At 61.9% G+C, this 57671-nt stretch carries 48 protein-coding genes (1 of these 48 running past the window's edge); 23 read left to right on the top strand and 25 right to left on the bottom strand.

Going from position 1 to position 57671, the window contains the following annotated elements:
* Positions 1 to 88, bottom strand: the 5' end (the start) of a protein-coding gene (locus R3E49_RS12045) for a DUF1254 domain-containing protein (protein WP_371295293.1). 1310 nt of this gene lie to the left of the window's left edge; the window shows 88 of its 1398 coding nt (coding positions 1–88); its start codon is at positions 86 to 88; its stop codon lies beyond the left edge, outside the window.
* 177 nt (positions 89 to 265) lie between these two features.
* Between R3E49_RS12045 and R3E49_RS12040 the strand changes: the two genes are divergently transcribed.
* Complete coding sequence (locus R3E49_RS12040) at positions 266 to 1990, top strand: amidohydrolase family protein (RefSeq protein ID WP_371295292.1); 1725 nt, start codon at positions 266 to 268, stop codon at positions 1988 to 1990.
* 7 nt (positions 1991 to 1997) lie between these two features.
* Here the strand turns inward: R3E49_RS12040 and R3E49_RS12035 are convergent, their stop codons facing one another.
* Together R3E49_RS12035 and R3E49_RS12030 are read right to left on the bottom strand one after the other, a co-directional pair.
* The gene (locus tag R3E49_RS12035; protein WP_371295291.1) at positions 1998 to 2777 is read right to left on the bottom strand and encodes an SDR family NAD(P)-dependent oxidoreductase; all 780 of its coding nucleotides are present in this window, start codon (positions 2775 to 2777) and stop codon (positions 1998 to 2000) included.
* Positions 2778 to 2794: 17 nt separating this feature from the next.
* The gene (locus R3E49_RS12030; RefSeq protein WP_371295290.1) at positions 2795 to 5140 is read right to left on the bottom strand and encodes a TonB-dependent receptor; all 2346 of its coding nucleotides are present in this window, start codon (positions 5138 to 5140) and stop codon (positions 2795 to 2797) included.
* 235 nt (positions 5141 to 5375) lie between these two features.
* Here R3E49_RS12030 and R3E49_RS12025 point away from each other — a divergent pair, with 235 nt between their 5' ends.
* From R3E49_RS12025 to R3E49_RS12015, 3 genes are read left to right on the top strand one after another with little or no spacing between them, the layout of a single operon-like run.
* On the top strand, positions 5376 to 5804 hold the full coding sequence (locus R3E49_RS12025) for a lipocalin-like domain-containing protein (protein WP_371295289.1): 429 nt from the start codon (positions 5376 to 5378) through the stop codon (positions 5802 to 5804).
* Between the two features lie 27 nt (positions 5805 to 5831).
* Positions 5832 to 8012 (top strand): FAD-dependent oxidoreductase, encoded by a 2181-nt coding sequence (locus tag R3E49_RS12020; protein WP_371295288.1) that lies wholly within the window; start codon positions 5832 to 5834, stop codon positions 8010 to 8012.
* Positions 8013 to 8043: 31 nt separating this feature from the next.
* The gene (locus R3E49_RS12015; RefSeq protein WP_371295287.1) at positions 8044 to 8985 is read left to right on the top strand and encodes a zinc-binding dehydrogenase; all 942 of its coding nucleotides are present in this window, start codon (positions 8044 to 8046) and stop codon (positions 8983 to 8985) included.
* Here the strand turns inward: R3E49_RS12015 and R3E49_RS12010 are convergent.
* Positions 8975 to 10228, bottom strand: a complete 1254-nt coding sequence (locus R3E49_RS12010) for an MFS transporter (RefSeq protein ID WP_371295286.1) — start codon at positions 10226 to 10228, stop codon at positions 8975 to 8977. The two genes, R3E49_RS12015 and R3E49_RS12010, sit on opposite strands and share 11 nt — an antisense overlap.
* 163 nt (positions 10229 to 10391) lie before the next feature.
* Here R3E49_RS12010 and R3E49_RS12005 point away from each other — a divergent pair, with 163 nt between their 5' ends.
* The gene (locus tag R3E49_RS12005) at positions 10392 to 10739 is read left to right on the top strand and encodes an EthD domain-containing protein (RefSeq protein ID WP_371295285.1); all 348 of its coding nucleotides are present in this window, start codon (positions 10392 to 10394) and stop codon (positions 10737 to 10739) included.
* On the opposite strand, the gene R3E49_RS12000 is transcribed toward R3E49_RS12005, so the two are convergent.
* Complete coding sequence (locus R3E49_RS12000) at positions 10736 to 11497, bottom strand: Coq4 family protein (protein ID WP_371295284.1); 762 nt, start codon at positions 11495 to 11497, stop codon at positions 10736 to 10738. The two genes, R3E49_RS12005 and R3E49_RS12000, sit on opposite strands and share 4 nt — an antisense overlap.
* A 189-nt stretch (positions 11498 to 11686) precedes the next feature.
* Here R3E49_RS12000 and R3E49_RS11995 point away from each other — a divergent pair, with 189 nt between their 5' ends.
* From R3E49_RS11995 to R3E49_RS11980, 4 genes are all read left to right on the top strand, one after another.
* Positions 11687 to 11965 carry a hypothetical protein gene (locus R3E49_RS11995; protein ID WP_371295283.1) on the top strand — a complete coding sequence of 93 codons (279 nt, stop codon included), beginning with the start codon at positions 11687 to 11689 and terminating at the stop codon, positions 11963 to 11965.
* A 160-nt stretch (positions 11966 to 12125) separates the two neighbouring features.
* The gene (locus R3E49_RS11990; protein WP_371295282.1) at positions 12126 to 13052 is read left to right on the top strand and encodes an ELM1/GtrOC1 family putative glycosyltransferase; all 927 of its coding nucleotides are present in this window, start codon (positions 12126 to 12128) and stop codon (positions 13050 to 13052) included.
* A gap of 35 nt (positions 13053 to 13087) precedes the next feature.
* Positions 13088 to 14614, top strand: a complete 1527-nt coding sequence (locus tag R3E49_RS11985; RefSeq protein WP_371295281.1) for a glutamate synthase-related protein — start codon at positions 13088 to 13090, stop codon at positions 14612 to 14614.
* A complete protein-coding gene (locus R3E49_RS11980; RefSeq protein ID WP_371295280.1) occupies positions 14611 to 16926 on the top strand; it encodes a putative bifunctional diguanylate cyclase/phosphodiesterase in 2316 nt (771 codons plus the stop codon). The genes R3E49_RS11985 and R3E49_RS11980 overlap by 4 nt, the downstream gene beginning before the upstream one ends.
* A gap of 16 nt (positions 16927 to 16942) precedes the next feature.
* Here R3E49_RS11980 and R3E49_RS11975 read toward each other — a convergent pair whose 3' ends face one another.
* The 4 genes from R3E49_RS11975 to R3E49_RS11960 form a co-directional block, all read right to left on the bottom strand.
* The gene (locus R3E49_RS11975; protein WP_371295279.1) at positions 16943 to 17215 is read right to left on the bottom strand and encodes a DUF3144 domain-containing protein; all 273 of its coding nucleotides are present in this window, start codon (positions 17213 to 17215) and stop codon (positions 16943 to 16945) included.
* 84 nt (positions 17216 to 17299) lie between these two features.
* Positions 17300 to 18316 carry an amidoligase family protein gene (locus R3E49_RS11970; RefSeq protein ID WP_371295278.1) on the bottom strand — a complete coding sequence of 339 codons (1017 nt, stop codon included), beginning with the start codon at positions 18314 to 18316 and terminating at the stop codon, positions 17300 to 17302.
* A 1-nt stretch (position 18317) separates the two neighbouring features.
* On the bottom strand, positions 18318 to 21500 hold the full coding sequence (locus tag R3E49_RS11965; RefSeq protein ID WP_371295277.1) for an efflux RND transporter permease subunit: 3183 nt from the start codon (positions 21498 to 21500) through the stop codon (positions 18318 to 18320).
* Entirely contained in the window at positions 21497 to 22513 is a 1017-nt protein-coding gene (locus R3E49_RS11960; protein ID WP_371295276.1) for an efflux RND transporter periplasmic adaptor subunit, read from the bottom strand. Before R3E49_RS11960 ends, R3E49_RS11965 begins: the two co-directional genes overlap by 4 nt.
* 264 nt (positions 22514 to 22777) lie before the next feature.
* On the opposite strand from R3E49_RS11960, the gene acnA reads away from it, so the two are divergent.
* Positions 22778 to 25513: an aconitate hydratase AcnA gene (gene acnA / locus R3E49_RS11955; protein WP_371295275.1), complete on the top strand. Its 2736-nt coding sequence runs from the start codon at positions 22778 to 22780 to the stop codon at positions 25511 to 25513.
* A 15-nt stretch (positions 25514 to 25528) separates the two neighbouring features.
* Here acnA and R3E49_RS11950 read toward each other — a convergent pair whose 3' ends face one another.
* Positions 25529 to 25957 (bottom strand): CBS domain-containing protein, encoded by a 429-nt coding sequence (locus R3E49_RS11950; RefSeq protein WP_371295274.1) that lies wholly within the window; start codon positions 25955 to 25957, stop codon positions 25529 to 25531.
* A 175-nt stretch (positions 25958 to 26132) separates the two neighbouring features.
* On the opposite strand from R3E49_RS11950, the gene R3E49_RS11945 reads away from it, so the two are divergent.
* Positions 26133 to 27935 carry a DEAD/DEAH box helicase gene (locus R3E49_RS11945; RefSeq protein ID WP_371295273.1) on the top strand — a complete coding sequence of 601 codons (1803 nt, stop codon included), beginning with the start codon at positions 26133 to 26135 and terminating at the stop codon, positions 27933 to 27935.
* 19 nt (positions 27936 to 27954) lie between these two features.
* Here the strand turns inward: R3E49_RS11945 and R3E49_RS11940 are convergent, their stop codons facing one another.
* Both R3E49_RS11940 and R3E49_RS11935 read right to left on the bottom strand, forming a co-directional pair.
* The gene (locus tag R3E49_RS11940) at positions 27955 to 28758 is read right to left on the bottom strand and encodes a TSUP family transporter (RefSeq protein WP_371295272.1); all 804 of its coding nucleotides are present in this window, start codon (positions 28756 to 28758) and stop codon (positions 27955 to 27957) included.
* A complete protein-coding gene (locus R3E49_RS11935; RefSeq protein ID WP_371295271.1) occupies positions 28751 to 29569 on the bottom strand; it encodes a DUF3445 domain-containing protein in 819 nt (272 codons plus the stop codon). Before R3E49_RS11935 ends, R3E49_RS11940 begins: the two co-directional genes overlap by 8 nt.
* Positions 29570 to 29776: 207 nt before the next feature.
* On the opposite strand from R3E49_RS11935, the gene R3E49_RS11930 reads away from it, so the two are divergent.
* The gene (locus R3E49_RS11930; RefSeq protein ID WP_290739839.1) at positions 29777 to 30730 is read left to right on the top strand and encodes a surface lipoprotein assembly modifier; all 954 of its coding nucleotides are present in this window, start codon (positions 29777 to 29779) and stop codon (positions 30728 to 30730) included.
* Here the strand turns inward: R3E49_RS11930 and R3E49_RS11925 are convergent, their stop codons facing one another.
* Positions 30731 to 32398, bottom strand: a complete 1668-nt coding sequence (locus R3E49_RS11925) for a S8 family serine peptidase (protein WP_371295270.1) — start codon at positions 32396 to 32398, stop codon at positions 30731 to 30733.
* A gap of 173 nt (positions 32399 to 32571) precedes the next feature.
* Here R3E49_RS11925 and R3E49_RS11920 point away from each other — a divergent pair, with 173 nt between their 5' ends.
* Both R3E49_RS11920 and R3E49_RS11915 read left to right on the top strand, forming a co-directional pair.
* Positions 32572 to 33033: an RNA polymerase sigma factor gene (locus tag R3E49_RS11920; RefSeq protein ID WP_371295269.1), complete on the top strand. Its 462-nt coding sequence runs from the start codon at positions 32572 to 32574 to the stop codon at positions 33031 to 33033.
* A 19-nt stretch (positions 33034 to 33052) separates the two neighbouring features.
* Positions 33053 to 33781 carry an anti-sigma factor gene (locus R3E49_RS11915; protein WP_371295268.1) on the top strand — a complete coding sequence of 243 codons (729 nt, stop codon included), beginning with the start codon at positions 33053 to 33055 and terminating at the stop codon, positions 33779 to 33781.
* A 302-nt stretch (positions 33782 to 34083) separates the two neighbouring features.
* On the opposite strand, the gene R3E49_RS11910 is transcribed toward R3E49_RS11915, so the two are convergent.
* The 4 genes from R3E49_RS11910 to R3E49_RS11895 are packed head-to-tail and all read right to left on the bottom strand — an operon-like array spanning position 34084 to position 37121.
* Positions 34084 to 34812: an SIMPL domain-containing protein gene (locus R3E49_RS11910; protein WP_371295267.1), complete on the bottom strand. Its 729-nt coding sequence runs from the start codon at positions 34810 to 34812 to the stop codon at positions 34084 to 34086.
* 36 nt (positions 34813 to 34848) lie between these two features.
* Positions 34849 to 36177 (bottom strand): ATP-binding protein, encoded by a 1329-nt coding sequence (locus tag R3E49_RS11905; RefSeq protein WP_371295266.1) that lies wholly within the window; start codon positions 36175 to 36177, stop codon positions 34849 to 34851.
* Positions 36174 to 36857, bottom strand: a complete 684-nt coding sequence (locus tag R3E49_RS11900; RefSeq protein WP_371295265.1) for a response regulator — start codon at positions 36855 to 36857, stop codon at positions 36174 to 36176. Before R3E49_RS11900 ends, R3E49_RS11905 begins: the two co-directional genes overlap by 4 nt.
* Positions 36858 to 36860: 3 nt before the next feature.
* Positions 36861 to 37121 carry a PepSY domain-containing protein gene (locus R3E49_RS11895; RefSeq protein WP_371295264.1) on the bottom strand — a complete coding sequence of 87 codons (261 nt, stop codon included), beginning with the start codon at positions 37119 to 37121 and terminating at the stop codon, positions 36861 to 36863.
* Positions 37122 to 37370: 249 nt separating this feature from the next.
* Between R3E49_RS11895 and R3E49_RS11890 the strand changes: the two genes are divergently transcribed.
* Together R3E49_RS11890 and R3E49_RS11885 are read left to right on the top strand one after the other, a co-directional pair.
* The gene (locus tag R3E49_RS11890) at positions 37371 to 37721 is read left to right on the top strand and encodes a hypothetical protein (RefSeq protein WP_371295263.1); all 351 of its coding nucleotides are present in this window, start codon (positions 37371 to 37373) and stop codon (positions 37719 to 37721) included.
* Between the two features lie 121 nt (positions 37722 to 37842).
* Positions 37843 to 39147 carry an amidohydrolase gene (locus tag R3E49_RS11885; protein WP_371295262.1) on the top strand — a complete coding sequence of 435 codons (1305 nt, stop codon included), beginning with the start codon at positions 37843 to 37845 and terminating at the stop codon, positions 39145 to 39147.
* Between the two features lie 32 nt (positions 39148 to 39179).
* Here the strand turns inward: R3E49_RS11885 and R3E49_RS11880 are convergent, their stop codons facing one another.
* Both R3E49_RS11880 and R3E49_RS11875 read right to left on the bottom strand, forming a co-directional pair.
* The gene (locus R3E49_RS11880) at positions 39180 to 40043 is read right to left on the bottom strand and encodes a TIGR03619 family F420-dependent LLM class oxidoreductase (RefSeq protein ID WP_371295261.1); all 864 of its coding nucleotides are present in this window, start codon (positions 40041 to 40043) and stop codon (positions 39180 to 39182) included.
* A gap of 106 nt (positions 40044 to 40149) precedes the next feature.
* Entirely contained in the window at positions 40150 to 42108 is a 1959-nt protein-coding gene (locus tag R3E49_RS11875; RefSeq protein ID WP_371295260.1) for a flavin-containing monooxygenase, read from the bottom strand.
* A gap of 160 nt (positions 42109 to 42268) precedes the next feature.
* On the opposite strand from R3E49_RS11875, the gene R3E49_RS11870 reads away from it, so the two are divergent.
* The 4 genes from R3E49_RS11870 (at position 42269) to R3E49_RS11855 (ending at position 47317) form a co-directional block, all read left to right on the top strand.
* Positions 42269 to 44305 carry a TonB-dependent receptor domain-containing protein gene (locus R3E49_RS11870; RefSeq protein ID WP_371295259.1) on the top strand — a complete coding sequence of 679 codons (2037 nt, stop codon included), beginning with the start codon at positions 42269 to 42271 and terminating at the stop codon, positions 44303 to 44305.
* Positions 44306 to 44400: 95 nt separating this feature from the next.
* Positions 44401 to 44868 (top strand): RidA family protein, encoded by a 468-nt coding sequence (locus R3E49_RS11865; protein ID WP_371295258.1) that lies wholly within the window; start codon positions 44401 to 44403, stop codon positions 44866 to 44868.
* On the top strand, positions 44865 to 45929 hold the full coding sequence (locus tag R3E49_RS11860; protein WP_371295257.1) for a pectin acetylesterase-family hydrolase: 1065 nt from the start codon (positions 44865 to 44867) through the stop codon (positions 45927 to 45929). The genes R3E49_RS11865 and R3E49_RS11860 overlap by 4 nt, the downstream gene beginning before the upstream one ends.
* 83 nt (positions 45930 to 46012) lie before the next feature.
* The gene (locus R3E49_RS11855) at positions 46013 to 47317 is read left to right on the top strand and encodes a malonyl-CoA decarboxylase (RefSeq protein WP_371295256.1); all 1305 of its coding nucleotides are present in this window, start codon (positions 46013 to 46015) and stop codon (positions 47315 to 47317) included.
* Between the two features lie 2 nt (positions 47318 to 47319).
* Here R3E49_RS11855 and secF read toward each other — a convergent pair whose 3' ends face one another.
* The 3 genes from secF to R3E49_RS11840 all read right to left on the bottom strand — a co-directional run bounded on the left by secF (position 47320) and on the right by R3E49_RS11840 (position 49605).
* Positions 47320 to 48234, bottom strand: a complete 915-nt coding sequence (gene secF, locus R3E49_RS11850) for a protein translocase subunit SecF (RefSeq protein ID WP_371295255.1) — start codon at positions 48232 to 48234, stop codon at positions 47320 to 47322.
* 97 nt (positions 48235 to 48331) lie between these two features.
* Positions 48332 to 48661, bottom strand: coding sequence for a hypothetical protein (locus tag R3E49_RS11845; protein ID WP_371295254.1), 330 nt, complete (start codon positions 48659 to 48661; stop codon positions 48332 to 48334).
* 341 nt (positions 48662 to 49002) lie between these two features.
* On the bottom strand, positions 49003 to 49605 hold the full coding sequence (locus R3E49_RS11840) for a PEP-CTERM sorting domain-containing protein (protein WP_371295253.1): 603 nt from the start codon (positions 49603 to 49605) through the stop codon (positions 49003 to 49005).
* Positions 49606 to 50430: 825 nt separating this feature from the next.
* On the opposite strand from R3E49_RS11840, the gene R3E49_RS11835 reads away from it, so the two are divergent.
* A complete protein-coding gene (locus tag R3E49_RS11835; protein ID WP_371295252.1) occupies positions 50431 to 50997 on the top strand; it encodes an HD-GYP domain-containing protein in 567 nt (188 codons plus the stop codon).
* Positions 50998 to 51490: 493 nt separating this feature from the next.
* Here R3E49_RS11835 and R3E49_RS11830 read toward each other — a convergent pair whose 3' ends face one another.
* The 3 genes from R3E49_RS11830 to istA (R3E49_RS11820) form a co-directional block, all read right to left on the bottom strand.
* Positions 51491 to 52009, bottom strand: coding sequence for a hypothetical protein (locus R3E49_RS11830; protein WP_371295251.1), 519 nt, complete (start codon positions 52007 to 52009; stop codon positions 51491 to 51493).
* Positions 52010 to 52073: 64 nt separating this feature from the next.
* Positions 52074 to 52853, bottom strand: coding sequence for an IS21-like element helper ATPase IstB (istB, locus tag R3E49_RS11825; protein WP_371295250.1), 780 nt, complete (start codon positions 52851 to 52853; stop codon positions 52074 to 52076).
* A complete protein-coding gene (istA, locus tag R3E49_RS11820; protein ID WP_371295249.1) occupies positions 52843 to 54360 on the bottom strand; it encodes an IS21 family transposase in 1518 nt (505 codons plus the stop codon). Before istA (R3E49_RS11820) ends, istB (R3E49_RS11825) begins: the two co-directional genes overlap by 11 nt.
* Positions 54361 to 55157: 797 nt before the next feature.
* On the opposite strand from istA (R3E49_RS11820), the gene istA (R3E49_RS11815) reads away from it, so the two are divergent.
* Together istA (R3E49_RS11815) and istB (R3E49_RS11810) are read left to right on the top strand one after the other, a co-directional pair.
* Positions 55158 to 56672, top strand: a complete 1515-nt coding sequence (gene istA / locus R3E49_RS11815; RefSeq protein ID WP_371295248.1) for an IS21 family transposase — start codon at positions 55158 to 55160, stop codon at positions 56670 to 56672.
* The gene (gene istB, locus R3E49_RS11810; RefSeq protein WP_371295247.1) at positions 56662 to 57477 is read left to right on the top strand and encodes an IS21-like element helper ATPase IstB; all 816 of its coding nucleotides are present in this window, start codon (positions 56662 to 56664) and stop codon (positions 57475 to 57477) included. The genes istA (R3E49_RS11815) and istB (R3E49_RS11810) overlap by 11 nt, the downstream gene beginning before the upstream one ends.
* Positions 57478 to 57671 lie beyond the last annotated feature (194 nt).

Raw genomic sequence — 57671 nt, 5'->3', positions numbered from 1 at the left:
ACTCGGCCAGCACCTGCGCCGACAAGACCGCGCACAACACCATGCACAGCCAACCGTCCAGTCGCTGCAAATCTGCAAATAACGTCACGCTGCACCTCACCACCACAATTCAAAACCAACCGCCCGTATTGCCGGCAAGCATACCGTTCTTTGCGGGAACAGATGCCAGAACCAGCGCATTACTGCATTAAAATTTCGACATCAATCTGACGCCTGCGAGGCTGATACACTGCATGGCATGACAAACACAATGAGGGACGGACCGGTGGCAGAACAGGTAGATCTGGTTATTCGCAACGGAAGCATCATCGATGGCAGCGGGCAGCCCGCCTATCAGGCTGACATCGCGGTACATGACGGACACATTGTCGCGATTGGGGAGGAACTCGCCATTGCGGGCCATGAAGAGATCGATGCCAGAGGGCAATTGGTCACACCGGGGTTCGTGGATATCCATACCCACTATGACGGACAGGTCACCTGGAGCAACAGTGTCACGCCGTCCTCCCGGCACGGCGTCACCACCGTACTCATGGGAAATTGTGGAGTGGGCTTTGCCCCCTGCAAGCCGCGAGACCGCAACCGACTGGTCGCGCTGATGGAGGGGGTCGAGGATTTACCCGAGATTGTTTTGACCACCGGCCTGCCCTGGGCCTGGGAAAGCTTCCCCGAGTATCTGGACTACCTCGAACAGCGGTCTTTCGACGCCGATATAGCGACCCAGATCCCACACGCCGCGCTGCGCGTGTTCGCCATGGGCGAGCGAGCCGTCTCGCGGGAGGTGGCAACGGCGGAGGATCGCGAGCGCATGGCGCAGCTGGCGGCACAGGCCATCGAGGCAGGCGCCCTGGGCTTTGCCACATCTCGTACCATCAATCACCGTGCCAGCGACGGCACGCCGATTTTCACCCTGGACGCTGCCGAAGATGAACTGGTCGCGATCGGACAGGCATTGCGTGACAGTGGCCGCGGTGTACTGCAACTGGTCTCAGACTTCACCGACATCGACGCCGAACTCGCCATGCTGCGTCGTGTTGCGGAGCAGACGGCACGCCCCCTTTCGCTCACTGTCATGCAGTGGCACAACGCGCCGGAGAAGTGGCGTACCGTGCTGGACTGGATTGAGACCTGTCAGCGCGACGGCCTGCAGGTAAAAGCTCAAGTCAGCGGTAGGCCCGTGGGCATCCTGATGGGCTTTGAAACCAGCTTCAATCCCTTCAGCTACACCCCGACCTTCAAGGCACTGCTGGCGTTGTCGCCCGATGAGCGCCGTGCGCGGCTGCTGGAGGCCGCCACACGCGAAAAAATTATCGCGGAAACACCAGAACCCTCGAATTTTCCTGGCGAAATGTTGCTGCGCTGTTGGGATCTCATGTACCCGCTGGGCGAACAGCCCAACTACGAACCCGACGCCACACAAAAAGTCAGCGCCATTGCAAAGCGCCTTGGATTAAGCCCGGCCGCCTGTGCCTATGACCTGATGCTCGAGCAAGGTGGCCAGGCCGTCCTGATGCTGCCGGTGGTGAACTTTGCCGATGGCACGCTGAACGCGGCGCTCTCCATGCTGCGCCACCCACACAGCCTCTACGGTCTGGGCGATGGCGGCGCGCACCTGGGCTTCCTCTGTGACGCCAGCCTGCCGACTCACCTGCTGACGTACTGGGCGAGAGACCGCCAGAGAGGCCAGCGCCTGCCGATTCCGGAAATCATCCGCGGCCTCACCCACGACACGGCAGCCGCGGTGGGCCTCGAAGACCGGGGGTTGTTACGCGTCGGCTATCGCGCAGATATCAACATCATTGATTTTGATGCGCTTACCCTGCTTCCACCGCGGGTCGAGTATGACCTGCCGGCCAATGGTCGCAGAGTGGACCAAAGCGCCGCTGGATACACCGCCACCCTGGTGCACGGTCAGGTGGTGCAGCGCAATGGCCACCCAACAGGTGCCCTGCCCGGCCGTCTGGTGCGCGGGCCACAGACCGTCGCGTAGATGCGCGTTAGCGCATCAGTGCGCCGCCATTGATGTTGTACACCTGACCGTTGATCCAGCGCCCCTGATCAGACAGCAGGTGTGCTACCAGACCGGCGATATCCTCGGCCTTACCCAGTCGCGTTGTCGGCGTGTGTGCGAGGATCGCGTCGAGCATGGCCTGCGGCACGTTGCCGCTGGCCTCCATCTCGGGGGTGAAAACAAAGCCGGGGGCGACGCAGTTGGCCGTGATGCCCTCTCGCCCCCAGCGCGACGCCACATGCCGCATGAGCGCATTGAGGCCGCTTTTGGCCATGGCATACGCCGGCCGTTCGCTGTCGCCCGCATCCGCTGCACCAGAACTGGTGTAGACGATGGCACCGCCACCGCCGCGCAACAGATGCGGCAGCACGGCTCGCGTACACAATACGTGCCCACGCAGATTGACCTGCAGGGTGCGGTCGAACACAGCGAGATCTTCTGCCAACACGTCGCTGTCCTCAAAGATCACGCGTAAGTCCGCCGCGTTGATATGGGCGCCGTCCAATCGACCCAGCCTGGCGCAGGCTGTCGCGACCGCCGCATCGACCGCTGTTTCATCTGCAATATCGATGTGAACAGCGAACGCCGCTCCGCCCGCAGCAGTGACCGCAGCGGCCACCGACTCGGCGGCATCGAGGTTGATATCCGCGACACACACGCGCGCACCCTCAGCCGCCAGCTGGCGCACGGTCGCGGCACCGATCCCGGTGCCCGCGCCGACGACGATTATGGCTTTAGCGGCAAGCCTGTCCAGAACGACCGACACCACTGCGCTCCAGCAACCTAGAAGGTGATATTGAAGTCGATGCCGTAGGTACGCGGCAGACTGTACTGGGCCGTCATGTTGATCACCTCATTGCCGAAGACGTTGATTTCATCCTCGTCCAACAGGTTCTTGACCCAGAACGACACACTGCTGACGGCAGAGCCCATGGGAATTTCCATCACCCCGGCGCGCGCATTGATCAGCCAGTAGGCTTCACGCTGGGACAGGCGATCGGCTTCCGGGAAACCGCTGGCGAAGGCCGTGTTCTCGCCCTCTGCGAGGTAGCGGCTGTCCAGGCGCATAAAGGGCGCGCCGCCGAGCATTTTCTGGCCGAAGTCATACTGCAGCGAGATACGGGTGTTGAAATCCGGCGCGCGAATCGGACGCACATCGTCCGCCACGTTCACGCCATTGCGGATGTATTCCTTGTACTCGTAATCGTAGGTGCCAAGGGTTGTGCTGAGCGTCAGGCCTTCGCCGAGAATGGCGTCCATTTCAATCTCGAGACCAGTCACCTCCACGTTACCAGCGTTCTCAAAGCTCTGCTTGCCATCTTCAAACAGTTGCACCTGCAGGTCTTCGTAGTCCATAAAGAAAGCCGCCGCATTCAGGCGCAGGCGGTTATCCAGGAACTGTGACTTCAGGCCCAGTTCGTAGTTGGTGATGGATTCGGGGTCATAGGATATGCCATTGAGAATACCGCCGGCGACGAAGCCGGTGCTCACCTTGGCGTAGGACATCACATCATCAGCCCAGTTGTAGCTGAGCACCACGTTGTAGTTGGTTTCACCGTAGCTGAGTTTATACAGGCCCTCGTCCAGGCTACCGCCGCCGGAGGTTGCACTGATGTCGATCAGCTCGATTTCCCGATCATCTTCTGTGCGGCGGATGCCCACGGTCACGTCGAGCTTCTCCGTCGCGTGGAAGGTGCCCTCGGCAAACACGGCCCAGGAGCTGTTATCGGTGTCGGTGGAGTTGACACCGCTGCCGAAGATCGCATCAAAGGGCGTGGGAATCACCACGCCATTCGCCACGGGCTGCAACACACCCAGCACGTTACGCGCCTCTGCCTCCTCCTGGAAATAGAACACGCCGCCAACCAGGGTGTAGTTGTCCGTGCTCCAGGTCAGCTGCAGTTCCTCGCTGAACTGCTCCTGCTCCAGCGCGCGGGCGGTCAACAGGGTAAACAGGAAATCGTTGGGCCCGGGAGGATTACCGAGAATTCCACCCACATCACCCTGCAGCAGGGCACCCAGTTGCGCGGCGGTGAACTTCCAGCCACCGGTGGCCCCGAGGTCGTAGATTGCCGGGCGCTGGTCCATCTGGCGGAACGCAGTGATGCTCTTCAGGCTCAGGTTTTCATTGATTTCCCAGCTCACGGTGACGTTGTGCCCCTGAATGAGCAGAGGCTCTTCGCTGGTGGCAGCCGCGACGTCCTTCAGCGGCGTGGTGCTCAGGTTGGTGATGCCGCCATACAGCGGCTGGAACTGGTTGATGGCGCCAACCAGCGGCGCAGTCGCGCCAATGATCCCGACCTGCTGTACCGGTGCGCCGACGGTCAGGCTGTCCGTGTAATCAAAGCGGTAATCCACGTTGATAGTGTCGAAGTCCAGATTGGCCGCCAGCATGAAGGCTTCAACATTCTTGCTGCCGAGATCCTCCGCGTAGGTGAGTACGCCCATCTCCGGGTTGCGCAAGCGCAGATCCAGTGTGCGGCCAGCGATCAGGTTGTCCGAGTAGCCATCGTTGCTGTCGTACAGGTAGCTGAGCTTCACGCTCAGGGGGCCGACCGAAGGCAGATTGAGGATGGTACGGAAGCGCTGCGCATTGAGGTTGCCCACGGACACATCCTGGGACAGCCCGAACTCCCCTGTCGGCGCTGATGTGGTGATGCTGATAGCGCCACCCGTGGCGTTCCGACCGAACAGGGTGCCCTGCGGGCCACGCAGCACCTCCACGCGTTCGATATCGGCCATATCAAAAATCGAGCCGATCGTGCGCCCGATGTATACACCATCGAGGTAGGTCGCAATCTTCGGGTCCACTTCAGCCGCCGAAACGCCCGAGGACACGCCGCGAATGTTGATCTGGGGGATGGTGCCGCGCCCCTGGTTCTGGATGTTCAGGTTGGGCGCCAGGTTGCTGAGGTCTTCCGTATTGGTGACGCGGAACATGTTCAGCGTCTGCGCGTTGAGTGCGGTGACCGCGATGGGCACGCTCTGCAGGTTCTGCTCACGCTTTTGCGCCGTGACGATGATCTCCTCCAATGCAACGTTGCGCTGGTTTTCCTGCGCGATGGCGTTGCCGCTGACAATCAGCGCGATCGATGAAGCGAGCAGGGACAGGGACGAGAAATGACGCATGGGCCGAACCTCCGGGAATTAAAATTATGCTTATTAATATTCCGACTGTACTCCCGTGCGAGGCACCAGCGCCACTACTAATTTTCAACCACACCGCCGGCACAGCTGCGGAGTACAAATAACTGGTACCCGAGCGACGATGAATGCGGTCCGAAACGGGGGAATCACGGTGGCGATCACCTAATAGGGTATGCTGGTACCGGGTTGATACGCGCGCCAGAGGTTCATAGACAGCATGAGGGACGCACAGGCACTGGTCGGATGCTGGGAGTTGGTGTCCTACACCCTGACGACCGCGGATGGGTCCGTTCTCTACCCGATGGGTGAGTCCCCGCGTGGGCTGCTGGTCTATGGCGGCGCGGGGGAGCTGTCGGTACACCTCATGCAACCCGGCGCAGAGCCGCCGCCAGCGGACAGCCTGCCCGCCGGCATCACGCCGGACCTGGCGCTATCCTACGGCTGCTATTCCAGCTACTTCGGTCGCTATGAGGTCGATGAGCAACGCAAGGAAGTCACGCACTTCGTGCAGGGTGCATCCGTGCTGAGCTGGGCCGGGGCCGTATTTCCACGAGCCTACCAGCTCGATCATCACCAGCTGACGCTGACCGCCGAGGCCAACGCCCAGGGCTATGCCCCCGCTCTGCGCTGGCAACGGACTGGCTGAACGTCAGCGACGCACGGAGACACGCCGATGAGCGCATCGCACTACCGCACACTCCTGTCACCCGGCCGGATTGGCAGCCTCGAACTGAAAAATCGCATGATCGTCACCGCCATGGGGGTGAACTTTGCCGAGAGTGATGGCAGCGCCGGCGACCGGCTGATCGCGTATCACGAAGCGCAGGCGCGGGGCGGTGTCGGCATGGTCATAACCGGCGCGACGGGTGTCGCCCTGCCCGTGGGTCGCGTGCAGCGCTGGCAGGTAGGCATATCCGAGGATCGCTTCCTGCCGGGCCTCGAAAAACTCGCCAGGGCAGTACAGCGCCACGGTGCGCGGGCTGCCGTGCAACTTCACCACGGTGGCCTGGTGGCTGGAGACAGTGCACGGGACGGTCACCCGCTGTGGGCGCCCGCGGTTCCCAGCCCGGTCAAGGATGCCGACTTCATGAGTTACTTCCTGCCCGAGGAACTGGCAAAACTGTCCGCCGGTATGAAGGGACCACCGCAGGTCAAAGTGCTGGACCTGGCGGATATTCAACAGCTTGTGCAGCAGTTCGCTGAGGGAGCGCGGCGCGCGAAGCAGGCGGGGTTCGACGGCATTGAGATCCACGGCGGACATGGCTACATCCTTTCCTCCTTCATCTCACCGAAAACCAATACGCGCACGGATGCCTACGGTGGCAGCGTGGAGAACCGCGCCCGCCTGCTGCTGGAAGTGATCCACGCCATTCGCGCCGAAGTCGGCAACGACTTTGCGCTGTGGGTAAAACTCGATTCGCGGGAAGTGGGCAAGCAAGGTGGCATCACCCTGGAGGATGCCAAGCGAACCGCGCAGCTGGTCGAAGACGCCGGCGTCGACGCCATTACGGTCAGCGCCTACCACGAGACGGCGTATGGCAAGATGCACTCCGAATCCAACATACCCCAGGTGCCCGGTGCCAACTTGCCGGCAACCGTCGCCATCCGCCAGGTGGTGAAAGTACCCCTGATTACCTCGGGACGCATCGAGCTGGATGTCGGCGAAGCAGAGCTGCAAAAAGGCAGCTTCGATTTTCTTGGCCTGGGGCGCAAACTGCTGGCCGATCCCCAACTGCCGAATAAGCTCGCCACCGGCGACACGGCATCGATTCGCCCCTGCGTCTACTGTATTACCTGCGCCAGCGCCATCTACACCGGCGACGCCACGCGCTGTGCCGTCAACGCCGAGGTCGGCGTCGAGCACCTGCGCATCGCGCGCCCGCAGTCCAGCACGCCGCGCCATATTGTTGTGGTAGGAGGCGGGCCCGCCGGCATGGAGGCGGCGCGCCTGCTCGCTGCTGACCAGCACAGAGTCACGCTGCTGGAACGCGGGCCGCGGTTGGGCGGTACGCTGCAGTTCGCGTCCCTGGCCTATGAACCGAATCAGCGCTTCCTGAACTGGCTGCGCAGAGAGGTCGGCAAGGCGGATATCGACCTGCGCCTGAATACCGAGGCCACGCCGGCGCTGCTGCAGTCGCTGGGTGCTGACGCCGTTATCGTGGCAACGGGTGCCAAACGTGACCTTCCGGACATCCCCGGCAACGATCAGCACCACGTATTCAGCGGCGACGACATGCGCAAGCTGATCCTGGGCGAAAGCTCCGAGCGACTCACGGCACGCACCAGCCCGCTGACCCGACTGGCAACGCGTATCGGTGCGGCTACCGGCCTCAGCGCCAATCTCAATCTGGTGCGCAAACTGACCCATGCCTGGATGCCGCTGGGCAAGCACATCGTGATCATCGGTGGCGAACTGGTAGGCGTCGAGCTGGCCGAGTTCCTTGCGGAGCGCGGGCGCGTGGTCACCGTGGTCGATGAAGCGCCGCGCTTTGGCGCCGGGCTGCCCATTGTGCGCCGCATGCGCCTGCTGGCAGAGCTGCGGGAGCACGGTGTCGCACTGCAGCCCTCCGCAGCCGACATCCGCATCGAAGCTGAAGCCGTCACCTTCCGGGACGCGGCCGGTGATGCACAGCGAGTCGTGGCACAGCAGGTGATCGTTGCCAAGGGCGCCACCGGGGATACCAGCGTTGCAGACCGGTTGCGCGGCGCAGGGTTTGAGGTCCATGAAGCCGGCGACTGCACCGGCGTGGGCTACATCGAGGGGGCCATCCGCAACGCCCAGCAGGTCGTCGATGCCATCAACGCCAACATCGTGCCGACCACAGCCCACGACCGGGAAACCGCAACGGCGTGACGGTGTCCACCGATTGCCAGACAGGTGTTGAATGAAAGCAGTACGCTGCCACAACCATGAAATACACGTACACGACGTGCCGGCACCCAGCGGTGCAGGCGTGCGGGTGAAGGTGGCCGCGGCCGGGATCTGCGGCAGCGACCTGCACTTCTGGCAGGGCGGGTTTCCCGTGCCGTTCACCCTCGGCCATGAGATATCAGGTATCACGCCCGACGGGCGCTGGGTGGCCATCGAACCGACCGTCTACTGCGGTCACTGCGAGCGCTGTGTGCGGGGTGACTACAACCTCTGTGTGCGCGGCAGTGATGCGGTGCTCGGGGTGGGCCGTGACGGCGGTATGAGCGAAGAGATCATCGTACCCAAACACTGCCTGGTGCCCCTGCCGGGTGGCATCGCCGTGGAAGATGCCTGTCTGGTCGAACCGCTGTCGGTGGCCGTGAGGGGTATCGCCATGGCGGGCATCAGTCACAGGCACAAAGTCGCGGTGATCGGCGGGGGCACCATCGGCCAGTGCGCCGTGGTGGTCGCGCGCCAGGTCAGTCCCCGGGTGCACCTGTTCGCACGCCATCCCGCGCAACAGCGCGCCGGCGAAATTCTCGGCGCGACGCTGGAGGGCGCCACAGACGACTACGACCTGGTGATTGACTGCGCGGGAACGGACTCCGCGATGGCGCAGGCCGCCGATCTCTGCCGCCCCGGCGCCACCATACTCATGCTGGCCTCCTACTGGGGTGGGTTAACCCTGCCGGCAATGCAGATGATGATGAAGGAGCTGCGCACAGTGACCTCCATGGCGCAGGCGCGACAGGGGCTTGTACGTGACGTGGATATCGCTGCCGCCATCCTCGCGGAAAATCCGTTGATCGCCCCTACCCTGATTACCCACAGGCTGCCTCTGGAGGCCGCCGCCGAGGCATTTGCGATTGCCGCCGACCGCAAGCAGGGTGCGATCAAGGTGGCCTTCAGCCCTTGACGGCCTCCCCGTCGACGGGACGCGAACCCGGGCCGCTGCGCTCAATCAACGGGATCATCACCACTGCCAGCAACAGCAACAGGACAAACGCCACAAAAGCCATGTCGTAGGACCCGGTGACATCACGGATCCAGCCCGCGAGCGGCGGTGTCAGCAGATTGAAGGGGAGCAGCACCGGCGACATCAGACCCATAACCCTGCCATAGTTCAGCACACCGTAGGTCTGGGCGAGCAATGAGCTCCACACCGGCAACATGCCACCGCCACCCAGCCCCAGAATCAGGCTGCCCGCGAACAGCCTTGGCATATCCGGTGTGCCCCAGAACAGCGCGAGCCCCAGCATCATTAACAGCATGATGGCGGTGAGCGCGAGCCGCACATCAAAACGGTCGGCACACCACCCAAACAACAGTGTCCCGGGCACCGCCGCCAACGCCAGATTGGCGATCAGCATGGCCCCCTGCTCGCGCGTGGCGCCAGTATCCAGAACAAACGGCGTCAGGCTGCCCACCGTAGCCGTGAAGGCGGCAAACATGAAGCCCACCGATATTGCGATCACCCAGAACGCACGGTGCCGAATAATCGTGTCCGTGGAGTTGAAGCGCGCACCGGTGTGTGCCTCGTGGTCAGCATCGCCCTCCGGCAGCGGCGGCGTATAGCCTTTTAGCGCCGGACGATCGGCCGCCATAAGGGCCACGGGGATGGCAATCAGTGCAATCACAGCAGCAAAAACCTGCAGCGCAACACGCCAGCCCAGCAGATCAGTCAGCCAGCTGATCAGTGGCGGAAACAGGAACCCCCCGAAAGACGTCCCCGCCCCGGCAATACCCAGGGCGAGGCCCCGTTTGCGGGTAAACCAGCGTGCCAGCAGGGTGGACGCGGACAGCGGCCCCAGCAGCACATAGCCGAAACAGAATACCAAACCGTAGATTGCCGGCACCTGCCACATGGCGGTGGTGACAGACAGCGCGACGAAACCCAGCGAGGTCATCAGAATGGCGAAGACCATGATGAGCCGCAGCGACAGCCGATCGATGGCAATACCGGCCATGGGCGACACAACGCCGGCCCCCAGCGTCATGCAGGTGAGACCCAGCATCAGCGCCATACGGCTGGCGTCGAAGGTCTCGGCCAGCGGCACCGCGATCACACTGTAGGAATAGCTGAGCGCGCCGGCACCGGTGGCCTGGATCAGAAAGGCAACCACCAGCTGCAGCCAGGGCCAGTGATGCGTGCGTATCATGCGCGAAGCGCCTCAAACAGGGTTCTCATGGTTCCATGCCTATGCAGGATTTGATTTTTATACTACGGTAAATTTTAATGAGTGGATCGAGCGAGGGTCAAGGTAAACCCGGCCCGCTCGATGCGATTACCGCGAAGGGAGAGCAGGATTGATGTACAAGTCCATGGCACTTTTGAAGTGCAAGCCCGGGCTGACCCGGGAACAGTTCATCGACTACTATGAAACGCAGCATGCACCGCTGATCTGCGCGCTGCTGCCGGAAGTGTGCGGCTACCGCCGCAACTTCATTCGCGATGAAGGAGCCTTCCTGAACGCCGGAGCTGCAGCGCGCGACTACGATGTGATCACTGAATTGTGGTTTGCTGACCGCGCCGCGTACGACGCCGCCATGGAACGCTGCGCCAACCCCGAAATCGCCCGCAGAATCGCCGAGGACGAAGAGCACTTCCTGGACCGATCATGCACGCGCATGTTCGTGGTCGACGAACACATCTCGGCCATCGCGCGCTAGGCCCGCACGGTTGCGACGGGCTGCCGGCGGCCTGCTTCCCTGAAGCCTGCGAGGGTCTCCAGGTACCGCAGTGGCACCGGCATACCCAACCGGGCCCTGACCTCCGGCAGCGGATCCGCCAGAACGTCCTCGAGCCGCAGCGCTGGCAGCCACTGCGATGACCGGCCCAGCGCGGCGCCCTCCTCGACACAGGCATCCAGATCCACACCAGGAAAGCGCTTGCGTGCGCTGTGGCGCGCCATGAAGACAATGAAGGCGATGCCCCGATTGTAGGTTTGTGTCGTCATGAAGGATAACAGGCACAACTCACCCAGCGGATCGGGGCCGTATCCCGTAAGTACGTGCTGGAGGTCGTGGATATCGCGCAGGCGGTCGGCGAGCCACTGTTCATCCTCGGTGAGCCCGGCATGCCGCTGTGTGGAAGCGCTGGCTGCGACCAGACCCTCTGCGGTGATGCCCTGGCGCTCCATGAGGTCGACATAGCTGCGCCCCACCGTGCCCTCAGGCAGGCCGCGCAGCCTTGCACGATCACAGAGCAGGGGCAGAATCTGCGGCCGGGATAGGAGCAGGTCACGGCCTTCGGGGGTCTGCCGCAGGCGCGCCACCGCCTGGGCAATGCTGTCTCCCTTGAGTGCCTCTATAACCCGAAACACCTCCTCTGTTGCATCCGGATTGGCGATAAGCCGGCGCACGGACAACAGCGCCTGCACCGGGCGGACTCGATTCGCCAGGCTCCTTGAAACCGTTTTCAGCACCATCGTCGCTCCTGCCACACAACTGCATGACCCACGCAATTCACCGCCGTGACTATAGCAGTTCGCCAGACCCTTATCACCGCGCCGCCACCTGCAATGCGACGGATTTCAATCAAACACGACCGATTGCCGTCGCCAGCAGGCACTGGCATCTACACTGCAGGCAACACGACCACCAGGGAGGGTTCAACCGTGCCAATATCCCATCATCTACCCGGGCTGGCCACAGGCCCTCGTGCGCTGCTGTGCGCCCTGTCCTTGCTGTTGCCGCATGCCATTGCCGGCGCCCAGGAACCGGGTGCCAGCCTGCAAACCTGCCGCACACTGCAGCAGAAAATCGAGCGTCTCGACGACCGGCGCCAACACGGGGCATCGGCGGGCCAGATGGACCGGTGGAAACGGCAGCGCAGCGACCTCAAGAATCGCTTCAACGCACTGCGCTGCCGCCACTGGGGCAATCGTCTGCGTTGAGGAAAACCCGCTGTGGAGCATGTTTTTTGCACTTTTTTGCCATTTGCCGTCCACAAGCAGCGATAGCGGCGCTAATCTGGGGCTACAAGCGTGTAGCGACCACCAACCCAGGCCTCATCGATTCATGTTCAGGACCGACGGACAAAGACCGCGACAGACAGTGACACAGCGCGAGAGCGCACGTGGCTGGCCGCGCGTTGTCTGGTGTATACACGACAACCTTGCTGGTCATCGGCAGCAGTTGAAAGGGCTGGCGCAGGCGCTACAGATACAGCAGAGCGCCGAGGTTTACTGGTTGCCCTACACGGCTTCCGCGCGCGGCCTGCCCGCGCCAGAGCTGATACTGGTGTGTGGCAGGCGCACCCACTGGGCAGGCCTGCGCGCGCGCTGGCGCCATGGCGGCAAGCTGGTCGCCCTGATGAACCCGGGCCCCCTGCGCCCGCTGTTTGATGCCAGCATCGTGCCGGAACACGATGGCCTGCAGGCCTCGGCTCGCACGATCGTTACACGAGGCCCGGTCAACCCCCTGCAGCCGGCCGGGCAGGGCGATCCGCACCGCGGACTGATACTGGTCGGCGGCCCATCGCGTCACTTTCACTGGGATAGCCGGGATGTCCTGCAACAGATACGGCGCCTGCGCGACGCACTGCCCGGGGTGGAATGGCTGCTGGCCACATCGCGCCGCACGCCGGAGGACTTCGTCCGCGCCCTGGGTGCTGTGGAGGACGAGCACTGTCGCGTGCTCGCCGCCACAGAGACCACGCATGGCGGCCTTGAGGCCCACTACCACGAACGCGGCATAGCCTGGGTAACGGCGGACAGCGCGGCAATGCTCTATGAAGCGCTCAGCAGTGGCGCCGCGGTGGGCGTGCTCAGCCTGCAACCGCGCAGGGCGAACCGATTGCAGACGGGGCTGGAGAAGCTCGTTGCGCAAGGCTACCTGACGGACCTGAACACCGTGGTGCGCACAGGGGCCATGCCAGCTGCTCGCCCGCCCCTGCATGAAGCCCAGCGCGCGGCCGCTGCGCTGCGTGCTCGCCAGATCGCCTGGAGCCATAAAGGCCATTGCTCCGCACCGGGCAAATAACGTACCTTTACCCCTGCACAGCAAAAGGGCAATGCATGGAAACCCTGAAACACTTCACCGCTGGTTTTCTCGACGCCTTCACTTTTCTTTTCGCGCTGGCGGTGCTGTGTCTGATCGTGGCGGTGTGCTGGATGTACATCGTGGACGTGCGCCAGACCACGCACAGTATTCGTCGCAATTACCCGGTGCTCGGCCGGTTCCGCTACTTCTTCGAATTCATCGGCGGCTTTTTTCGCCAGTACTTTTTCTCCCAGGATCGGGAAGAGCTGCCGTTCAATCGCGCACAGCGCTCCTGGGTGTATCGCGCGGCCAAGAACCTCGACTCCACCGTCGCATTTGGTTCCACCCTGCCGCTGAATCAACCCGGGGACGTTATTTTCCTCAATGCACTGATTCCGCCGCTGGATGAAGAAATACCCGCGCGAACGGCCATCAGCTTTGGTCAGGGCTATGCGCGCACCCCCTACAGCACCCTGTCCTTTTTCAACATATCGGCGATGAGTTTCGGCGCCATATCAGAGCCTGCGGTGCGCGCCCTGTCCCGGGGCGCGGCCAGGGCCGGTATCTGGTTGAACACCGGGGAAGGCGGCATCTCACCCTTCCACTATGAGGGTGGCTGCGACATTGTCTTCCAGATCGGTACCGCCAAATACGGCGTGCGCGACGCGGAAGGCAGGCTCAGTGACGACCGGCTCCGGGAGATCGCCAGCCACGAACAGGTACGCATGTTTGAAATCAAGCTTTCCCAGGGTGCCAAACCGGGCAAGGGTGGCATCCTCCCCGGAGCAAAGGTCACTCAGCTCATTGCCACGACGAGGGGCATTCCCGAAGCGCAGGATTCCATCAGCCCCAATCGGCACCCCGAGGTACGCACCATCGACGACCTGCTGGGCATGATCCGCCACGTGCGCGAAGTCACCGGCAAACCTACCGGCATCAAGTTCGCACTGGGAGAAAGCGGCTGGCTGGACGAGTTCTGCCAGCGCATCAATGAACTGGGCCTGGACCACGCGCCGGATTTTGTGACCATCGACAGTGCCGATGGCGGCACCGGCGCGGCACCGCAGAGCCTGATCGACCTGATGGGGCTGCCACTGCGCAGCAGCCTGCCGCTGGTGGTCGACAAGCTCCTGGAATACGGACTGCGCGAACGTATCCGGGTGATCTGTTCCGGCAAGATGATCAACCCTTCCGGCGTCGCCGCAGCCCTGTGCATGGGCGCCGACTGCGTCAATTCTGCACGCGGTTTCATGTTCGCGCTGGGCTGCATACAGGCACTGCAGTGCAATAAGAACACCTGTCCTACCGGCGTCACCACCCACGACCCCGACCTGCAGCGCGGACTCGACCCTACAGACAAGGCAGTGCGAGTGGCGAGTTACGCCACCAACCTGATGCACGAGGTAGAAATCATCGCCCACTCCTGCGGCGTGTCGGAGCCGCGCCTGCTGGACCGACGCCATGCCCGGGTCATCAACCCCCAGGGGCTGCCTGTACCCCTGTCCGAGGTCTACATCTCGCCACAGGCCAGCAACGGCAGCAACACGAGGGCGATCCATTGACCGTCGCAGGCAGAATCAACCTGATGGTGGTCAGCACCGCCAGTGTCATGGCCTTGCTCATCCTCATCAGCAGCGGCATCAGGGAATACTTCGTGTTGCGCGATGGGCTGGTCAGCGAGCTGACCACTGAAATCACCCGGGAAACAGCGCTGGCTGCCGACCTGCAGCTGCGCGAACGGCGCACACTGCATGACTTCCTGGAACGACTGCAGACCTTGTCGCCTGCAATCACCTATGTGCGCATCGACACCGTGGATGGCATTGAAGTCGTGGAGCAGTCTCGCATTGAGGAGATTGAGGGCAAACTGCCGCCGCTGAACGTATTGCGCGGCGGGGCGGCCAATGCCGAAACCGGCCTGTCTCCGCAGCAGGGTCTGCCGCCTCCGGAAGCGGCGGGGCTGATGGCCAGCCTGACGGGAGGTGAGCTGGTGTTGAACGCCTCCATCCCCATTCTGTCCGGACTGAATCCGCTGCGGGAGGACCTGACCCGCCGCGACTTCGGCGAGTCACTGGCACAGCCCACCGGCAGCCAGTTCGTCGCCGGCTATGTGCATGTCGGCGTCAGCCGCAGCATGCTGCTGGTTCTGTTGCTCCCTACCCTTGGCACACTGGCAGGCATCGCCCTGGGGCTGCTGCTGGTCGGCAGCTTCATCGTCACCCGCTACACCCGCAAGCTGACCGGGCCGCTGGCGAGGCTGGCGCGGATGGCCGACGATATTACCGCAGGCAACGTCGGCGAACCCCTCACCATAGACGGAGAAGGCGAGGTCAAGGAAATCGCCAATGTCCTGAACGCCATCATCGGTGGCCTGCACAACTACAAGACCCAGATTGGCGTTGACCACCAGCTGCTGAGCATGAAGGTGGAAGAGCGCACGGCCCAGCTCTCCCAGCGCAACCAGGAACTGAACCAGGCTGTGCGGCAGGTCACCGAGACCAAGGACAGGTTGCGGCAGATGGCCTATTTCGACAGCCTCACCTCGCTGCCCAACCGACGGCTCTTCACCGAACAGCTGGACCTGTTATTGCGTCTCAGCAAGCGCAACAACGAGAAGCTCGCACTGTTGTTTCTTGACCTGGACAACTTCAAGCGTGTCAACGATTCTCTCGGGCACAGCGCCGGTGATGCACTGCTGAAAGAGGTTGCACGGCGTCTCGCCGCCTGTGTGCGCGAAAGTGATGTCGTGGCCCACTTCGTCGATTCGGAGTCGCGTATTGATGTGTCGCGACTGGGTGGCGATGAATTCACCGTGGTACTGAATCAGGTGGAAGACGAACGGGCGGTGCGCACCGTGGCGCAGCGGCTGCTGGATACGCTGCTGCAGCCGGTATCAATCGGTGACCACGAGCTGGTGATTACCCCCTCCATCGGTATCGCTATGGCGCCGGATCATGCCAGCGACCTTGAGGGACTGTTGAAGGCCGCTGACACCGCGATGTTCCACGCCAAATCCCAGGGCAAGAATACGTATATGTTCTACACCCCGGACATGGACGCTGCCGGTGTGGAGCGCCTGCGCCTGGAGACCGACCTACGCAAGGCGCTGGAACGCAACGAACTGCTGTTCCATTACCAGCCGCAGGTGGACACGCGCACCGGGACAGTGATCGGCGTGGAAGCGCTGATTCGTTGGCAGCACCCCGAGCAGGGCATGATTCCCCCTTTCCGCTTTGTGCCTGTGGCCGAGGAAATCGGCCTGATTGGCGAACTCGGCAGCTGGGGCATCCGCCAGGCCTGTCGCGAGCTGGTCGATCTGCGGCAGCAGGGCTACGCGCTGCCCAAGATCGCCGTCAACGTATCGGCACTGCAGTTCACCCGTAATTTCTGCCCGATGGTGCGCGAAGCGCTGCAGACCAGTGGCCTGCCGGCCTCCTCACTGGAACTGGAGCTGACCGAAAGCATTCTGGTAGAGGACAGCGAAACCACGGTCCGCGCGCTGCGCGAACTCAAAGCCATGGGCCTGCGCCTGTCAATCGACGACTTTGGCACCGGCTATTCGTCGCTAAGCTACCTGAGCCGCTTCCCGCTGGACGAGTTGAAGATAGACCGCAGTTTCGTTATCGATTTCGACAAGAGTGAGAACGATGCTAGCCTGGTACGCGCCATCATCGCGATGGGCCAGTCAATGAACCTGGACCTCGTTGCGGAGGGCGTGGAAACCAGCGAGCAGTTCAACTTCCTCACCACCCAGGGTGCAAACGTCATCCAGGGCTACCTGTTCAGCCGGCCTGTCACGGCGGAGGAACTGAAACCCATGCTGGCACCGGGCTACTTTATGGAACAGATTCGCGAGATCCGCGCCGACCTGTGATGCGTCGGCGAGGGTCTCAGCCTTCGCCCTGCCCCTCGCCGGACTCCGCGCGCTTCAGGCGCTGGATATTTTCCAGATTCTGCTTATAGGCGGCAGCGACTTTTTCCACGCCTGATGCATGCAAACCGCCGGAATTGCCCGCCACTGAATAGGTGGCATACACCCCGGACGCGGTCATCAATGCCGCGGAAACCACCCGCGTAGGCACCCCTTCGTTCTTCATGGTATTGGCCAGTGCGATGAATCGTTCCATGCACTGTTGGTGGTTTTCTGCGTCAGCTGCACTCATGGGAAGGCGTTCTCCTGAAAGTTATGCGCGCCAGTTTAGCACCAGAAGGCCCGGTGTTCACCGGCGCAAGGGAACAAACGCCACCTAGCACAGCTCAGGCAGGAGAAATTCCGCGCTGGCCTGAGCCCAATCCCCAAACAGTCCGCCGCTGAATCCCCCCAGATGCTCGCGGTAGCGGCTCATCGCCGCCTCCAGCCGCACAGCATCGCAGGCCAGCGCATCAACCTGCAGCCAGTCGCGCCAGGGCCTGGCCAGCGACCAGTTAGGATCATCGATCTCACAGTTCGGCAGCCGGTAATGCAGCGTCGGGCGTGAGCCCACACGGTCGTCCGGGATCGCTTCGCGGACGCGCTGCTTATCGAGGTGAGAAAACAGTGGCAGCATGTCCAGCGCCCGGTTGCGCGTGGGGTTGGCGGCCAGATAGTCCGACATCAGCTGCTGCTCATCCGGTGCATACTCCGGATCGAGCAGCCGGCTGACATAGGATTTCTCGTAGGGATCAATATACGGGGTGATACGCCGGCTGAGGTTCACCTTGCTGCGCATCCGGAGCCAATCCGACAGGCAACAGAAAGCGCGCAGATAGGCGAGAATGGTAGCCGCATCCAGCCCGGGTAATTCAGGGTTGAGGTGCAATCCGAAGGCATAATGCGGCGCATCGGCGGTGCCCCGTGCACCGCTGCGTTGCAGCATCTGCAGCAGGGCACCCAGGCGCCACAGTTCGGACATGGCGATGGGTGGACTGACCACCTCAAACGGAACCAGCTGTTCCGCGGCCAGTTTGAGCATGTTCTCGCCCAGCATGGCGAGCTCATCCGGCGCAACATCAGCCCGTTCGCGACCGCGGCGCTTGAGCCACGCCGAATCGAGCTCGACCTTGAAGTCACCGAGCTCAGTGTTCCTGACCAGGCTTTCATACGGGGAAACCGTGTCCAGTTCGCCGCCGAGCTGCTCGCGAATCAGGTCCGCAATCTGCGCCAGGCGAATGCCGGAGAACTCCAGCTCAACACCGACACGGCGCGCAGCACCCTCTGCCGTGTACAGCCTGGGTGGCAGCTGCCACAGCGAGGAACGGTAATCGTTGTCCAGTGCGGATTTCATATCATTCGACACCTGCTGGCAGAGCGCGACGGCGCTGCTGCCACTGCAGCACAATCACTGTCAGGGCTGGCAGCAGCGTCAGGGTAACAGCTGCGGAGCCCAGAATGCCAAACATGACGATGACGCCCACGCCGCGATACAGTTCCGTGCCTGCTCCCGGCAACAAGACCAGCGGCGCCAGGCCACTCAGGGTGGTAATCGTAGACATGGCAATAGGCCGCAGACGCGCGTCCACTGCCTCCTGCACGGCCGCTACCACCTCCATACCGGCGGCGCTCACATTGGCCACCGCCCGATCCACGATAAGAATGGGGTTGTTCACCACTGTACCCATGAGGATCAGGAAGCCCAGCATGGAAATCATGTCAAAGGGCTGCACAATCTCCGCCAGACCGAACAGTGGCAGCCAGCCCCCCACTGCATTCAGCAACCACAGGCCAACCATGCCGCCCGCGATGCCCAGCGGAATAGAGGTCATGATCAACAGGGGATAGCCCCAGTGACTGAAGATCGCCACCAGCAGCAGGTACACAATCAGCAGCGCCACCAGGTAGTTGCCCAGCAGTGAGGCACGCGTGGCGTCCAACTGGTCCGCGGCACCGGAAATTGCCAGCGTCACCCCGGCGGGCACCTCCCCTGCCGCCATCAGGCCACCCACCACATCCTGACGAACAATCGCCACGCCAGTCTCCAGGGGTACCGACCTTGGCGGGATAATATTCAGCGTGACCGTGCGGCGCCCGTTGACTCGTCTTACCTGGGCGGTGTCCACCGTCTCGGTAATGCTGGCCAGCGAACCCAGCGGCACGACGGTCCCGACCGGCGTGTATACCGGAAGATGCGGCAAGGCGTCCAACGACCCGGACTGACCCGCCTCGCTGTACAGGTAGATGTCCACCTTGTCGTCGGCGAGGAAGAATTCATCGATATAGCTACCGTCGGTCAGCGCGGCCACGGTGAACCCGATCGCCTCGGCATCCAGCCCGAGTTCGGCGGCACGCTCCCAATCTGGTCGCACTTCGACCAGCGGCTGGGCCAGCGTCAGTGACGATGGCCGGCTCTGGATACGCGGATTCTCGAAGGCCGCGTCGGCGCGGCGGTAGGCGGCCAGCGCCACGGTATAAATGTCTGTCAACTCCGTACCAGACACATCCAGGTTCACGCTGCGCGTGCCGCCATCGTTACTGGTAATGATCGAGCCGCGTGCGGCAAAAGCGCGCATGCCTGGATACCGTTCAAACACCGCAGCCAGCGCATCCATCAGGGCGTCCACATCCGCGGCATTGATCGGCTCGGCGATGATACGCACCTGGTCAGGGGCGACGCGCATGTTCATGTAGGCCAGGGCGGGCACGCTCGCCTCGCCGCGCCGGAATGCAGCGGGGTCCGCGTCCACGAAGGGCAGCAACTCCCTGCGCACCTCTTCCGCAATATCTGCCATCGCGGCAAGGTTGTATCCGGGGGGTGCGCTCATGAGGGCGAATACCTTGGGCTCCTCACCCTCAGGCAGGTACTCTGCGGCCGGCGTGAGTACCATCACCGCCAGCAGACTGGCGGCCGCCACGGCGGCCACGCAGGCGACCCGTCGGCTGCCACTGGCAAGAAGCCAGGCGACGCCGTCCAGGGTGCGCTCTCGCAGGCGCAGACCTGCTCCTTCCTCGCCGGTGCCACTGCGCCCGAGGTTCAGGCGCGCTGCGGCGGCGGCGGGCAATACGGTAATGGCGACCAGCATGGAGGCCAGAATCGCCGCCGAGATTGCAATCGCGACATCGGAATAAAGCTGCCCCGCTTCTTCTTCCACGAAGATGACGGGGATGAACACCAGAATCGTCGTTGCGGTGGAGGCAAATACCGCGGGCCAGACCTGACGCACGCCGTCCACCGCAGCGCGCAGGCGATTCGCACCCCGGCGGCGCTCCAGGGCGATGCTCTCCAGTACCACAATGCTATTGTCCAGCGTCATGCCAATGGCGAAGGCAATGCCGGCCAGCGAGATGACGTTCACGGTGCGCCCGGCCAGAAGCAGGCCCAGAAAGGCCACGATAATACACAGCGGCACGCCCATCACCCCGACCAGCGTGGCGCGGGCAGAGCGCAGGAACAAATACATCACCAGCGTGGCAAACAGGGCGCCCAGCAGGAGGTTCTGCCAGACGTTGCGCACCGAATCCTGTACGTAGCGTACATCGTCCGACACCGGCAGCATCTCCAACCCGGCCGGGGCAAGCACTTCTTCATTGATCGCATCCAGTTCGGCCATCATCGCCCGCTTTATCGCGATCACGTTGGAGCCGGATTCCCGACGCACGGAGAGAAAAAGGTTGGTCTGGTCGTTAAAGAAAGACAGGCTGCGCTGCTCAAAGCTGCCCAGTTTCACTTCGGCGACGTCACTCAAGCGGGTGATCGCGTCGCCACGGCGCAGCAGGATCAGCTGCTCCAGTGCTGCCACATCCTCAAAACGCCCGATGGTACGCAACAGGTACTCGCGCTTACCCGATTCCACGTCACCCGCCGAGCGATCGCGGTTGCGCGCACGCACGGCCTCGCGCACATCGCTGAGCGTGAGGCCGCGCTGCGCCAGGCGAGCGGGGTCGATGAGAATCTGGATCTGCCGTTCCGCGCCCCCTCCCACACCGACTTCGGAGACACCCGGCACCCGGGCCATGCGCGGCTTCACTGTGTCTTCAATAAAATCCAGTGCCAGGTCCACGTCCACCTGCCGCGGGTTACCGGGGAGGGGCGTAATGCTGAAGAACATAAACGCATTCGCCGAAAAGGAATTGGCGAAAATACGCGGTTCGTCGACGTTCTCGGGGTAATCCGGCACCTGGCTCAGGGCATTGCTGACCCGAATCAGCATTTCGGTGATATCGGTACCAAAGGGAAATTCCAGCTCAATTTCGGCACTGCCCGCGCGCGCAGTCGCCACAATGCGGGACAGACTGGGAAGATTACGCAGGTACTCCTCCTGCTCGATAAGGATCTCTTTTTCGACATCCTGCGGCGTCGCACCCGGCCAGGTGGTGCGGATACTGATCACCCGGACATCGAGGTCGGGAATCATCTGCACAGGAATCCGCAGCGCCGCGATGATCCCCACCACCGTCACAATCAGTGCGATGACGGTGACCAGAATGCCGCGCCCGACGATGCGGTCAAAAAAGCCCGCTGCGCCCTCGGTCATTGCGCGTCTCCCGTAGGCAGCAAAAGCAGCCCCGGCTGCAGGGCTTCATTGCCTCGCACCACCACCTGCTCGTTCGCCGCGAGGCCCTGCAGAATTTCAATCTGCCCGGCAAAGGCCAACCCGGTGGTCACGGTGTTCTCACGGGCAACCAGTGCATCGCCATCGGCCTGCGCTGTCCAGACTACAACCCGACCATCCGGGTAGCGCACCAGCGCATCGCGCGGCACCGCGATGCCGCGACGCCCGGTGGCGAGGGCCAGCCGCGCGCTGACCGACATTCCCGGCAATAGGCCGGAGTGGGCGTCATCAGCCGGTGCGATGCGCAGCAGGAAGGTGCGTGCCGCGGTGTCGGCAACCGGCACCAGGCTGGCGACACGGCCGGTCAGTTCCCGCGTGGGAGCGGCGGCAGTGGTAAAGGTGAGCGGCGCGCCGACCTGCAGCGAGGACAGGTAGTCCTCGGGCACGGCAAAATCCAGTCGCAGGTCGTCCAGCCCCACCAGGTCGAATACGGCCTGACCGGGGTTCAGCCATTCTCCACGTTCCGTGCGGCGCAGGCTGATCACCCCGGGGAATGGTGCACGCAGCGTATGTCGGTCGAGCAATGCCTGCGCCAGCGCTGCCTCTGCGGTCACCTGTTGCAGCTGCGCCTGTGCCGCATCACGGTCTGCAGCCAGTTCCCGCACAGTGGTCTCGGCAATGCCCCGCTGCGGGAGCAACGACTCTGCTTCCTGCAGGCGCCGTTCGGCATCCCGGGCGCGCACCTGCGCCTGGGCCACCGCGGCCCTGGCGGCTGCATGGCGCAGTTCGGCCAGCTCTGCATCCATGCGCAACAGGACATCGTCCCGGGCCACCGTCGCTCCAGTGTCCACGAGGATGTCTTGTACCAGTCCTGCGGCGGCGACCGACAGACTCGCGTTGTGCTGCGCCGTGACTGTGCCCGTCAGGCGCAACTCACGCAGGATATCGGTCGTCTCGACCGTGGTCAGACTGACGCGAACACCCGCGTCCGCCATACACACAGCCGCCACAAGCCAGAGCAGCAGCGCGCTACTGCGCCCCCGCCTGAATCTGGCCCCTCCCGACTGTCCTCTCCCGTGCTGCACGCTGCTCTCCCGTTTTTCACCTGCATTTTGCCGGCCCCTCGGCTCTCGCCGACGACAGGCTGGATACGCGCTCCGCGGCAAATCGTCTCAGTCTGCCAGATACGCCGACCTGTGCTAGGGTAACTGAACGGGACACAAGGTTCCCGCTTGTTCACCCGAATGAGAGGCATTGCCATGAGCACAAAATACCGCAAGGAAGCGTCCCTGGATGTGGACGGCACACAGTATACGATCTTCCCTCTTGACGCCGCCGGCGGTGATACGCACACCCTGCCCTACTCGCTGAAGCTGCTGCTGGAAAACCTGTTGCGGCATGGCAACGAGCCGTTTGTCACCGACGCCGATATCGAAGCCCTGACGCGCTGGGACCCAAACGCACCGCCCAGCCAGGAAATTGCCTTCGTGCCAGCGCGTGTGCTGCTACAGGATTTCACCGGTGTACCCGCTATCGTCGACCTCGCCGTCATGCGCGATGCCATGGTGGACCTGGGTGGCGAGCCCGGAAAAATCAATCCGCTATCCCCTGTGGAGCTGGTCATTGATCACTCCGTGATGGTCGACCACTTTGGTGGCGAGGACTCTCTGGAGCGCAACACGGCGCTTGAAATAGAACGCAATCGTGAGCGCTACCAGTTTCTACGCTGGGGGCAGGAGGCCTTCGCGAATTTCAAGGTTGTGCCCCCCGGCACGGGCATTGTGCACCAGGTCAACCTCGAGTTCCTGGCGCGGGGCGTGTTCAGTGTGGAGCAGGACGGCCGCACGCTGGCCTACCCGGATACCCTGGTGGGCACCGACTCGCACACCACCATGATCAACGGCCTGGGCGTGCTGGGCTGGGGTGTGGGGGGCATTGAAGCCGAAGCCGCAATGCTGGGACAGCCGGTCACCATGCTGATCCCGGAAGTGGTCGGCTTCCGTTTGCAGGGCCAGCTGCCGGAGGGCGCGACGGCGACCGACCTGGTGCTCACCGTGACAGAACAATTGCGCAAACACGGCGTGGTGGGCAAGTTTGTCGAGTTTTTTGGCCCTGGCCTCGCTCACCTGAGCCTGGCTGATCGTGCCACTATCGCGAATATGGCGCCGGAATACGGCGCGACCTGCGGCATCTTCCCGGTCGACGAGGAAACCGTGCGGTATCTGCGCCTCACCGGCCGCAGCGAAGGCCAGCTGCAGCTGGTCGAACGCTACATGAAGGCCATGGGTCTCTGGCACGACGCGGACAGCGTGGAGGCGCGCTACAGCGCCACGCTGACGCTGGATCTGGGCGATGTCGAGCCCTGCATCGCCGGCCCGAAAAGACCCCAGGATCGCGTCCCCCTGCGCAAAGCCAAACAGGCATTCACCCAAGTGCTGCGGGAATTCCAGGAGCTCACGGTAGTCTCGGTGGACGAAGGTGGCTGGGAGCAGGAAGGCGGCACCGTCAGCGACGAGGAGGCGACAGCCCTCAATGGCATCACCGTACAACGTGGCGACGAGTCGTTCCAACTGCAGCACGGGGCGGTGGTGATCGCGGCCATTACCAGCTGCACCAACACATCCAACCCCGCCGTGCTGGTGGCGGCGGGGCTGATTGCACGCAAGGCCCGTGCCCTCGGCCTGCGTTCGTGCCCCTGGGTCAAGACAAGCCTGGCCCCGGGCTCCAAGGTGGTCACCGAATATCTGGAGAAAACCGGGCTGATGGATGACCTTGAGGCGCTGGGCTTTTATCTCGTCGGCTACGGTTGCACCACCTGTATCGGCAACTCGGGGCCGCTGCCGGACGACATCAGCGCAGCCATTGCCAAGGGCAACCTGCTGGTCACTTCCGTGCTCTCGGGAAACCGCAACTTTGAAGGGCGCATTCACCAGGACGTTCGCGCCAACTATCTCGCGTCTCCACCGCTGGTCGTGGCCTATGCGCTGGCCGGCAACATGGATGTCGACCTGCTTAACGATGCGCTGGGGCACGACGCCGACGGCAACCCGGTGACGCTGGCCGATCTATGGCCGAGCAATGCGGAGATTCGCGACATCGTGGGCGACGCCGTCGATGCGACCATGTTCCGGGAAAAATATGCCGATGTGTACAGCGGCAACCCGATCTGGAACGACCTGCCTGTTGCGGACAGTGAGCGCTATCCGTGGCCGGAATCCAGCTATGTGCGCAAACCGACCTTCTTCGACGACATGCCGCCGCAGGCTGCCGCGGTACGCGGTATTGAGGCGGCACGTTGCCTGGTCATGGTGGGCGACAGCGTCACCACCGATCACATCTCCCCCGCCGGCGCCATTGCGCCTGACAGTCCGGCCGGGCAATACCTGCAGGAACGGGGCATCGACGTCGATGACTTCAATTCCTATGGTTCGCGCCGCGGCAACCACGAGGTGATGATGCGCGGGACCTTCGCCAATATCCGACTGCGCAACCAGCTGGCACCCGGCACCGAGGGCAGTTGGACCACCTGCTTTCTCAACGATGAGCAGATGTCCATCTACGACGCCGCGGAACACTACCGTGCACAGCGCGTTCCGCTGCTGGTGATCGCGGGCAAGGAATACGGCACCGGCTCATCCCGGGACTGGGCAGCGAAAGGCCCGTCTTTGCTCGGGGTACGCGCGGTCATCGCGGAGAGCTTCGAGCGCATTCACCGGTCCAATCTGGTCGGCATGGGCATCCTGCCGTTACAGTTTGCCGACGGCGAGACTGCCCAGACCCTGGGCCTTACGGGGATAGAGGAATTCAGTATCGGAGCGGTGGAACCCGGGCAGAAACACGTCGCCGTGCGGGTGCGCAATGGGACGGGAGAGGAGCGGGAATTCCAGGTCCTGATCCGCATTGATACACCCAACGAATTCAGCTACTACCGCCACGGGGGTATTCTGCACTATGTACTGCGCAAACTCGCCGGCACTGCGGACGAGGGCGAGTAGAGCTGCCTGCTGCCGCTAGCGGCGCCGGTCCTGCAACCGGCGCCGGGAGTGCTCCATCAGCGCCCAGAGGATATTTCGCGAGCTCACCTGACCGACCAGTACACCGTTTTCCACAACGGGACGCCGACGCTGACGGGTCTCCAGCATGGACTGGGCCACTTCGACGATACTGTCCTGCGGGCCGCAGGCGTTGACCTGGTGCGTCATCACCTCACTGACCAGGGCGTGTTCCGGATCACCGTCGTTGTAGATCGCGGCGAGTATGCCGCGCAGGCAGTCCAGCTCTGACAGCACGCCCTGCACCGCTCCGCTGTCATCCGTGACCGTGAGCCCTGTGAGACCGTGCTCGGTGATGATGCCGACAGCCTCGACCAGATTGGCATCCGGACGTATGGTCAGGGGCTGCCGATGCATGCAGTCGTTGACGGTGCTGGGTTGGGTCATGGCGAATTCTCCGCGCGTTGCTGATTCACTGACGAGTATAGCTGAGGGGGCTGTGGACGGAAGCCAATCGTCGGCTGTGAACACGGCATATTCACGCCACCACCGCGTTGTTGCGGCACCGTATGCCTGTATACTATCGCCCCGATTGCAGTTCCATCCCCAAGGTATTCTCCCCATGACCGCCGAACTCTCCGACGCGACTCGCTTCGCGGACCTGAACCTGCCCGATTTCCTCCTCCGTGCGCTGACCGATGTCGGCTATGAAACCCCGTCAGCCATCCAGGCACGCACCATACCGCCACTGCTGTCGGGCAGCGACCTGGTGGGTCAGGCGCAGACGGGCACCGGCAAGACCGCCGCCTTTGCCCTGCCGTTGCTGGCAAAGCTGGATATCAAGCAGAAAACGCCGCAGGTCATGGTGCTGACACCCACCCGGGAGCTGGCGATTCAGGTTGCCGAAGCGTTCCAGAAGTACGCCGCGCACTTGCCCGGGTTTCACGTACTGCCCATCTACGGTGGCTCTGACTACCGCGGGCAACTGCGCCAGCTGCAACGTGGCGTGCATGTCATTGTCGGCACACCCGGCCGCGTGATGGACCACATGCGCCGCGGCTCGCTGGACCTGGGAGGGCTGCGCTCTCTCGTACTGGACGAGGCAGATGAGATGCTGCGCATGGGCTTCATCGACGACGTCGAGTGGATTCTGGAACAGACCCCGCCGACACGCCAGGTCGCCCTGTTCTCCGCCACCATGCCCACAGCCATTCGACGTATCGCACAGCACCACCTGCAATCACCGCAGGAAATCACCATTCAGGTGACATCCATGGCGAATTCATCCATTCGACAACGCGTATGGATGATGGCCGGTGTGCACAAGCTCGATGCCCTGACCCGTATTCTCGAAATGGAGGATTTTGATGCGATCATCCTCTTTGTGCGCACCCGTATCGCCACAACGGAGCTGGCGGAAAAACTCTCGGCCCGCGGCTACTCAGCCGCCCCGCTGAATGGCGACATCCCTCAGCAGCAACGCGAGAAAACCGTGGAGCGGTTGAAGAACGGAAACCTCGACATTCTGGTGGCCACCGATGTCGCCGCACGCGGACTTGACGTGGAACGCATCAGCCATGTCATCAACTACGATATCCCCCACGATGTGGAAGCCTACGTGCACCGTATCGGCCGCACCGGCCGGGCCGGGCGCAAGGGCGAAGCCATTCTGTTTGCGGCCAACCGCGAGCGGCGTCTGCTGAAGGCCATTGAGCGCGCCACGTCGAACATCATTGAACCCATGCAGTTACCGAGTGCGCAGGAAGTGCAGGACAAGCGCAGCGATCGCTTCAAACAGCAGATCACGGCCACCCTCGACACCCGCGACCTGGACGCAGCGCGCAAACTGGTCAGCGACTATCAGCACGAGTATGGCGTACCCATGGTTGATGTGGCTGCCGCGCTGGTCCTGTTGGCGGGCGGCGGCAAGTCAGACGTGGCAAGCAAAACACAGGACAGTGCCCCAGCGGCTGCGAGCGGCCGTGACAAGCCAGCGCGTGCCGAAAGACCGGCGCGCGAAGCGCGAGAGGCCCGTGAGCCCCGGGAACGCCCACGCCGGCAAGAGCGCGACAGCGAGCTGTCTAAAGGTATGGAGCGGTTCCGCATTGATGTGGGCCACAAACACGGCGTCAAGCCCGGCAACATCGTGGGCGCGATTGCCAACGAAGCTGATATCGACAGTGAGCACATCGGCCGCATTATCATTCGCGATGAGTACAGCACAGTCGACCTGCCAGAGGGCATGCCAGCAGAGATCTTCGACCACCTTCGCGGCGTCTGGGTCAGCGGGCAAAAACTGAACCTGCAGCGGGATTCATCCACTCCCCAGGCTTCTGACGGCAAGCCCCCGGCTGCTCGCAAGCGCAGCAGCAAACCTGGGCTGAAGCCTGGCAAGAAGCCGGCGAAGCGCAAGCCCCGCGCCTGAGTGCCGGGCCTGTGCGGGGTCAGCCCAGGGCCTGACTGACCATGCGCGCCAGGCCGACGAGGCTGACGGCAAGCAGGCCCACACCGAGTACGCGAAAGAACACGGCGGTGTCAGCACGCAGGGTGTAGGCGTGGAAACGCAGGCCCAGAACATGGCCGATAGCGGCGCAGGGGAGCAGCCAGAGGTGCTGCCGCCACTGCAGGTCGACGCCGGTCCAGGCAAACGCCGCCAGCTTTATCGCAACCAGCACAAACCAGAGCACGAACAGGGTGTCGCGCAGTTCGTGTCGGGCAACCCGGCTCGCCGCTACCGGCACGACCAGCGGCGCGGCAATCAGTGAGGTGCCGCTCACATAACCTCCCAGCATGAGCAGGCCGGCATCGACACGCGGACTGTTGCTCTTAAACGGGCGTTGCAGGATATAACTCACCGCGTATGCCCCGACCACCACAAAGATGAAACTGCTGACCACCGTCGTCGGCAAGGTGAGTACACCGGCAACCCCAATCAGCTTCGGGACCAGCATCAACGCAAAAGCGTAGCGTAAAAACGGCCAGTTCACCGTGCCGGCGGCCTCCGGTGCAGCGGCGCCGTCGCGCCGGGCGCTGCGCGCCCGCAGATGGGCCTGGAGAATGGTCAACCCGGAGAAAAACAGCAAGTGCACGGAGATAATCGGCAGGTAGACCAACGGTGCGTTGTATACCATCAGCAGGAACGGCAGTGTCAGCACCGCCCCGCCGAAACCGAGACCCGAGCGGACGAAGCCTCCCCACACAAACAGCAGGCCTATCAGCGTCATCTGCCACCAGGCGAGGTCAGCCATACGTCCCCCGCAGGTCTTCCAGGTCATCCTGCAGGCGATCGAATCCCTTGTAGACCGCCAGTGCCGGCGGGCACGCATCAATGGCCTGCAGTAGCGTCTGCAGCGCCCCAGGGACCGCGCTCAAACTGCTCAAGGGGCTCAGATACACCCGTATTGTAAACAGGATAGCCCCGGTGCCGGGCAACCGGGACAAGGTCTGGCGCTCACAGCGATAGTGCAGCGCACCTTCGGCCGCCTCGGTCTGCCTGGCACAGAGCGCAGCACCCCGCTGCAACCCCCAGTTAAAACGCTCGACCGGGCGCGCAGGTTGCAGGTGCTGGAGAAAGCGTTCCACACGTGGCTGCAGTACCCCGGTAAATCCTGGAATGGTGCCGTGAATCGTGGACATCGGCTGCTCGAATTTCTCCTCCAGACGCCAGTGGCTTGGGCTACACAAACTCGCAGCGGTCAGCACGTACTCGTCACCCCGGGGTTGCAGAAGCAACAGGTCATCCGCCATCGCGAGTGATATCGCCCACAGCGGCTCCGGATGTTCCCCAACGACATCGACTGCGTACTTCCCGCAGTGCAGTTTGGGTCCGGCACGACGGTAGAGATCGGGATGATCACGTACCAGGTGCGTGGCCAACAGCGTGCTCGCCTCGCGCTGTGCCGGCAACGATTCCGGCGTAGCGCAACAAACACGGCTGCCGAGACGGGCACGTACCGCCTGCTTGTGCGCGTGCCAAAACGGGAGAGCTGCATCGGGCTCTATCCACCGCTGCGCATCAAGTGGCGCAAGCCCCATGCTCAACACCTGCGAGTTGCTCATGTGCGGTAGGTACGGTATTGGCGAGGGCACGGGATAGCGATCTCTGGGCTGCAATCGTCGAAGCGCATTCTGCGCCGTTGCGTCGGCGGGAGCAAATTACGCTCACCGACGCTGAGCATAGGCGAGAGTACCGCGCAAGCCCTTGTCGCAAACGCCGCCATTGGTTAGTCTCGCGTTTCCGTCTCGACCACCATCAGGACCCTTGGCATGCCACAGCCGAGATTTAACCTGGCCGGAGTCGTCGCCCTGACTGCGTGCTTGATGTCCCTGGGTGCCGCAGCCGAAGAGGACACCAGAACCGAAAGCACTCCGCCAACGAGCTATTTTGCCGAGTTGGGCGTAGGTGCCGAGTACGATACCAACGTCACCATTGATGAACTGGATGCCAGCACACGGGAAGGGGATTCCGCGGTAACCGTTGAAGGCAAATTGGGTATGCGCACTTATTTCAGTCCCGAGACTGACCTGCGCCTGACCTACGACTTCAACCAGGATATGTACCAGGATTTTTCAGACCTGAACCGGCAAACGCATATCCTTGGCGCCAACCTGAAAACCCAGGCGGGTCGCGTTGACGCCGGATTCTCCACGTTTTATGTCAATTCACTGCTGGACGGCAACGGCTTCCTGGAACTCTACAGGGCGTCACCTTATGTCTCCGGCTTCCTCAGCCAGAAGTGGTTCAGCAGGGCCGCCTATGTCTTCTCCGACAAGCAGATCAAGGAGCGTGCAGAGCGCGACGCCACCACGCACACGGGGGAAATCGATGTCTATTTTTTCGCGCGCGGCTTGCGCAGCTACTTCAATATGGGTTACCGGTTCCGTTCTGAGGACGCCAACCTTGAGCGTCTGGATTTCACATCCCACGCTGCCAAGCTGCGCTACATACGCCGGGTCGATGTTGGTGAGAAAGTGCTCAAGCTGGAAATGGCCTACCGCTATGAAAACCGCGATTACAGTGGACTGACGCCGGGAATAGGCAGCATAGAGGGAGAGCAGCGTCGGGATGAGCGGCATCGGGTGCAGCTGGACCTGGAGTACCCCCTGTCAAAACAGGGCGCGCTGCAGCTCTACTTCGCCTACGGGGACTACCGCTCCAACTTCCAGATCAGCGACTTCGAACAGGGCATTGTCGGCAGCCGCTATGTTTATCGCTGGTAATCAGCCGTTTACGCGCAACACCCCGTAGCCGTACACATCATCGCGCCCGGGCACACCCTCGTCCTGCACACTGCTGAGCAGCGCTTCCCGCACATCTTCATAAGGCGACAGCAGACGCAAACGGGCAGCGGCGGTAGCCACAAACGGCACGGCAAAGGACGTGCCTGACGAGGTGGCATAGCCACCGCCGGACCGCGCATGCAACAGGCCGACACCCGGCGCCGCCAGGTCAACATAGTCGCCGCGGTTCGCCAGCCTGAACACGCGCCCGTGGGCATCGACTGCCGTCACTGCCATGACTGACGGATAGGCGGCGGGATACATGGGTTTGGCCATGGGACCACCGTTTCCCGCTGCAGCGAGAATCAGCACGCCACGCGACGCAGCGCGGCTCAGCGCTTTCTCCAACAGGCGATTGGGTGGCCCCGCCAGAGAGATGTTCACCACGTCGACACCGGATGAGATCAACCAGTCGAGAGCACGCACCAGGCTGACAGTGCTGGCGATTTCACCGCGCGCCGCGTCCTGCTCGAACACGGCGGCGGCGTAGAGTTCAGCACTGGGCGCCAGGCCGAGGTAGTCCGTATCCCGACCGGTAAAAATGGACGCGATCGCCGTACCGTGGAAGGCGGGCAACGTAGCCCCTTCCGTGGCAAACGCACGGCTGTGAATATTGGCCTTCTGCAACGCGGGGTGCGCGGTATCCACCAGACTGTCAATCATGCCCAGACGCAACGCCAGATCGTCCATTCCCGCAGGAAAATGCAATACATTGCGCGGTCTCGCGCCTTCTACCGTATGGTGCACCGGAGCGCTCGCCGTATAAATGTGGTTCAAATCCACTTCGGCGCGCCCGCGCCCCACGACATCGATGACACCTTCACGCACATCATAGATTTCAAAGCTGGAAGGGGCTTCCACTTCTGCCAGCAGCAACCCCATACCCGGCAAGTCTGTCACGCGGTCAAATAGGTATCCCTTGACCGCCAGCTCGTCGAATACCTCGGGCTCTGCCATCACCAGCCACTGCTGTGTCTTGATGCGCGCCTCATCGATCTCCAACTGACTTTCGAGATCCTCTAGCACAGTCGCGATTTCGCTTTCCAGACGATCTTCAATCGCCGCCGCGATGCCGACCTCAACCTGGCCCTCGACCGACGCGGTTACCGTCTGCTCCACGGTTTCTTCAACCGATTTTTCAACCGCACTGGCAACATTCTGCTCAACGGAGGTTTCCACGGAATCCTCTACCGCACCCGCCACCGACTCTTCAACCGTGCTTTCGACGGCGTCTTCCACCGACTCTTCCACGCTGTCGGCGACCGTTTCCTCAACCGATTTCTCCACCGAATCGTCGATCGTTTCCTCGATGGAATCCTCGATGGAATCCTCAATGGTTTCCCCGACCGCCTGGTCAACGACAACCTCGAGTTCTTCCTCGATATTCTCGGCCACTTCCTCTTCGACGTTCTCCGCAACTTCCTCTTCGATGGACTCTTCGAGATACTCCTCGAACTCCTCTTCATCGAGGCAGCAGGGAACCTGCGCGAGCACCGGGGTCGGCGCAAGGGCGAACAGTGCTGTGGCGAAAATACAGGCCGGGAGGAACAGCAAAGCGGCCCGCAGCGTGGAGCACGCCGCCGGTGCAATACACTGAAAAGGGGACATTACGGTAGACTGTCGCACAGCTTTCACCCTCCACATGGCCAGTGCCATCTATAGTAAAGACGAATCATAGCGCGATTAATTCCCCCAAATGGAATAGAATCCGGCGGCTAATCGTCATCTCCAGTAACAGGATCATTATGCCATCGCTGAGCCACTCACAGCGAGAAGTTCTGATGGCAGAACTGAGCAATTTGCGCCGGTTCTGCCTGTCACTGAGCGGAACGTCGGCTGACGCTGACGATCTGCTGCAGATGACCGTAGAGCGCATCCTGGAGAAGGGCATGCCCGATGACGCCGACGCGGCGAAATGGGCATACAGGGTGTGCAGGAACGCGTGGATTGACGAACTTCGCTCGCGCGAGGTCCGCCAGCGTTACCCGCTACAGATGGCATGGGACACCGATGAGGCGCCGTCGGCCGAGGACGACGCAGACAGCGAACGTGCGCTGGAGGCGGTTGCAATGGCGCTGGATGCCTTGCCGCCCGAGCAGCGCATGGCGCTGTCGCTGGTCGCGGTGGAAGGCAAGAGTTATGCCGAGGCCGCTGACATATTGGAGGTGCCCGTCGGCACTATCATGAGCAGGGTGGCCCGGGCGAGGGCGCAGCTGCTGAAAAACCGGGAGACCCCGGAATGAGGACGATGTGAAAGGCGACATGACAGATCAGGACTGGGAAATACTGTCAGCATACCTGGACAGCGAGCTGCTGCCCGCAGAACGCGCGGCCTGTGAGCGCCGTATTGCAGAGGATGCCGCCCTCGCGGCGAATCTGGAGGCGATGCGCGCACTGCAGGCACAACTGCGCGGGACACTGCGTGCGGCGGCCGCCCGGCAACCCCTGCCTGAACGGGTGAGCGCACTGCTGGAGAACGCCCCGGTACGGATTCAGACACAACCCCATCGCCTGCACCGGTTTACCATGAACAACGCGCGTGGATTCGCCGTTGCGGCATCACTGGCGGCGGCTGCCGCATTGCTTCTGGTACCCCAATGGCAAGCTGAACAACATGGCGACAGTGGCGCGGTGCTGTCCGCGGCGCTGGAACAGCTACCTTCGCGAGCCGACGGCTGGGAAACACTGGCCGATGGCAGCAGGTTGCGTCCGGTACTGAGCTTCCCTAACCATGAGGGTACCTGGTGCCGGGAATACCTCCTGGCCAACGAGGCGCAAACCATCCGCGGTGTTGCCTGCCGTGATGATGGGCACTGGGAGACCCGCGTAGCCGCAGTACAAACTTCCCTGCAGAACGGTGCTGCAGACGCCTACCGTCCCGCCAGCGCAGCGGACAGCGACCCGGTCGCCACCTTCGTGGAGAGCAATGCGAGTGGTGATGCGGCAAGTGCGAAAAGAGAAGCAGGGCTTATTACCAGAAGCTGGCAATAAACCCTGTAGTTCCAGGGCTGGGGGGCTAGCGTTCCCCATCCTGTCCTGAGGCGTTGAAACTCCCCTCCCCTTTACACCCAGCCGGTTGGTTAGCACCTTCTGTACGCTCAGGTTCAGCGGACCTTCAACGAAAATGGAGGCTGACGGGGAAGGCCGTGTGCCCCACTGCTTGCGCATCCGGGACACTACCCAAACGGCACTTCGCCGCCCCCTCAAAGTAGTGTTTCACTCCACTTTCAAACCTAAGACGTCTGGCAGCTGCCGCTTATTCCCTGCAAACGGTAATTTTTTCCCCGCGCGACTCACTGCTCCAGAGCCAGCACAACATTGACCGTCACCCGGTAGCTGTTCTCGCCGCCGGCAATGGGCACAGCACCGGCATCGGCCATCACCATGTCTGCTCTCGCCATCATCATCGGACGGGGTTGATAGGATTGCTCCGAGATGCCGAGAATGGCACCGAGGCCCACGTTGGCCGCGGCAGCCAGGGTTCGGGCCCGGGCCAGGGCATCCTGCATTGCCGCCGTGCGGGCCGCCGTAATAGCGGCAGCCGGATCATCGTTGAGAAACTGGATGCCGCCACCCTGATTCACGCCCAGCCGCACCGACATGTCGATAATCGCGCCCAGGCTGTCGAGCTGGCGCACGCGCACGCTGAGCCCATTGCTGACGGTGTAGCCGACGATGCGGGGTGTGGGGGGCTCGCCCTTGACCTGCGCTGGCTCATCCCGGTATCGGGGGTGAATGGCAAACTGTTCGGTTTGCAGGTCGCGCTCCTCAATACCCGCCTTGCGCATGGCCGCCAGTACATCCCGCATCGCGCTGGAGGTTTCCTCGAGGGCCTGTGCGGCCGTCGGCGCGTCCCGCGTCACCGCCAGGGACAACAGCGCCATATCCGGAGGCAGGGTTGCCACGCCTTCACCGGTGACGCGGATCTGCGGATAGGGCCGGCCCTCCGCTGCGACGGCCGTGTGCGTGAACAACAGCAGCAGGGCAAACAGGCACCGGATACTGTGCGGCAGGTTTTTCATGATGATTTCTCCCTTGGTTTACGACGACTCTGGCGATCAGTCAAAGCGCAGGCGGACACGCGCACCACCCTGACCGCCGGAGTCAATGGTCAGGCTGCCCTGATAACTCGCGGCAATGTCTGCCGTTACCGACAGTCCAATGCCCTGCCCCTCACCGCGGCTGTCGGCACGAAAGCCGCGCTGCAGGATAGCCCGGCAGAGCGCCGGGGCGACGCCGGGCCCATCGTCCTCAACGATGATGTCCAGCGGATGTTCCTCGCCCCCGGCGGCGCTGATACGAATGCGCCGCCGCGCGTACTTGCAGGCATTGTCCATCAGGTTGCCCAGCATCTCCATGAGGTCGCGCTCGTCACCACGGAACGTGCAGCCCGCCTCCACCAGCAGTTGGATGTCGATAGCGCGACCCGCATAGACCTTCAACAGGCTGCCGCGCAGGCGCTCCAGGACCGGTGCCACGGGAACACGCTGCAGCAGGCGGGCGCCGCCGCCGGTCGCACGTTGCAACTGGTAGCTCACGATCTCTTCCATGCGATCGGTCTGTTCCGAGACCACCTCGGGGTAATCCCGGGCCTGCGGATCTGCTGTCCTGATCACCGCCAGTGGTGTTTTCAAACTGTGCGCAAGGTCGCCCAGGGTGCGCCGCACCCGTTCGCGTCGCTGTTGCTCCCCCTGTAAAAGGGTATTGAGGTTGTGTGTGAGAACCTCCACCTCTCTCGGGTAGGGACGCTGTAGCAGGGCCGTTTCGCCCGCCTCCAGGCGCGCGATGTCAACCGCCAGCGCGCGCAAGGGGCGCAGGCCCCAGCCGAGAATCAGCAATTGACAGCCCAGCAGAGCGAGTGCGGAACCGCCGAGCCAGAGCAGCAGGCTGCGCCGGTACTGCGCCAGATCGGCCTCGATCGGCGCGGTGGTTTCAAGCACAGTGAAGCGCAGGGGCACGTCCGACCCGGACGCCGTCTCCCAGAGCACCTGTAGCGAAACCCGGAGCAGCCCATTCACCCGGGAGCTGGCAGTACCGCCCGGACGCAGTGGCGGCATGGCGAGGGGGATACGTCCGAGGTCCAGGCTCAGCGCGGAGCGCGACGACCACAGGAGAGTGCCGTCAGCGTCGCTGATCACGGCGTAGAACCCTGACCCCGGCTGCGCCAGACGCGGCTCCAGCAAATCAGCAGGCATTTCCAGCGCCGCGTCGAATTCTGCCTGTGCCAGCAGGTTGAGCAATTGCAATTCCAGGCGCTCGGCCTGGGCGGCCTCTATGCTGAGGCGATGGCTATGCTCCAGGTACCAGCCAGTGGCCCCCAGGAACACGGGCAGAATCAGGGCGCTGGCAAGGGACAGGCGAGCCGCAAGAGACAGCCCCGACCTCACTCGGTCACCGGCACAAGCGCAAAGCGGTAGCCGGCGCCACGCACCGTTTCGATCGGCTGCAAGTCGCCCTGCGGGTCCAGCTTGCGTCGCAGGCGGCCCACAAAAACCTCGATAACATTGCTGTCGCGGTCGTGCTCCTGCTGATAGAGGTGTTCGGTGAGTTCTGTTTTCGAGACCACCGTACCCGCACGATGCGCCAGGTAGGCAAGCGTGTTGTATTCAAACGCCGTGAGTTCCAGCACGGCGCCGTCAACAGTTACCGAGCGTGCACTGTAGTCAATGGCGATGGCGCCATAGTGAACCCGCTCGGTGATGCGACCGGACACCCGTCGCAGCAGGGCGTTCACGCGCGCCTCCAGTTCCTCCAGATAGAACGGCTTGGTGACGTAATCGTCTGCACCGGCCTCCAGCCCCTGCACCTTCTCCTGCCAATCTGCTCTGGCGGTGAGGACGAGCACTGGGAAGGCAAGGCCCATGGCGCGCCAGCGCGCAATCAGTTCGATGCCGGGCACGTCGGGTAAACCGAGATCCACGATGGCCAGGTCACAGGGCAATTCGCGAGCCAGATAGTCCGCCTCACTGCCCCCCGGGGCCTCGCCGACCACCCAACCCAGCGCGCTGAAGTGCCCGACAAGCCGTTGTCGCAGACGGACATCATCTTCAACCACCAGCATGCGCAAGGCTCAGCCCTTGACCGTTACAGTGATGACCCGACCGGAATCGAGCAGCAGCTTCACCCGGTAGGCGTTACCCTGCCGAGACACATTCAGGACCTTGCCACCATGCTGCGCGCGGGCCTTGGCGGCCGCCTCGCGCGGGGTCATGGTGCTTTTCTGGGCGGCGGAACCCGCCTGCTGCGCCAGCACCGGCGTGGACGCGCTCCAGCCTCCAGCGACTACCAGCAGGCATACCAGCAGCAGGAAAACCCGCAAACGATCACCCATACCTGTCCTCACACACGATTCGAGTCTGGCCGCGACATGCCGCCACAGGCAGGAGTGTGCCAGATGCCACACCCTCAGCGGTAGAGGCCATGCGGGACGCAGCCGTCCCCTGGGAAATACCCAGCATACCCACTGCAAGCTGAACCGTCGCTGAACGAGGACCGCAAATGAGCCGACCGTCGTTCAGGCGTGGTTCAGGCACAGGCATGCAGTATCGCAGCTGTAACACCGGCAACCTGGAGTCACAGTATGTACAAACATCTCGTTCTTCCCGCACTTTTCACTCTGTTGGCGGCTATCCCCGCCGCGGCGGGCCCCGCGCACAGCCACGGAGTCATCACCTACTACCACAGTGCGGGTCATGCCGCGGCACTGCATCCTGCGCATCCACAGTATCGGGTTCCCGCGCGCTGGCACCGGAACAAGCACTATCGTCAGCCCTGGTATGGTGCCAGACATCACCACGACATCGACCACCGCTACACCGTCGGTGCGTTTGTGCTGGGCTCCGCGCTCACCTACGGCCTGATGCATGAACATCAGGGCGCCAGCTGCCGCGACCGCCACGAACACCCTGCGCACTACGCACCACACCGGTAGGCGCTGGCAAGAAACAGGAGACCTTGGGGGCAATCGCCCCCTTTTTTTGTCGGCGCACTTCCTTCAACGCGGAGGGCCATCAGGCTACACTCCAGTGCAGGCATTGAGAGGAGACGCGCACATGCACACAAAATCCACTTTTTTCGCGGCCGCGATGCTGCTCGCAGCAAGCGTCGCACAGGCCGCCGACCGGGCGCAGCTGGACGCCGCCTACGCGGCAGTTGAGCCGCGGGTCATTGAGTGGCGCCGCGACCTGCACCAGAACCCGGAGCTCTCCAACCGCGAGTTCCGCACCGCTGAGAAAGTGGCGGCACATCTGCGCGCGCTGAAATTCGATGCGGTCGAAACCGGGATAGCCCACACCGGTGTGGTCGGCACACTGAAGGGCGGCAAACCCGGACCTGTGATTGCACTGCGCGCCGACATGGACGGACTGCCCGTGCTGGAGCAGACCGGTCTGCCCTTTGCTTCCGCTGCCCGCGGGGAGTACATGGGCAAGGACGTGCCCGTGATGCACGCCTGCGGCCACGATGCCCACGTTGCCATGCTCATGGGCGCGGCTGAAGTGCTGGCGCAGCACCGCGACGAGCTCGCCGGCACAGTCAAGTTCATCTTCCAGCCCGCCGAGGAAGGCGCACCACCCGGCGAAGAAGGGGGGGCGGCGCTGATGGTCAAGGAGGGCATACTGGAAGGGCCAGATGCCCCGGAAGCCATTATCGGGCTACACGTCTGGCCGGATGATTCCGGCTCTCTCGTATACCGCGGCGGCAGCTTCATGGCGGCGGCGGACAGTATCGAAATCACCATCACCGGACGCCAGACCCACGGTTCATCGCCGTGGCTGGGGGTTGACCCCATCTATGTGGCGGGCCAGGTGCTGAGCGCCCTGCAGGGCATTCCGGGACGTCACATTGACATCACACGCGGGCCCGCCGTGCTCACCATCGGCAGTATCCAGGGTGGTGTACGGGGCAACATCATTCCCGACGCGGTGACCATGCTGGGCACGGTCAGGACCTTCGACCGGGGCGAGCGCGAGCGGCTGCTGGAGCGACTGAACGCCACCGTCACTGCCATCGCCGAGGCGAACGGTGCCAGCGCAACGGTGGACGTCACCTACTCGACGCCGGTGACCGGCAATGATCCCCAGCTGCTGCGGCAGATGATGCCGACTCTGGTCCGCGCCGCGGGTGAAGACCGCGTATTTGAAGGCAGCCTGATTACCGGCGCCGAGGACTTCTCCTACTACCAGGAACACATCCCCGGCCTGTTCATCCTGCTCGGCGCCGGCGACCCCAGCGTGCCGCGCAGCGAACGCCCCTCCAACCACTCCCCGTTCTTTACCGCACAGGAAGACGCCCTGATTGTCGGCGTGCGCACGCTGGTGGGCTTCGCCATGGACTACGCGGGACGCGGCGGCCTCTGATACAGACCGACGCCCGGCGCAGCGACACCGCGTCAGGCGTTGATCTGCGGGATCAATCCGGCAAACTTGTCGATCATCGGCATGATCTTCTCGGGCTGGTCCCACATGTCCACCGCGACCCCGATCACAACCCGCTCGACACCGAGGTCGCGGTAGCGCTTCAGGGTATCCAGATCGGGGGTAATCAGCGTCTGCAAGGTCACCGGGACAGTATCCGGGTTGCGGCCGTTCTCGGCGACCTGCTGACGGAAGGCATGCAAGCCCTCCTGCACGTCGCCCATCGCCACGTCCACCGGCATCCACCCGTCCGCCCACTGTGCCGCATGTTTTACGCCCAACGGCCCCATGGCACCAAAGATTACCGGCGGACCACCTGCCTGGGCAGGTTTGGGATTGCACCAGACCGGATCGAAATCGATATAGTCACCGTGAAACTCCGGCTCATCATCCCGCCACAGCGCACGTGTCGCCATCACGGTTTCCCGCATCACGCCATAGCGTTTACCCCACGGCTGCCGCGTGCAATTGGTGAACTCTTCCTCGTTCCAGCCGACGCCTGTACCGATCATAAGCCTGCCTCCACTCAAACGGTCAAGGCTGGCGATGGTCTTGGCCTGGGAGAACAGTTCCCGTTCCATGAGCAATGCGATGCCCGTCCCCAGCTTCAGCGTGGAGGTCACGGACGCCGCTGCCATCAGCGTGACATAGGGGTCACCCATCAGCTTATAGGCCTCGGGCAGTTCATCGCCTGCGGGGTAAGGCGTCTTGCGGGACACCGGTATATGGCTGTGCTCCCCGGTCCACAGCGACTCAAAGCCCCGCTCCTCGAGCGCTCGCGCCAGATCGCGCGGGTCCGGGTCGTGCGGGGTGTTCATAAAACTGAAGCCCAGATGCATGGGGACTCTCCTTCCCTCTCGGTTATTGTTGCGCCGTTGGCGGGCGCGCGGTTACTTCAACTGCGCCCCCTAGGATACTGGAGCACCGCCAGACTGCACAGCCTTCTCAGCGCAGCAGAAAGTCATCCGGATTGGCGTGCCGGGTCATCTTCCAGTAGTCAATGATACGAAACGGCAGGTTGGCGGTGACCCGTCCAGCAGCGTTCTTGTACCAGTTGTCGACCAGCGGTGAGCCCCAGGCGGTGGCCGCATTCACCGCGTCAACCCGCTCGTTGTAGCGGTCATGCACATCCTGGCGACATTCCAGGCTACGCAGGTCGCCCTCCAGCAACAGGCGAATACACTCGAGTATGTAGTGCACCTGTGACTCGGCATTGTGCGCGATACTGCCGGCTACCACGAGATTGGTGTTGGGGCCGTAGATGCAGAACAGGTTGGGAAAATTCGGTACCGTGATACCCAGATAGGCGCGGCCATTGGTCTCCGACCACTGCGCGTTGAGCTGCACCCCGCCGCGCCCTGTGAACTGCATGGGGAAGAGGAAGCGGTCGGCGTGAAAGCCGGTCGCGCAGACGATGGCGTCCACCGCGTGATGGCGGCCATCTTCGGTAACGATGCCCTCGCCATCCACACAGCGGATACCCGCTGTCACCACCTCTACGGTGTCGCGTTGCAATGCCGCGAGGTAGGTGCCGTTGTCCTGCAGGATGCGTTTGCCAAATGGGGGGTAAGTGGGTAGTACCTTGTCCAGCAGGTCCGGGTCCTGTATCTGCGACTGAATCCAGGCCGTCAGGACTTCTCGCATGGCGTCATTGGACGCGCTCACCGAGCGCGTACTGTTCCATGCCGGGTCCACCAGGGTCTGGCTGTACACGCCCTCCACCGAGGTGTAGAACAGCCAGAACCGGTACCACTTGGAATAATACGGCAGCTTCTCCAGGGCCCAGCGCTGCCCCTGCCCCACGTCCGCATGGTACCCGGGGTTGGGAAACATCCACACTGGAGAGCGTTGCAGAGCCACCAGATGCGACGCGGTGGCTGCCAGCTCGGGGATAATCTGGAAGGCGCTGGCGCCGGAGCCTATGACCGCCACGCGCTTGCCGGCGAGGTCCAGGCCTTGCGGCCACGCCCCCGAGTGCACGACGGGGCCCTGGAACTCGGAAAGGCCGGGGATATCCGGCATTTTAGGCCGGTTCAGCTGGCCCACCGCACTGATCACTGCACGCGCCTGCAGCACAGATTCCTTACCCTGAGCGTCCCGCACATACACCTGCCAGCAAGCAGTCTCGTCGTTGTAGTGCGCTGCCACAACTTCGGTGCTGAAGCGGATATGGGGTGTCACGTCGAAGCGGCGGGCACAGTTGTCGAAATAGGCGCGAATCTCATCCGCCAGCGGAAAGTGGCTGCTCCAGTCGTGATTGGGCGCAAACGAATAGCTGTAACTGTGCCCCGGGACATCGACGCGACAACCGGGGTACCGATTTTCGTACCAGGTGCCGCCGACTCCCGGATTTTTTTCAATAATTGTATAGGGAATCCCCGCCTCCGCCAGGCGGATACCGGCAAGCACACCACCCATACCGGCACCAATGACAACCACAGGGAACTCGGCCGCGCGCGCCTGCAGTGCCGGATCGTCGAAGTGCAGCCCCCGCCGGTCCACACCGTCAATCGCGACCTCTTCGTCGATAAACTCGAGGTATTCAGGGTCGACGTCTGCGCCACACATGAAGCGGTACAGCGCCTGGATGGTGGTGTCTGTGAGCGGTTCCAGGGTACAGCCGCGCGCCTGCCAGTCGGCGATCGCCGTCAGCGCCCGCTGGTGCAGATCCGCTACCTGAGCCGGCGTATATCCACCCTCAAGCAGCTCTTCACCGCCCGCGGCACCGGCAGCCACCACATCCAGCGTGCGCGGTGTCGGCAGCTCCTGCAGCAGGCGCGTATCGCCCGTCATGTGAACAACTGACATGATCAGGGCCGCGGTATTGAGTTCCTTGAGGTACCCCGCTATCACCTCCGGGCTTTCCGTGATCGGCTGCAAAGAGAGTGAGGCCTGCAAGGACATACGGGGGCAACTCCGGAACAGAATTCAGCGCCCATAATGCCTCGACGGCGGCCCCCTGTCCTCCTTCATTTGGGTGAGGGGTGCGCCAATATGTCGCATTCCACCGCGGGCACCGGTTTCTATAATAGCGACCCTGAAATTGTCACCAGGAACTTGGCACATGCGATTCACCCGCAAACAGAACGCGCTGGCGACGGCTGTCATGCTGGCAAGCGCCACGATCGTTTTACCCGCCCAGGGTCACGACCTCGCCATTGAACTGGTAGAGGTCACCGCCCGTGCTGAGCCCACAGACGGCAGCACGCTACTCAGTGAGGCACCCATCACGCGTCCCACGCACGATGCAGGCGAACTGTTGCGCTCGGTAACCGGCATGACCGCACTGCGCCGGGGCGGCCGCGGGTTCGACCCCATCATCCGCGGCCAGAGTCAGAGCAACCTCAATGTCATCGCCAATGGCGCCTACAGCTATGGCGCCTGTCCGGGCCGTATGGACCCGCCCAGCACCTATGTGGGGGTCGACAGCTTCGACTCCGTATCGGTGATCAAGGGACACCGCTCGGTCATCTACGGCGCGGGCGGCAGCGGCGGCACCCTGATCTTCGAACACCTGCGCCCTGAGCTGGGCAACAATGGCATGACCGGTTCAGTGACTACCGGCTACACAGGCAACTCCGACCTGGGCAGCCTGAGCGGTGATTTCGCCGTTGGCAATGACAGGGGCTACGTACGCGCATTCGGCGCAATCCGCGAATCCGGGAATTACGAGGACGGCAACGGAGACCGCGTGGCCTCCGCCTTCGAGTCAACCAGCGCTGGGCTGGTGGCGGGTATCGACCTCTCCCCCGAGACCTACCTCGAGATCAGCCACGAGCAGGCCAGTGAAGACGACGTCTGGTATGCGGGCAACGGCATGGATGCGGTATTTGCCGATTCCGCCAGCACCAGTGCCAAGTGGGTACAGCGGTCCGTGGGTATTATCGATACGCTGGAATTCACTGCCTACTTCAGCGACGTCGACCACCTGATGGACAACTACACCGTGCGCAACCGGTCGATGATGCCCAACGGTGCCGCGGCGCCGTCAAGCTCCACCACCTGGGGAGGTCGATTGCTCGCTACCCTGTCGTCGGCGGATGCGGAGCTGCGCACCGGGGTTGACTATCGCGCCAACGATCGCCGCGCCGAGCTGTATATGGACATGGGCAAGGACGGCAGCTATGACATGCTGGTGGCGCGCATGTGGCCGGATGCGCAGCAGCGCCAGACTGGCCTGTTCGCAGAAGCCGACTACCGCAGCAGCGCCGTAGATACATGGCGGCTGGGTCTGCGAGTGGATCGCTTCGACTCCGAGGTGGGCGAGGCTGAACTGAGCGCCGGCATGATGGGCAGTGCAACCCCGGTTCGCCTGTATGAGCAGTTTTATGCGACGACCCAGACCCGCAACGACGATCACGGCGTGAGCGCAGTGCTGGGGTGGGATCGCCGCCTGGACGATGCGCACCTGATGAGCGTGAACCTTAGCCGCTCCGTGCGCACGCCGGACAGCTCGGAGCAGTGGATCGCGCGCAGCGCAAACGGCGATTTCTGGGTGGGCAATCCAACTCTGGACGCCGAGGTGCATCAACAGATGGACGTCAGGCTCATGCACGACAGCGGGCGCCTGAACTGGAACCTGAGCCTGTTTGTGAACGAAGTCGACGACTATATCGAACGCTTCGCCGCGGGCAGCGCAGACCTGTATCGCAACATCGACGCCACACTGTTCGGCTCCGAACTGGATGCTGCCCTGCAGATCAACGAGCGCTGGCGCGCGCGTGTGGGCATCGCCTACACACGCGGCTATGGCGATAACGGCGATCTCGCCCAGATCGCGCCACTGGAGACACGACTGAATCTGGACTACCAGCAACGCGGCTGGGCTCTGGGCCTGGAGTGGGTTGCCGCGTCCCGGCAGAATAACTTCGACCCCGCGGTTGATGTCGATTCACCCACCGCGGGCTTCGGTGTGCTGCACGCCTACGGCCACTGGAACCTGACAGGCCAGCTCTTGCTGGAGGCCGGTATCGAAAACCTGTTTGATCACGCCTACGCTTACCACGTCAACGCTGGCAACCTGGACCCGTTCAACCCCGAAGCGGTGCGTGTCAATGAGCCCGGGCGCCAGGGCTGGGTGAAACTGCGCTATACCTTCTGAACCCGGGGCTTTGAGTGGCGGCTGTTTACTGCTCGGCACAATCGGGATACTGTCATCGGAACAGATAGCCCGATTCCAGCCCAAGGACACCCGCGATGCCTGCCAACCTTCGTTACCTTGCCGCCAGCCTGCTGCTGGTGGCCACCCTGCCCACCGCACTCGCTGCTGATGTCGAACATCTGAATGGCAGCGGGGCTCTGCCTCCGAACCTGCCCTTCTCTGAGGCGGTGAGAGTCGGCAACCTGTATTTTTTGTCGGGCCAACTGGGTATCAAGCCCGGCACGATGGCTCTGGTCGAGGGCGGCATAGAGGCGGAAGCCCGGCAGACCATGGAGAATATCGCTACGGTGTTGAAGGCCAACGGCCTCTCCATGAACGACGTGGTGAAATGCACGGTGATGCTGGCCGACATGTCTGAGTGGGGCACCTTCAACGCGATATACCGCAGCTTCTTCACCCCGCCCTACCCGGCCCGCAGTGCCTTTGGCGCCAACGGACTGGGCCTCGGTGCCCGTGCAGAGGTCGAGTGCATTGCGGCTGATTCCGGCGCAGCTGCCCCGTGAGCCTTCTCTGCCGCATAACCCGCACCTTGCTGGGTGGCGTGTTTACCCTCGTGCCATTGGCGGCCATCGCCGAGGACAGCACCTCCTGGGAAACCATCCACCCGGGCGGTGCCACGCGCTGTGCGACCGGCACACCCTTTAACTTTCATGTGCGCGAGGCTGACCCGAAGAGGGTCATGATCTTCTTCAACGGCGGCGGGGCCTGCTGGGATGCAGGCAGCTGCGATGTCACTGCACGCCCCACCTATCGCCCCTTTGCCACTGCCGAGGCGGGGAACGACCCCCGCAACTTTGACGGCGCTTTTGCGCTGGATAACGCGGAAAACCCGTTCCTGGAATGGTCGCAGATTTTTGTCTCCTACTGTACGGGCGACGTGCATCTCGGCACGCAGGACCGGGAGTACACACGAGTGGACGGCAGTCGCTTCACCGTTGCCCACCAGGGCTGGGCCAACAGTAATGCGGCTCTGGAGTACCTGTTCAAGAGGTTTCCGGAACCTGGGCAGGTCGTGGTGTCAGGGGGCAGCGCAGGCGCCCTGTCATCACCGCTCTTCGCCGCTATCATCGCACGACACTACACACAGGCCCGCGTGATCCACTTCGCCGGCGGTGCGGGCGGCTATCGCCTGCCACCACCAGCCGCTCTCTGGCGCCAGTGGGGTGTTTTCGAGGCGTTTCCCGACTGGTACAACGCACCGGAAGAAACGCCGGAAACCCTGACCATGCCGGATCTCTACCGGCTGGCCGCCGCTGCCGCGCCCACTGTGCGCTTCCACCTTTTCGACCACGCCTACGACGCGGTACAGGAAGACTTCCTGCGCATGCTGGGCCACCCTGCTGAGTTGCTACCCGGGCTGGACGCCAACCTGGCTGAACTGAAGGCCGATCTCCCTGCGCTGCGCAGCTACGTCAGCCCGGGAGAGTTCCACACCCTGCTGCGCTACCGCGAACTCTACACCCGGGAAGCCGGCGGCGTGCGCGCCGTTGACTGGGTGAGGTCACTGATCAATGGCGGCGCCGTAGAGGATATACACTGCGCCGGGCCGGAGGGCTGCCGCTAGCCGTCCGGCCGGCGACGTGTCTGTTGGCAACAGCAACCGTAAGGCGGTAGCATCCGCGGCTCACATGCCGACAGGAACACCCCATGGTTATCAACCGCTGGCTGAACTCAGTCGCCTCCGCGGGCAAGCACCTCCTGCGCCGCTCGACACGCGAGCGTCCCTCCATTGCATCACTGTGCAGTGAACTCTACTCAAACAAGGGTGAAGCGCTTGGCATTGCTCTCGCAGACGAAGTAGTCGAGGCGTATAACGGTCTTACCGGCGACGAGAAAGCGGCGTTCTTCGATGTGCTGTTGCGCGACTACAGCCCCGACCCGGAGCTGATAAATCGCTGCGCCGAGGCCTACCGAGCGGCGCTCACACCCGAGGCCTACCGTGCCCTGGCGCGCGCTGTTGAATCACCGCGGCAAACCCTGTTCAGACGCATCAACATGGCACCAACAGGCACTCGCACCGTGGTTAACATGCGGGAAGACCTGCTCGAGCGCCTGCCTGCACATCCGGAACTGCGCATGGTGGATGATGACCTTCAGCACCTGCTCAGCTCCTGGTTCAATCCCGGCTTCCTGCAGTTGCGTACCATGGACTGGCAGACCCCGGCAGTGGTGCTGGAAAAGCTCATTGAGTATGAAGCCGTGCATGAAATGCAGGGCTGGGACGATCTGCGCCGGCGCCTGGACGCCAAGGACCGCCGCTGCTTCGGGTTTTTTCACCCCGCGCTGCCCGACGAGCCGCTCATTTTCGTGGAAGTGGCGCTGGTCACGGCCATCTCCAGTTCAGTGCAGACCATCCTCGCGCCCCATGAGGGCGTGGTGCCACAGCAGCGCATCAACACAGCCATCTTCTACTCCATCAGCAACTGCCAACCCGGCCTGCGCGGCATCAGCTTCGGCAACTTCCTGATCAAGCAGGTGGTAATGCGACTGAAGGACGAAATGCCACAACTCAACGAGTTCGCGACACTCTCGCCGATTCCCGGCTTCCGCAAGTGGCTGACTTCGGTCCTGGCCAACGAGCAGCAGCCGCTGCTCTCAGCCGAGGACGCATCATTGCTCACCGCACTGGATACGCCACGCTGGCTTGAAGACAGCGCCCTGCAGGCACGCCTCAAGCCGCTGCTGATGAGGCTCTGTGCCCGCTACCTGGTGCAGGAAAAACGCGGCAGTTCGCCACTGGACCCGGTTGCGCGCTTCCACCTGGGCAACGGCGCCAGCGTGGCGCGGCTCAACTGGCTGGGGGACACGTCGGCAAAAGGATTGCGCCAATCGGCCGGGCTTCTCGTGAACTACGCCTACGACCTGGAGGAGGTTGAAGAGCATCACGAAGCGTTCCTCAACCGGGGCGAAATCGCCTGCGCCCCGGCGGTGAAAAAACTGCTCGCCAGCTGAATTCAGGGGGCAAGCCCGTCCTGATCCGCGCCCTCGCGCACCGGCAGCATCAGATCCTCCTTGGTCACGCCCAGCATCAGCAGAATGTTCGACGCCATGTAGATCGACGAGTAAGTGCCTACCGTAATGCCGACCAGCAGCGCCACCGCGAAGCCGAAAATCATGTCGCCACCGAAGATCGCGAGGGAGATCAACACCAGCACCGTGGTCAGTGATGTCACCAGGGTACGCCCCAGTGTCTCCGTGATCGAGCGGTTGATGACCTCTGCGGGTGTCAGGCCGCGCAGCTTGCGAAAGTTCTCGCGGATACGGTCGTAGACCACGATGGTGTCATTGAGCGAGTAGCCGATAACCGCCAGTACCGCCGCCAGCACCGTGAGGTCAAACTCAAGGCCGGTCAATGAAAAGAACCCGATGGTAATGACAATGTCGTGTACCAGTGCAATCACGGCACTGACTGCAAACTTCAACTGAAAGCGGAACGCGATGTACAGGGTAATCAGCCCCAGTGCCAGCAGCATCGCCAGGCCTCCCTGCTCACGCAGTTCGTCACCCACCTGCGGGCCGACAAACTCCGTGCGACGAAGTTCCACACCGCCATCGGCCGCATCGCGTAAAACGCTCAACACGGTCTCACCTGCCATCTGCGAATGCCCCTGGGGCAGCCTGATCAGAACATCCCGGTCGGTACCGAAGGCGACAACAATGGCGCCCGGAAACCCGCCCTGCTCCAACGTGCCACGCACCGCCGCGAGGTTGGCGCTTTCGGCAAAGTGCACCTCGACCAGCGTACCACCGGTAAAGTCCAGGCCCCAGGCGAGCTGCCGACCAAAAAAAGACGCCACTGATACCAGCAGCAACACCGCGGAAACAGCCAGCGCCAGTTTGCGCCAGCCCATAAAATCAATTACTTGCATCGAAAGTTACCCGTCATAAACACACCATGGATCGCGGCACCAGCCGATACCGGAGATTCCGGCATCACACGCTTGCAGCGCCGCATTGGGCAGTGGATCAGACGAGCCCGGGGGGACCCTGGGGAATCAGTGGATAGCGGGTAACATGAAGGCGTACCGCGGCCTCAGCCAGCGGCACCGTGTGCAGGACGTGATGAGAGATGGAAAAATCGTGGGCAACCGGCGCCGCGTCGGGCATGACGTCGTCAGTGGTGTCGCCCACGGAGCGCTCGCCAAGCAGCGCCGACCCAAAGCTCCACAGTGGCTCCAGCTTGCCCTCACTGGCGCCGGGAGATTGCCAGACAAGCAGGCAGGAGAGAATGACCCCGGACAGAAGCAGATACGCTCCGCAGCGGGCGATGCTGGCAATCCAAAGCGGGTTAGACACGGGGCAAAAGTGCACTCAATGCGCGAATAGCGCACGTTATACACGGCTCCGGACTGGACTGATAGCGGGAATTTTACCGATCACTCCGCTTCACTGTCTCCAGGCTGTCTCATCCGGGGCGGAACTTGAACTTGGAGGATTACCGTCCGGGGGTGCCTGCGATCCCGTAGGCGTAAAGCCCCCAACACAGGGCTTTACACGCAACGGAGAGAAAAAAACACCTGGCGTTCTGCTGGTCAACAACAACCACCTTGGCACCAGCCCAACCCGATGGTCTCCCCATTAGCACGGTTGGTCTATAAAACCCAGACCAAGCGTGCTAACGGATAGGAGCTCTATCTTCATGCTTTCTTGCGCCTTGACCAGCCGAGGCCCACGAGGCCCAAGCCAAACAGAGCCAGCGTTGCGGGAGCAGGAACCGGCTCAGCTGCACCCTCGAAAACAATTTCTGAATAATCAACGGCCCAGGCATCACCCGAACGGATTCCAGCAATACTCACAATAGCTGTGCCATCTGCCAGTAATGAAGGATTAAAAGCGAAACTGAAAGTTTCAACTAATATATGACCGAAACCATCATTTGGCATGGAACCGACTTCAGTGCCATCCACCAGCACAGAATATGGACCGCCTATATCGGCAATTCCCGCCGTCCTGATGTTGAGCAGAGCACTTGAATATGAGCCAGAAGCGAACAAATGCGTCCAAAAAGGGGCGCCTCCGTTTACCTGTACATCGGTAAAAGCGGGATCGGCTGCAGTAGCAGTCACAGATCCCCATCCACCTGGAAGCCAGGTTGATCCATCTTCAATACAGGCACCCCCGGTACCAAAGCAGTCTTTATCTCCGACAAGACTGGTCATGGGAGTTGCCAGACCACTATTGGAAAAAACAGTAAGAAAACCCGCAATGGGCAACCACTTCCAGATGATATTTGTTTTCATAATTCCTTACCCCTTGATTAGCGGCGTTTATGCCGTCTCGCCGGACAGCTAGAAACTGTTGTTTTGGTTAAAGTTAGCCCCCGCAGCATGCACTTAGCACAGCGAAATCGCGCCAACCTTTCACCGCGAGCTCTCTGGAAGCAATAACCAAGCCATTGAAATTTTTATGTCATAAAAATATATGGTTACAGAATTTTTTTTAGAAGAGCTGGAAACTGCAGTGTAAAATATATTGACATTTGCAGGCCTATAAAGGCTTTCCATCTAGCCCTAGTAGTTTGACTCGTGTCTGGGGCTCGCGACCCCAAAATTGGGTCGCGAGCCGGATGGTATTATCAACAGGGTTTAGTGAATATCGGCGCATCCCCCGTTAACTGGGTAGAGCCCCCGAATTTCCCCCGAACGCAAAAAACGACCCAAGAGGGTCGTCTGCAAGATGCTGATTTTACAGTGGTAATTGGTCGGGACGGCAGGATTTGAACCCGTCCGTGGAGGCAAACAGGGTGCCACCGGGGCCAAGAATCAATAACTTACAGCACTTTTACCCCGTTCTACCCCACGTCAAACCCGGGCATTGGTAACGATCGTGGTAACGGATAGACCGGATTGGCCTGCCAGCAGGGCGCCCACACAGGCAGTCTGCTCAATCTTCATCATCGCCCGAGATAGCTGGATCCAATACGGCGCCAGCAGTCTTTGAGCCAACTTTACAAATCTGTCAAACTCGATTGACACAGCCTAGACAAAAGCTATACAAAGTAGTTGGCGCACTATTGCTGTGTGCAAAAGAACAGTGCTGCTGGCGAAGGAGTGCTCCGGCAAAGAATGGATAGAATCTTCAAATTCGTGGAAGGAATTGTCTCGTTTCGGGACCCTGATCTCGCTGGCCACCATTTCCGGTCCGGTGGCGATGCCTACAACTTCGCCATGCACCTCGGTTGTTCCAGTGACGAGGCCCTGAACTTCAAGCGGGCAGCAGAGATCCACGATATCGGCAAAATGGCGATACCCGAAGTCATCCTGAACAAGGCATCACGCCTCACTCCCGCAGAGATGGCGCTCGTGAAGCAGCACGCAGAAATTGGGCATGAAATCATCTTCCCTCTAGGCTTAGAGCAGGAAGTACAGGATGTCGTACTGCTTCACCATGAGAACTTCGATGGTAGCGGGTATCCCAAGGGAATAGGTGGCACCGAGATCCCATGCTTTGCCAGGATGCTCCGGATTTGCGACACCTTCGATGCCATTACCGAAGACCGCCCCTACCACAGAGGTGTCCCCTGGGATCAGGCCCTCAACATTATGGAGCGCGACCGAAGGTTCTATGACCCGGAGCTTCTGGACGAATTCACAAACATGATGCGAAACCTACGGACGCTGGAAAGAACGTAGCCAGCCGATTGCACCACATAGAAATGGCCACACAAGAATAATACTTGGTCCAACCCACGAATTCGAAGCCGTCTGCAAAGCAGGCAAGAAGTACATCATCCAAGCCTTCCGCGCCCACCTCCCCTACTTCGACCTCGCGGGAGAAACCAGAAAAATTGAAGTCTGGCCTTACAGAACCGCGGAGGGTCAGGTCGTAAAGGGCCTGAGGAACGGATACTTCAAGATCAAGGACTGCGGAACCGTACTACGCCAGATCAAGAACGGGCAGTGACAGCACCCACCACACTTAAACCAGCTTCGGCAACATCATCTGTTTGTCGCCAGGGATATTCGCCGGTAACCTCTCCCGTTGCCATGATGGCCCCAGGTAGCAGGCACAGGAAGCACAGCATTGGATACCCAGCAGGATCACGCCGCCCCCGTCGATAACGGCCAGCTTGAGGCCTTCATCACCCGGTCTAGCCGTCGCGGATGTTATCACTGAGGATTACTGCTATAGCTTTATCAGCCTACCATCATCAAATTCGTAGAAATCTGGATTTCGCTCAGCCACCAGTTCCAGAATCTCATCTAGCATCTGAGAGAGTGAAACCTCATTATCTGGGTCTCCAACCTTGAATGGACGAACAGAAACACTATTTGGTGAAGCCTCCAGAAGAATTAAGTAGAAACGCTCGAATTGCTCCTCTCGCCCAGCAGGATCTGACCTATCAGTAAAAAGCTTCAATCGGGCATGTGCATTCAGGAATGTGGAGCGTCGCTTTGGAGTTCCGTCATTTTCGGCCCCGGCATCCAGGAAGAAAAAAGCGGCAAGAACTGAATATGGAAACCTTCTATGCAATGTGACCGCCTCCATAAGCAAGTCACCGCGACGATTGGTTAAATTTTTCTGATAATTCCTAGTTTTTCCATCCTTGAAGTTTATAGTCTTGACCGAAATTGCCATTAAAAGACCTGATTCTTCAGTGGACCATGTAATATCAACTTTTTTTGAGCCCAGACCACCGGCCATGTTGCTTTGCACTTAAAACTGACCCGGGATTTGCATCTAATATTGACCCACCCTGAACGCCAGATTATGGCGTAGATTTCAGTTTCCTGCCTCGTCTTCCTGCATCCTGATTCACTGTCGAGTTTTTCAACCGGTAGCTGTCGTTGCCGGTCTCCAGGATATGGCAGTGATGGGTCAGCCGATCCAGTAGCGCCGTCGTCATCTTTTCGTCTACAAACACCGACGACCATTCAGCGAAGCCGAGGTTGGTCGTGATGATGATGCTCGTGCGCTCGTACAGCTTGCTGATCAGATGGAACAGCAAGGCTCCGCCAGCCTGACTGATGGGCAGGTAGCCCAACTCGTCCAGTATCACCAGATCGGTGTGGATCAGGCGATTCGCCATTCGCCCCTGTTGCCCGGCCTGCTTCTCCTGCTCCAGGGCGTTAACCAGCTCGATGGTGGACAGGAACCTCACCCGCTGTCGGTGGTGCTGGATTGCCTGGACGCCAATGGCAGTGGCCAGATGCGTTTTGCCCGTGCCGGGGCCGCCAACCAGGACAATGTTCTGCGCGTCCTCCAGGAACTGGCAGCGGTGCAGTGACTTCACGAGCGCCTCGTCCACCGGACTCTGGCTGAAGTCGAAGCCGGTGATGTCTCGGTAGGCCGGGAACTTCGCCACGGTCATCTGGTAGTTAATCGAACGCACGTCCCGCTCAGAGGCTTCCGCCTTGAGCAGCATCTCCAGCACCGGGATGGCCTGCTGGTAGGCCGGGGACGCCTGCTCGGCGAGTTCGCCGATGGCATCGGCCATGCCGTGCAGCTTCAGGGTTTTCAGCGTGGTGATCATGGCATCAGGTTTCATGGCGCGCCCTCCGCAGGCTGTCGTAACGTGCCGTATCGGCCACAGGTTCGCAGACCAGTTTCAGCGCCGGTGGCGGTTGCAGGCGCTGGGGTCGCTCTGGTTCCTCCAGCCGGCTCAGGCAGTTGAGGATGTGTTGCTTGGAGGGCTCGCCGGATTCCAGCGCCAGTGCCACCGCCTGCACCACCCGCTGCTCGTCGTGTAGCAACACCAGCGCCAGAACTTCAACCATCTCCCGGTCGCCCCCTGGGCGCTTGATCAGCCTGGCGCGCAACTGTCGGAAGCTGTCGGGTAGCTCGAGGAACGGGGCGCCATTGCGCAGGGCACCGGGTTTACGTTGTGCCACCGAGAGGTAGTGGCGCCAGTCGTAGACCGTCTGCCCCGGCGGGCGCCTATCCCGACTGAACACGCGCTCGTGCTCGGCCACCACCTGGGCTTCGGCAACGATAACCAACCGCTGCGGGTATACCCGCAGGCTTATAACCCGGTTGGCGAAGCTGGCCGGTACGCTATAGCGATTGTGTTCGAAGGTGACCAGGCAGGTGGAGGAGACCCGCTTGCTGTGCTCGATGAAGCCGTCGAAGGCGGCTGGCACCGGCATCAGGTGCGACTGCTCATCCAGCAGGCATTCGGCAATGGAGCGAGCCTTGAACTCTGGATGCGCGGTCTCCGACCACAGCTCCCGGCAACGCGCCTGCAGCCAGTTGTTGAGCTCCTGCAATGACTTGAACGGCGGCGGGTCGTACCACAGGCCATGGCGGGCATCCTGCACGCCTTTCTCCACCTGGCCCTTCTCCCAGCCAGCCGCTGGGTTGCAGAACTCGGGTTCGAACAGGTAGTGGCTGACCATGGCGTAGAAGCGTTTATTGACCTGCCGTTGCTTGCCGCGGCCGACCTTGTCCACTGCGGTCTTCATGTTGTCGTAAATGCCGCGCTCGGGGATACCACCGAAGGCTGCAAAAGCGTGGTAGTGGGCGTCGAACAACATCTCGTGGGACTGGGTCAGGTAGGCACGCAGGAAGAACGCGCGGCTGTAACTCAGCTTCACGTGGGCGATCTGTAACTTGGTGCTGACGCCGTTGATCCGCACCCAGTCCTCGCTCCAGTCGAACTGGAAGGCTTCGCCGAGGGCGAACCGCAAGGGAACAAAAGCCTGCTTGCCGGCGAGCAGCCGGGCGTCCTGCTGCTCCTGGCGCCACTGGCGGGCAAAGGCTGCGATCCGGTCGTAGGAGCCGGTGTAGCCCAGTCCAAGTAGATCCCGGTACAGCTGCTTCACGGTGCGGCGCTGCTTCCGGTGCCGCCGGGACTCCCTGAACAACCAGTTGGTCAGGGTCTCCTCGTACTCGTCCAGCTTGCTGGGGGATTTGCGCGCAGGGTACGTTGGTTCGAGATCCTGGCTAGCCAGATACTTGCGAACCGTGTTTCTGGAAAGACCGGTGCGGCGTGCGATCTCCCGGATCGGCAGGCCGTCACGCAGGTGCCAGCGTCGAATTACACTTACTAATGCCACGTCTATCACTCCTGAAACCCCTGCTCATTTTTTATGCAGGGGGAGTTTTACACGTGGGTCAAAATTCGATGCAAATTTGGGGTGTTAGTGGGTCAATTTTGGATGCAATTCAACACCTCTGGCCTTACGGTCACTGAGCTTTTCCATGAATACCCTCGTTTATATTTGCCATCCAGGCGCAACTAACGATTACCCTGATGGTGATGTTTATCAGCTGTTCACCCCGGGTAACTGGCTGTATAGATATACAGCATAATCTAACATATCCACGCCACTTTACTAACCGTGGATGACCTTTCCACAGCTAACAGTCTACCCACAAGATGCCTTTGAGCTGCTACGCTTGGTTGGAAACTTGGCAATCATAATGGTGGCCACCAGTGATCTCCAGCGAAGGTTGCCACGTTTATCTCTTCAACGGTTTCCAGGGCAAGGATTGATCAATAAATGAGCAAAGGCAGCGACTTCGGCATAGGCATGGTGTGGGCCATCCTCACCATCACCCTGGCGATCATCCCGATGTTCGCCACCATCCTCTATGGCTTGTGGCAGTGGCTAACCTGATCCGGGCCAACAAGCGGAGCTTTCGATGACGATTGATGATTGGCTAGACCAAATGCCGGAGGACGAGCGTGAAGCTCTGTGCGTTGCGGACGGATGGCGAGCAGGGGCAGAGGCAATGTTGTTGAATGCCGCCCAAAATTGACCCACCTAAGGGGGTAATTTCCATCCAAAACTGACCCACTGAATCGACTACCCTGCTCATTTTTTGAGCGGGGTACGAAGGAGTGATCACAGTGGGCATGTTAGCCAAGATTCGGCGGATGTATTTCCGCGACAAGGTCCCCCTGCGCGAGATTGCGCGGCAGACCGGTTTATCCCGCAACACCCTCAGGCACTGGCTACGTCAAAGCGAGATGCGCGAACCCGCGTATCCCCGTCGCACCGTCCCCAGCATCCTGGACCCTTACAAAGAACAGCTGGCGACCTGGCTACGCACCGACAGTCACCGTCCCAAACGCGACCGGCGCACCGCCAAGGTATTGTTCCATTTGCTGCAGGCGCAGGGCTATCCGGGTGGCTACGCCCGAGTGGCCATCTTTGTCAGGCAATGGCGCGAAGCCGGCGGTGCCGCCCCGGCCCGCAAAGCCTTCATCCCCCTGAGGTTTGCCCCTGGTGAGGCCTTCCAGTTCGACTGGAGCTGCGAGTACGCCGTGATCGGCGGCATTCGACGTCGACTGGAGGCGGCCCATATCAAGCTGGCCCACAGTCGCGCCTTCCTGGTGGTGGCCTACCCGCTGCAGACGCATGAGATGTTGTTTGATGCCCATGCCCGAGCATTCAAGGCCTTTGGTGGCGTGCCCCGACGCGGCATCTACGACAACATGAAGACGGCAGTGGACAAGATCGGGCGTGGCAAGGAGCGCACCGTCAACGCGCGATTCCAGGCGATGACCGGCCACTACCTGTTTGAGCCGGAGTTCTGTAACCGGGCCGCGGGCTGGGAGAAGGGGGTCGTGGAGAAGAACGTGCAGGACCGCCGCCGGCAACTGTGGGCCAATGCCAACGCCCGCCACTGGCCTTCACTGGAGGCGTTGAATGACTGGCTCGCCAGCGAATGCCGTGCGGCCTGGATGGACATGCGTCATCCAGATTGCCCCGACCTGACCCTCCTTTCGGTACTGGAGGATGAACAGCCACACCTGATGCCCAATCCACATCCGTTTGACGGCTATATCGAACAGCCGGTGCGAGTCTCCGCCACGGCCCTGATCCATTATCAGCGCAGTCGCTACAGTGTGCCAGCGGAGCTGGCACACCAGGTCATCAGCCTGCGTGTGTATCCCTGGGAACTTGTCCTGGTGGCCGAGGGTGAGGAGGTGGCGCGACACCGCCGCTGCTTTGAACGCTACCAGACGGTCTATGACTGGCAACACTATGTCGGTGTGCTGCAGCGTAAGCCTGGAGCACTGCGCAATGGCGCCCCGTTCACCGAGATGCCTGAGCGCCTCAGGACCCTGCAGCGGTATCTGTTGCGTCAGGAGGGTGGCGACCGGATCATGGCTCAGGTCCTGGCCGCGGTTGTCTCCGAAGGACTGGAACCGGTGCTGGTCGCGGTGGAGCTGGCACTGGAGTCCGGCAACATCAGCGGCGACCACGTGCTGAACGTGCTCGCCCGGCTGCAATCACCGTTGCCCCCGAAAACGCCGGTGGAAACCTCGCTGACGCTCAGTGAGGAACCCCTGGCCAATGTGCAGCGTTACGACCATCTGCGCAGCCCGGTGCCGGCGGAGGTGAACCATGTCGAATGACCTGATCTCACAGCTGAAGTCGCTAAAACTCCATGGCATGGCGCAGACCTTGCCGGAACTGATGGCGAAGGCACGTAGCCACGCAATGGATGCGGAGCAGGTGTTGCAGGTACTGCTGGCCGCGGAATCGGCGGAGCGGGAGGTAAAATCCCTGGCCTATCAGATGAAGGCGGCGCGGTTCCCGGCACATCGCGATCTGGCGGGCTTCGATTTTACCCAGGCACGGGTCGATGAGGTGCTGGTCCGGCGGCTCCACGATGGTGAGTTCATGAGCAGCGCACAGAACGCGGTGCTGATTGGCGGCCCAGGAACCGGCAAGACTCATCTGGCCACCGCCATCGGCGTGGAGGCGATCCAGCGGCATCAGCGCCGGGTGCGGTTCCTCTCGACGGTAGAGCTGGTCAACACTCTCGAGCAGGAAAAGGCTGCTGGCAAGCAGGGTCAGCTGGCGTACCGCCTGACCCATGTTGATCTGGTGATCCTCGATGAGTTGGGCTACCTGCCGTTTAGCCAGGCCGGTGGAGCACTGCTGTTCCACTTGCTATCGAAACTCTACGAGCGCACAAGCGTGATGATCACCACCAATCTGGGCTTTGCCGAATGGGGCAGCGTATTCGGTGATGCGAAGATGACCACGGCCCTGCTCGACCGGCTCACCCACCACTGCCACATCGTGGAGACCGGCAATGAGTCCTGGCGGTTCCGTCACAGCCTGGCCAGCGGCAAGCGAAGAAAACCGACGACAACCCAACCCGATGAAGGAGACAGCGAACCAGAAAAGACAGACTTATCCACAGACGCCTAGGTATACTGGGCACCCATAACCCGGGTCAGAATTGGACGGAAACCCTGGGTCAGTTTTAAACGGCAACCAACAGGTCGCCGGAACCGGGGACTACTGAGCCTCATGCGACGCCATGCCTGGCGCCTGAAACCAGAACAGCGCGAGAACCTGCAGCGCTACCTGAGCGACTATCCGGTCCTGGCAGCGCTCTACGG

Source organism: Haliea sp. (genome assembly GCF_041395985.1).
Taxonomy (GTDB): Bacteria; Pseudomonadota; Gammaproteobacteria; order Pseudomonadales; family Halieaceae; genus Haliea.
Note: the sequence above shows the minus strand (reverse complement) of the source record. Positions and strands in the feature narration are given on the sequence as shown.

What these genes read in the sequence shown, in the direction of transcription:
- R3E49_RS12030 (WP_371295290.1), bottom strand. Translation starts at nt 5,140, where the DNA reads ATGCGTCATTTCTCGTCCCTGTCCCTGCTCGCTTCATCGATCGCGCTG.
- R3E49_RS12025 (WP_371295289.1), top strand. Translation starts at nt 5,376, where the DNA reads ATGAGGGACGCACAGGCACTGGTCGGATGCTGGGAGTTGGTGTCCTAC.
- R3E49_RS12020 (WP_371295288.1), top strand. Translation starts at nt 5,832, where the DNA reads ATGAGCGCATCGCACTACCGCACACTCCTGTCACCCGGCCGGATTGGC.
- R3E49_RS12015 (WP_371295287.1), top strand. Translation starts at nt 8,044, where the DNA reads ATGAAAGCAGTACGCTGCCACAACCATGAAATACACGTACACGACGTG.
- R3E49_RS12010 (WP_371295286.1), bottom strand. Translation starts at nt 10,228, where the DNA reads ATGATACGCACGCATCACTGGCCCTGGCTGCAGCTGGTGGTTGCCTTT.
- R3E49_RS12005 (WP_371295285.1), top strand. Translation starts at nt 10,392, where the DNA reads ATGGCACTTTTGAAGTGCAAGCCCGGGCTGACCCGGGAACAGTTCATC.
- R3E49_RS12000 (WP_371295284.1), bottom strand. Translation starts at nt 11,497, where the DNA reads ATGGTGCTGAAAACGGTTTCAAGGAGCCTGGCGAATCGAGTCCGCCCG.
- R3E49_RS11985 (WP_371295281.1), top strand. Translation starts at nt 13,088, where the DNA reads ATGGAAACCCTGAAACACTTCACCGCTGGTTTTCTCGACGCCTTCACT.
- R3E49_RS11975 (WP_371295279.1), bottom strand. Translation starts at nt 17,215, where the DNA reads ATGAGTGCAGCTGACGCAGAAAACCACCAACAGTGCATGGAACGATTC.
- R3E49_RS11970 (WP_371295278.1), bottom strand. Translation starts at nt 18,316, where the DNA reads ATGAAATCCGCACTGGACAACGATTACCGTTCCTCGCTGTGGCAGCTG.
- R3E49_RS11965 (WP_371295277.1), bottom strand. Translation starts at nt 21,500, where the DNA reads ATGACCGAGGGCGCAGCGGGCTTTTTTGACCGCATCGTCGGGCGCGGC.
- R3E49_RS11960 (WP_371295276.1), bottom strand. Translation starts at nt 22,513, where the DNA reads ATGGCGGACGCGGGTGTTCGCGTCAGTCTGACCACGGTCGAGACGACC.
- acnA (WP_371295275.1), top strand. Translation starts at nt 22,778, where the DNA reads ATGAGCACAAAATACCGCAAGGAAGCGTCCCTGGATGTGGACGGCACA.
- R3E49_RS11950 (WP_371295274.1), bottom strand. Translation starts at nt 25,957, where the DNA reads ATGACCCAACCCAGCACCGTCAACGACTGCATGCATCGGCAGCCCCTG.
- R3E49_RS11945 (WP_371295273.1), top strand. Translation starts at nt 26,133, where the DNA reads ATGACCGCCGAACTCTCCGACGCGACTCGCTTCGCGGACCTGAACCTG.
- R3E49_RS11940 (WP_371295272.1), bottom strand. Translation starts at nt 28,758, where the DNA reads ATGGCTGACCTCGCCTGGTGGCAGATGACGCTGATAGGCCTGCTGTTT.
- R3E49_RS11935 (WP_371295271.1), bottom strand. Translation starts at nt 29,569, where the DNA reads ATGAGCAACTCGCAGGTGTTGAGCATGGGGCTTGCGCCACTTGATGCG.
- R3E49_RS11930 (WP_290739839.1), top strand. Translation starts at nt 29,777, where the DNA reads ATGCCACAGCCGAGATTTAACCTGGCCGGAGTCGTCGCCCTGACTGCG.
- R3E49_RS11925 (WP_371295270.1), bottom strand. Translation starts at nt 32,398, where the DNA reads ATGTCCCCTTTTCAGTGTATTGCACCGGCGGCGTGCTCCACGCTGCGG.
- R3E49_RS11920 (WP_371295269.1), top strand. Translation starts at nt 32,572, where the DNA reads ATGGCAGAACTGAGCAATTTGCGCCGGTTCTGCCTGTCACTGAGCGGA.
- R3E49_RS11915 (WP_371295268.1), top strand. Translation starts at nt 33,053, where the DNA reads ATGACAGATCAGGACTGGGAAATACTGTCAGCATACCTGGACAGCGAG.
- R3E49_RS11910 (WP_371295267.1), bottom strand. Translation starts at nt 34,812, where the DNA reads ATGAAAAACCTGCCGCACAGTATCCGGTGCCTGTTTGCCCTGCTGCTG.
- R3E49_RS11895 (WP_371295264.1), bottom strand. Translation starts at nt 37,121, where the DNA reads ATGGGTGATCGTTTGCGGGTTTTCCTGCTGCTGGTATGCCTGCTGGTA.
- R3E49_RS11890 (WP_371295263.1), top strand. Translation starts at nt 37,371, where the DNA reads ATGTACAAACATCTCGTTCTTCCCGCACTTTTCACTCTGTTGGCGGCT.
- R3E49_RS11885 (WP_371295262.1), top strand. Translation starts at nt 37,843, where the DNA reads ATGCACACAAAATCCACTTTTTTCGCGGCCGCGATGCTGCTCGCAGCA.
- R3E49_RS11880 (WP_371295261.1), bottom strand. Translation starts at nt 40,043, where the DNA reads ATGCATCTGGGCTTCAGTTTTATGAACACCCCGCACGACCCGGACCCG.
- R3E49_RS11875 (WP_371295260.1), bottom strand. Translation starts at nt 42,108, where the DNA reads ATGTCCTTGCAGGCCTCACTCTCTTTGCAGCCGATCACGGAAAGCCCG.
- R3E49_RS11870 (WP_371295259.1), top strand. Translation starts at nt 42,269, where the DNA reads ATGCGATTCACCCGCAAACAGAACGCGCTGGCGACGGCTGTCATGCTG.
- R3E49_RS11865 (WP_371295258.1), top strand. Translation starts at nt 44,401, where the DNA reads ATGCCTGCCAACCTTCGTTACCTTGCCGCCAGCCTGCTGCTGGTGGCC.
- R3E49_RS11855 (WP_371295256.1), top strand. Translation starts at nt 46,013, where the DNA reads ATGGTTATCAACCGCTGGCTGAACTCAGTCGCCTCCGCGGGCAAGCAC.
- secF (WP_371295255.1), bottom strand. Translation starts at nt 48,234, where the DNA reads ATGCAAGTAATTGATTTTATGGGCTGGCGCAAACTGGCGCTGGCTGTT.
- R3E49_RS11840 (WP_371295253.1), bottom strand. Translation starts at nt 49,605, where the DNA reads ATGAAAACAAATATCATCTGGAAGTGGTTGCCCATTGCGGGTTTTCTT.
- R3E49_RS11835 (WP_371295252.1), top strand. Translation starts at nt 50,431, where the DNA reads ATGGATAGAATCTTCAAATTCGTGGAAGGAATTGTCTCGTTTCGGGAC.
- R3E49_RS11830 (WP_371295251.1), bottom strand. Translation starts at nt 52,009, where the DNA reads ATGGCCGGTGGTCTGGGCTCAAAAAAAGTTGATATTACATGGTCCACT.
- istB (WP_371295250.1), bottom strand. Translation starts at nt 52,853, where the DNA reads ATGAAACCTGATGCCATGATCACCACGCTGAAAACCCTGAAGCTGCAC.
- istB (WP_371295247.1), top strand. Translation starts at nt 56,662, where the DNA reads ATGTCGAATGACCTGATCTCACAGCTGAAGTCGCTAAAACTCCATGGC.